This window comes from Vibrio sp. 070316B, assembly GCF_013114115.1.
GTDB classification, from domain to species: domain Bacteria; phylum Pseudomonadota; class Gammaproteobacteria; order Enterobacterales; family Vibrionaceae; genus Vibrio; species Vibrio chagasii_B.
Map to the genome: position 1 here is coordinate 1 of NZ_VTYC01000032.1, position 57,671 is coordinate 57,671.

Sequence of the window (57,671 nt, forward strand, 5' to 3'; positions counted from 1 at the left end):
ATAGGGTCATGATGTATTCCTTAATCTATGGATACATCATAAGTTTGGTCTATCGGGTAAGTGAGAGGAAAGCCCTCCGCGAAGCGGCTTAGTTCAACAGCTATATTAGACAGAATAATTCTGTATTTTGTCCCTGAGAACGTGCTGTCTAGTAATCTGAGTTGTTCAGGGCCTGTCTAATAACTAATTTAATAACAACACCTTACCTGCTTGCTTCTGGAGCGAATATGATGAAAAGCAGAAAATTATCTATATAGTTTCAGCAAAATGTAGAAATTAGCTCAATGTGTGAGTGAGTCGTCATCTTGTTAATTGGTTTCTTCACTTCAACCTAAGCATGTTGACTCTAGAACTGTCGGTAGCATGATTAAGCCGCAACAGGCACAGGCCCCATTTGTAACCTTACGGCACAACCCAAAACCGCATAAAACACCGCATGTAACGGTTCATTTTTAGTGAGTCACAAAGCTCTTTCGCTCATCCGTAGGGCTCAATGTTGTATGCCGATAAATCACATCTCTCAGCACGCTAGCAGACCTTAGCATTTATCCACAACAATCAAGAGGTCTTTATCTAACTGAATTCTATACTGAAAATGGGTTAGCCATGAATCCTTTTTTGCACTGATAATTTTTGTCATCACGATTAATTTCATGGTGCTTAGTGCTCGGTTAATCCTGCTAAGTACAGTGCCAAACGTTTTGAAGCGCTAGCTTGGCTACAAACATTACTGGAACCAAAAGCACCGCGTGTTATGAATCAATGATGGATGTGACTGAGACGATTAATCCACTCAACTACTCATGTTCTGAGCCGACACCGATTCAGCACTAAATACCATGTGTTGTGAATCAATCTTGATCGACGACTCCACACGTTTAGCCAATAGCCCCCACCACCAGCGAATCGCCCCACAGAACGGATACATCAAAAGCCATCAAGCGGGTTTGCTGCGTCAAAAAATGACGGAGCGAGAACGTAGGCACTAAAAAATTTCGCAACCGAGCAAAGGGTTAATTAAGAGCGAACAGCCCAATAAAACCGAAGGCTTTCACCATTATGCGCATGGTAGAACAAACACAAAACAACAAAAAATTATTGTTAATCGATAATTTTTTATTGATCTGCAAACATTAAGATGTATATTAGCCCCTCAACACCAACCCTAAACTCTTACGAGGTATAAAATGAAAAAGGCTTTACTGTTTCTTGCTCTTGGTTCTATTTCTGTTTTCGCTCACGCTAAAGCAACACAAGATTCCGACCAGATGCTTGCCCAAATCGATAACGTTATTGTTTACGCAGGTGAAAATGTAGACAGCTCAGAAGAGGTATATGAAACGATCAATTCAGCTAACTCTGCTGGGTTCGAAAACTGCGCGGTTTATTTACCGGAGGGGGAATTAGAGGCCAGCACGACGATCACTTTACGCCGCACTGAAGGTGGCTTTATGTTGGAGTGTGGCTCTAATTAGAGCTGACGAATAAAAATACCGACCTCTGGGGTCGGTATTTATTCATTTATTGTTTTAGGTACTTATGTTGCGGCATTTAAAGCGAGTGACTGAGCAAACTCTCGCATGTGCCTTGCGTTGTCTGCTTTTTCTGCATCACCACATGCTTTTCCGTAGTATTGAATGTTTGGCGAGGAATACACGGGCAATACTTTTTCAGCGTAGGTCATCACGGTGCCCGCTTCCCGGCACAAAGCGCCGAAAGAGTAAGGTTTTATATAATCATGGTTTTCTTGTAGCAACATACCTTTGAGCCAGTGATCGGGAGTGTCGTTGTGCCAAGCCCAAGCCAAATGACCGAGTTCATGCTCAAGTACCCCTACCTCTGCTGCAGATGACAGCACTAAAAAGCTACGGCTTAAATTCAGATCAACCGTACCAAAGGTTCCGTCGTCTGAGAACTCGTGGTCTTCAGGAAGAATCAGTGCATAGTAGCTCCCCTCTCGCTGCATGGGTTCCAACACCTCATCGCCAACCAGGTTGACTAACTGTTTGTGCAGCTTGCTGCTTTCCGCATCTTGGAAACCGGAAAGGTCGATTCTCGTGATGCCTGATAATGTTCGCTCCATTGGTACGCATGAGTTTTGCAGAACAAGATTAGAGTAGCCTATCATCTTCTGAATTTTTGACTCGCTCATCGATGCATCGGTAAAAAAGTGAACGGGAGTTTCGACTTTTTCACCCATATCACAAGGGGCAAGGGTCAATTCTTCGCCTCTGTGTTTACCAACGAAAAAGAGTGCCACAACACCCAGTAAAGTGCCGCCAACCACGAGGTTTTTCTTCATTATATTCCTTTATTGCCTTATCGCTTTATTACTTACTTTTTATAGCTTCGGTGCTTACTATTTATTGCTTGTGTGCTTAGTGTTTTATCAAACCATGTTTCGATGAGGGCAAGAGCGTTACACTGCTGCCATCAGTGTCTTGATAATGCTAGTTACATGAACCCATTAAGCTAACGCTTTTTCCATAGACAAGTGCACAATGCCTGCTTCCATGAACTCTTCTCCAAATGGTGTGAATCCCAGCTTGATATAGAAGTCGATGGCTTGCTTTTGAGAGCCAAGATACACGCGCTTGTAACCACTCTTCTTCGCTTCATCGATGAGCGATACAACAATCTTCGAGCCAAGCCCCTGTCCTCTAAAATCTCTCATGATCGCAATACGGCCAATGTGACCGTCGCTTAAAATACGGCCCGTGCCGACAGGCTTTCCATCGACAGTCACCACGGCATGGATGGCCGAACTGTCTAACCCGTCGAACTCTATTTCAGGCGCAATAGATTGCTCGTTGATAAAAACGTTCTCGCGAATAGAACGAATTGATTGTTCATTTTCACTATCAAAAGCAACATTTTTTACTTCGATCATCATTAACCTTTTGTGAACGTAAAAACTGAATGAATCACGAGCGCCAAACCAAAAGCACTCGCTTGCATATGCAACACAACTAAGGGGAACAGACCAACCTATTGAAAAGCCGTGTAACATGAAAGGAGTAGTAGACAAAATTGAGAAGGATAGCGACAAAACCCAACGCTGATGTGTTGAAATTCACGCGTTGGGTTTGAAGAGATAGTGGTTTATAAGCCGGGTTAAGCGTGCGATTTTAGGTACTTTTTAACTTTTTTCATCGCCATTTGACGCTTTAGTGGCGACAGGTAATCAATAAATAGGTTACCCGATAAATGGTCAATTTCATGCTGCATGACGATAGCGAGAAAGTCATCGCTTTCAATGGTGATTGGCTGCCCTTCTCGGTCGAGAGCAGAAACAACCACAGACGTAAAACGCTCTACATCCGCATAATAGTCAGGCACTGATAAGCAGCCTTCTTGGCCCAAAGCTTTGTTGGAACCACTTGAGACTACCGGGTTCACCAAGATTAACGGTTGGTCTCGGCTGTCTGAAATATCGATAACTACCACGGCCTCTTTACGACCGATTTGAGTGGATGCCAAACCGATACCATTATCCGTGGCATAGAGTGTTTCTAACATATCGTCGATGAGTGTTTGTACCGTCGATACATCTTGCACCTCTTCCGCTTTCACTTTAAGCCTTGGGTCCGGTGCGGTAAGAATGTCTAAAACTGCCATGCTTTCCTTTGAATTTTCAATTGAATCATTACGTTGTAAAAGAGTGAACAAGATAACCCAATGTTCTTTCAGTACCAAGTATGGGCGTTCTGACTAGTCAAAATTCTTGAAGTTTACCGGCTCCTTCAACAAGTTCACCAAAGGTAAGAACAGAGGTTCTGGCAGTTCATCTAAGTCGAACCATTGCCACTGCTTGCACTGATGAGGCTCCATGACTTGAGGCTCACTACTAGTACTGGTCGCGACAACATACAAGGTGACGTAGTGCTTGCCTTCTTTTTCGAATATGTCGTTGGTAAAGCCGAGCTTCTTAAAATCGCCGACCTCTAACCCTGTCTCTTCAAGGGTTTCTCGCTGCGCGCACTCTTCAATGCTTTCACCCAGTTCAAGATGCCCGCCAGGCGTCGCCCACGTATTCGCACCATGAGAGCCAATGCGCTCGCCAAGTAGAATACGCCCTTCCCGAAAAATGACCGCAGCCACACCTACACGTACTTGATTATTCACTCTTTACTCCTTTAAAACACATTACTCGCTACTTGGTGAGGTATACCCTGTGGTTGTCGCGATCACTTCAAAACCACGTTTGGATACAATGGGTTTACTCATATCAGAAGCATCGATGGTAAGGTATTTAACCCCTCTCGATTTGGCTTCCTCAATGCGTTTGTTCAGTAGCAAACTGTAATAGCCTTTACCTCGAAATGCTTCGATGGTACTTCCGCCCCAAATACCTGCAAACGGGCTGCTTCCATTAAATATGATCCAGGCTGAGGTCACAGGCTGGTCGTCGACATACACGACATAGATAGACACTGAATCGGGAGCGTGCTGTTTAAGGCTGACTAAGTGATTGTAATGCCATTCGAAATCACCACCCCAAACTTGCTCTTGGACTTTGATTGCATCGCGAATGCCTTCGTTATCCGTTACCTCGGTGATCTTACCTTCATCAAAGGGTTCGCAGGTGGCCTTAGACAGGTCCAACACCATGAATGATTCGTGCTCATCCTGCTCAAAACCATTCTCGAGCAATACGGCACTGATGTTTGTTGGTATGTCGGTACTGTACGTCTTCCATTCAAAACATAGGTTACGCTGCTTAAAGTACGCGAGTTGCTCTTTGACGATAGAGTCTGTGAGGCTTTCATCGAAGTCGAAAAAGGAGATATAGCTACCATGACGATCGTTCGATACGAACTTAGTCAGGTTGTTCTCTGTTACCTTAATACCATTGAATGAGTTAAAACGTTTCCGCTCGAACTCGTTGTACTCTTGCATTACATCCGTTGTATTCATAATTTTCTCTTGCAGATGGCCCTATCTCTAATCTTTACACCATACACTTCGTACGCCAACCGAGCGAAAACCGATCGATTTACAATTTTTGCTACTGGTGCTGTTTGGCATTACGTCGGTTAAAAGTACCTTTGCCCCTAAGGCGATGGCATCTTCGATTCGAGATCTTAACAGCGCCGTTTGGCATCCCTTTGAACGATAGCGCTCTTGTGTATACGCATTGGCAAGTATTGCGTGTTCGTTGTTGATGAAACTCGTCGCCCAAGCGCACGGTTTACCCTCTATTTTCGCAACGTAACAACGGAAAGTATCCGTGCAATAGAGCGCGCGTTTCTGCTGCCAAATTTGGTCTGAACACTCTAAACCGGATGTTTTGAGCAAAGCCAAAAACTCATCGGCATTATCTTGCGTCCATCGCTCAATCGTGACTTTACCTAAATCGCTGGATGGTTCTGGGCTCGATGGTTCTGCGCTTGATTTTTCAGTACTCGGCTTTTCTACATAGCCTTCTGCCGATAGCTCTAGAAATTCATGCTCAAAAGCAGGCACAAACCGATGTTTCGATAACCATGATCTCAGCTCTGTCGTTAAAGCGTTAGGCGCAATAGAAATCTCAGGTGAGATACCATCTTTAAATAGTTTGAGGTCTGCCTCTAAGCTCGCGGAGTTGCAAACGCCATCAATGAGGATCTGGTTGTCGTACTTACGTGTTTTATCGATAAAAACAGTGAAGCCATCATCTTCAATTAAAATCAGTTCACTGGCTAAATCGGTTGAAAGGGTTCGCTCGTTATTAAAATAAAAGTATGCGTTATATGCGTCTTTAACTGCTTTAACTTGCATTGTTTTCCTTAACTTGATGGAAACAAAAAGCTCTGTAGAGCCAAAACAACACACGATTAAGTGCTGCTTGTTTTGAATGGTACAGAGCCGATAGGAATACTCGATTGTTACAGGTTTACTTTTAGTGCACCTGACGAATCCGCGACTAACTTTATTGTTCTAATCACGGCTTGCTTAGAAAGTGGACTGTATAAATGTGGGTAGAGTGCCCCATCATCTTCAGTCCCTACTGGCGGCTCATCTCTTAAGTCTCTAGCAATCGCGTTTTTGTCGATTTCTAGAAGATATGCTTGCGTCACTCCCACAAAGAAACAATCTACAATTTTTTGCAGTTGCTCTTCATAAGCAAGGTGAATAAAGCCTTCGTCCTTCAAGGATGCGGGTTCATAGGTTTCTGTGCTTTGGTATTCTTTGTAATCACTTTCGGTCAGTAAGTGGTATAGCATTTTTATTTATCCTACTTTCTAAGACTTTGAGTCTACTTAAGCCGTTTAGCGACCACCAAAGTATCTTCAAAGATCGAACTCAGAGTTATAGATTTTGAAAACATTGACTAAAGGTTCCTCCCAGCCGAGGGACTCTCTAAGCTGATCAACAATTGGTTTCACTCGGCTCTTTGCCACGTTGATTTCAACTTTTAATAGCGGGTAATTTTCGACTTTTCCTTTGCTCCCAAACACAGGCGTAGATCCATCAAGCGCTCGGTGAGACCCGATAACTGACCCGATAGCCCAACAGTGGTCATAGTTTCCAATCCTGTCGACACCGGACTCATGTAAAGTGCTAAGAACTCGCTCTTGTTGTTCAGGCGTACAGAAAATTTCAAGTTTATACATCTAATTTAAACTCCAAAATACCCTGTGTTTTGAATCACTCGGAGACCTCACGAGATGTTTTACAGCTTTCTACCACAGCAAAACTATTCTAAACACAAAGCCTAAAATTTAAGGTGTTGAGCTAGACTCTGAACCTTGTTGATAGGTTTGCGGTCATTCACCTAATGAATCCCAATCTGTTAGGTTTAACTGCTTACGTCTTATGGCGTAGAAGATTGACATAAGCAAGCCAAACAAAGCCCCGCATTGCAATGATTTATAGGCAGCTTCCAACATAGATATCCCAACCTCATTCCAATCCAAAAACCATTCAAAACCCCACCATATAGGAGCGAAATAGACCAAACAAAACACAAAATTTGAGAAAAAGCCCTGATAGTAAGGTGGCCGTATACGAAACCCGAGTTTACGCAACAATCTATCTATTGGGGGGTTATAGTTCGACTTCCAAACACCTTTGTCACTTAACTCTTTTAGAGCAAGTTGTATTTTCGTTTCATAATCCATGAGCTAACTCCTAAAGCTCTGCCTTTTATGCAGAGAAACCTAAAGACAACTGAGTTGCAGACAAATGTAAACCCAAGCGCACGCCCCACGTTACCCGCCTGATTACATGGTTTATTATTAATCTCTTACGTCGCCCATATGCTTAACAATGCGCGCATACAGCAAGATGTTTAAACTCATCGATATCGCAACATCAACGCCTGTGGTAGCAATATCGCCATCATCAGATATCACTGAAAAGTAATAGAAAAATAGCAGGATATAGAGAGGCAACATAAAAATGAGAAACCTCAAACCCACAACAAAGCTGATACCAAAATAGCGACCTAAGAAGTCTCGCCCATTTTCTGCACCATTCGCTCTATAAGCAAAATAGGTCCCTAGAAGAACGATGACGCTGAAACTGATTGATTCGATAACCTCCCAGGTATTTGAAAAGCCATTGGCGTACCCATACATCGCGAGCGTACCCAACGCGATATATATAAATACATACCGAAAACGATCTTTCTCCGACAACTTATCGGCTTTGATGTCCGCCTTTAAGCCTTTGATGTTCCAAAAATACATACCTAGCCCTTTTACTGATAACGGTTCCGAGACCGAACATTGACGCTGTTTATAATTGAAATAGTTCGGCTACTAATAGCAACAGCTATTAAATTGACAATTAAGTCACTTAATAACAATACCTTAGCAAGAAAGTCGCATCATACATGACGAGAAACAGAAGTATTCCTAATAACTCTAATTAAATGTAGAAATCGTATGAATATGTGTATTACTTATCATTTTATCCATATACATCCTTGCCCAGACGGGATAGTTGATTTTAGGTTTGTGTGTGACGCGATGATGGATAAACGACGTGAGGTTCTATAGATAAAAACTAGCGTTGCCGTGGCGTTTGGTTTTCAGCGTGTTGTGTTAAATTAACGAGTGCACATCTTACTCAATACTTGCGGTATATTTTCCCGTTTCTTCGTTTTTAGTAACTAGCACATTAAACAAGTGGTACTCAGGCTTAGAACTTGTCGCTCTACCTAATCTCACACTTTTTGTACCAAGTGCTCCATTGGTCGTCGAATCAATCTGTACGGTTGCTAACCGGCCATTAGCACCAGAATAGTTCGCGACAGACACTGAATAAAGCCCTGTTTTAAGACTAGCTGGATTACACGAACTAAAATAATGCTCAGGACCGTACGCACTAGTATTGTCTACATCTAAATACCCTGATGAACCTCGTTTTTTGGCGTAATAAACATGATCCCCACTAGGCTCTGTCACATGAAGATCCGCATCTCCTTTGCCGTCCCACGTTAATTGTGCGGTAAAGAAACCTTGAGACGCTTCTGCGGGAGGTGCGGTAAGTGTATTCAATGCATCATTGATCTGCGTTCTCACTCTGTTCGATATATCTAGCTTTTGGTTGATGTATATTTCAATAAAGCCATGACCGAGAATATCCTTACTACCATTAACACCACTCGGCCTGAACAAGTAGCCTGGAATATTGTCTGTAATGTTCGGTACACTGCCCACAAGTCTTAACCCATTTATCACCAAATCCAGATCAGCCAATGTATGCTCACCATTAAGAGACGGTGATGCCGGAGCTACGTGAACAACTTTAACGGAGTCTTCATTTACCTTTGTTGTTGTATATTCGTAGGCCGCATTCGCAAAAAGGTTACCCTGAGAATGAGCCACAAAAAGTAGCTTAAAGCCTTTAAGGACCCAGTTATCGATCTTGGCCTGATGTTCTGAATAGTTAGCGGTAGTAGGTGGATTTCCCATCAATGATGTAAGGCTTTGAATAGTATCAGCCCGAAATTTATCACCAATAGCTTCATATAGAGCAGCAGTCGAAGAGGCAGCTTCAATAATACTCGACCACCAAGGGCCATCGCCTCTCATAATTTCAAAAAAGAGCTCATAACGCCCTTCCAATATGCGGTCTTGCTCCAAAAGACGTTGTTCGAAGGTTTCAACAAAGTCTTCAAAACCATCGGTGTAGTTGTAAAAAACCTCATACTGGATGGAGTCTCCTGTAACCGACTTTTCTCCATGGATTCTTTTTAGCTCTTCTTTTGCTCTGTTTGCTCCACTTGGCGTAGTGTTAACACCATTAAAAAAAGCGACGACCACATCTGTGTTTCTACAAATATCTCCTTCAGTGGTTACCTGTGCAGACGCTGTAAAAGTCAATACCGATGAGAGGAATAGGCCAATACTTAAAGATGAGATGTATCGAATAATTTTATTCACAGGTATCTCCTTTTGGAATCGACCAGGAAGTACCATTCAAGGCTCTGGCAAAGGCGAGATACGCTAATAGTCTTTCTTTTGTATTCGTTGTTATGGACTCAAGCTCTTGGGATACTTGCGCCGGTTGCTTACTATTATTACTTCCATCAAAGCGGCTATAAATACAATGATCAGCTTCTGAAAGTTTTCTATTGGCACTTTTGACCGCGTTGATATCTGTTAGATCAATGATCAAAGTTTGCTGTAGTGCTTTAACATACTGCTCAACTGCCTGTTTCTGGTCCAGTTCGAAGTAGTTATTATCGATATATCTTTCAATATCATCCCTAATACCATTATCGTCATTATCCACACCAACAAGTGTCGGCTCTCTTTCCAAATTAGGGAGGGTTTCTGGCAACTCCAGTTCTTCTTCTGATCCTGAAGCAGCAGGAGGCAACGTATTGCTCGGTTCCTCTTCTGATACTGGCGCAACAGGAGGCAACGTATTGATCGGTTCTTCTTCTGATACTGGCGCAACAGGAGGCAACGTATTGATCGGTTCTTCTTCTGATACTGGTGCAGCAGGAGGCAACTTATCGTTCGGCACCTCCTCTATTTTTCTTAAATCATGACATCCCATAAACATGGAAACTAATGGGACAATTAAAAACCTTATTTTCATATAAATCTGCTTTCTTAACTGACTGCTAATTCTGACGCATGTTCCTTACTCATTGGGTACAACAAGCAAGCAATGCCATGCGTAACGAATCATTTTTGTTACTTGAACTTATGTTTATAACTAGCTTTTCGCACATCAAACATGCCTCCCACTTCACCTAGCACGGATGTTGAGATCTAGGTTTCCATGTGGAGTTATAGTTGGTAAGTGGCGCTGAAATAGCGGCTAAGCTAGTCGCTGACAAGTTGTCAAAGAACGCCGATATGGTTGTCGGCGTTTGGTTGTTTACCTAGCTAAATTACTACTATTTATAAAACTAGTATTTTCTACGATTAATAGTGAAGGTAACTTTTGCGTCTCCGGTTACAACATTGAAATAATCAAGTTTTCCGGTACAAATCGCACGATCTCGGTAACTTCTGCTCTCATTCTCTGCGATTACTTTTTGAGGCAACATAGTGCCTGTTCGCGGATCGATTAAAGCAACAAAACGGAAATGACAACGCGGTGCGTCATAGACTGAACTATCACTATACTGATATTCAAAATCAACCAAGCGAACTACATTGGGATAATTGCTAGAGACATTAAAACGGTCACTTGATTTAGCGATAATGGTGTCTTGAGGGTTTGGTGAGTATCGAGATGTTTGATAATCTTTACTGGTTAATTCTACATCATAGATTCTAGATTCATTATTAACCTCAACGGCAATATTAGCGAATGCAGAAGAACTTAAAAGTAAGGCTGAAGCAACAATTGCTCTTTTGAACATGGATTTGTCCTTTATATTATTGTTTTAATAATGACTTTTTAATTATTAATAAGTCGTAGATAAATACCCATCTTTTACGTCACACAGGGGGAATCTTCGTCAGAATTTATTTCTAACTTAATTAAGTGTTTATAGAGAATAGGCAGCTAAGGCATGACGGAAAACTTAGGTTCTCTGATACAAGAACCCGAATATAACCGTCTCACCAAATTTAAATTTTATATTGTTTTTTCTAGATGATAGATCGAAGATATTTAGTTAATACAGGAAGTTAACTCCATCTTTCTTATTTTAAAGTTTGGGCTTTAGAGCCTATCAAAAACCTAATTATTTAGGCTGTTTACCACCCTGGTTATGCCTCATTTCCTAGTGGCATTTCAGCAGCATCAACATTCGTAATGTAGACTCTAAAGTACACAATAGAGCCAAATATCAATAAAACAGGGGACAAGATTGATGTGAGTATCCCTGTCGCTACTTCTAACACCGGATAAACCTCTCCGATATACCCAATCACGAAATTAAGGATAAAATTAATGATACCCAGTAACATCGATATTTTAATCAACTTCATAGTGATACCTTTGGTATCTCGCCAACTTTTTTCCAACGCAAACAGTGGAGATTTATTATTTAGTACAGCTTCGAACTCTACGAAACTGTATCGCGCAGCTAGATACAATCCCGGGATAATCAGTGCAATCGTTCCAACTAAAACAATTAAAGAATAAATAATATAAACGATCATTAATCTGGACCAAACTCTCCAAGATACGGAGCGTTCAATATCAAACCCATTAGTAGACGAAGCCATAAAATTGATAAAAATAGCGATTAGATAAGTGTAAATAGAAGAATATACACATAGATACACCGCGTAGACCCAGAGGTTTTCTGATACAGAAAATGAATGTTCAAGCCATACGCCTAAACATGACATCGTGATGATGAAACCGCCGAAAATTTTAAATATGCTTTTAAAATTTGAGCAAGTGACATGTAAGCATTCAGATAGAAGAGTTCTCATAAACGGGTCTTTATTTAATATAATTTGAACAGGATTCATCACCCAATAAACATTGGGTACTTCCGAGGCAATTCGTAAAGCAATCTCACCATCGATTAAATTGACAAATAAGTCATTTAATAACAGTACCTTACGAAAACCCTGGCATCATACACCAGGAATAAATAGAAATATTGTATATATTTGCACACAAATAAAGAAACAGCATGAATATGTGTGTCGCTTGTCATTTTTTATATGACTCTGCAGCCTAACCGAGGTATTCGTTCAAATTATTCATTTAGCACGATGATTGGTAAATATGATCAAGAATGTTCGTCAGAAAATAAAAACGCCGACATTATTGTCGGCGTTTTACTCTGGACCTATTTCGATAAGTATCTACTTAGCCAATGTACTCAAAAACTCGGCTTCAAACTCTTCATCAGCCTCTCGGATTAGACATCCCACCAGCCAATCGATGCTTTGATGGTCGAGCTTACTGTTCACGACGAACGCTTGCTTTACACCAAACTGATCCAACTTGGCAGAGCCGTAGTTCTTGAACGATTTATTGCCATGGTAATGGAGTGATTTAATCGCCTCTGTATTCGGTTCTGGTAACGCATCAAGGGTGTTGGCAAGCTGAATCACCAACTCCATTGGATTCTTCGATGAACAAATACGATACAGAAAACCACCCTCCACTCTTTGGCGAACCCAGTAATCAAACCCACTACAATCCATCACCTTGTCGCTGACCAGTGCGGCTTCACTGCGATAGCCACACGGCTCTACCACAACAGGTGTGTGTTTAAATTCTGGTTGGCCTGAAGCTGCATCGGTATGAGGCAAGATCAGGTCACACGGCTTGCTGTCTTTTGCGGTTGGCGCATTCCAGTGAATAGGCATAAACACCTGTTCACGGCGCATCTCTTTGGTCACCACTAAGCGAGCTTGGCATTCACCTTGTGCGCTGCGCACTTTCACTACCGGATTAATAGTGGCGTGGTTGAAAGCATCTAAGCCAAACTCTTCTAAACCAAGCTCTGCAACCGTATCTGGGTGCATGGCGACAAAGGGTTCTGGTGTGTGTTCACCTAAACCTGCGGCTAAGCCAGTTCGGCTCATGGTGTGCCATTGGTCTCGGATTCGACCTGTGTTCATAATAAGTGGGAATTCGACACTGGTATCGGCAATCGGCTTGTCGTGCTCAACCGCTACAAACTGCGCTTTGCCCGATTCAGTAAAGAACTCGCCATCGGTGAACATGCGCTGCTCGATGATTTCTGGTTGATATTCAAGTACTGGCCATTGCTGCGGAGTCAGTTCACCATAGCCTTTCTCATCTAACTGAGTAAGTCCGATTAAGCATAGATCGCGAGCTTTACCTGTCTCATTACCTAGGGCTGTCATCTCGCAATACTCTTTGAAGATCTCGCCTTCGTGGCGGTAATCAAACTGCTCTTTGAATCCCATTTTTTGCGCGACTTCTTTTAATATCCACCAATCAGGTTTCGCTTCTCCAGGGCTTGGTAATACGCGGCGTTGGCGTGAGATTCGACGCTCAGAGTTGGTTACGGTGCCCGACTTTTCACTCCACCCTTGCGCGGGTAGCACTACATCGGCCAAGCGAGTGGTTTCCGTATCGGCAATGCAGTCCGACACCACCACAAACGGGCATTTCTCCAAAGCAGTTTTGATTTTTTCGCTATCTGGCAGGCTCACAACAGGGTTAGTAGCCATGATCCACACCGCTTTTATCTTGCCTTCATTCATGGCATCAAACAGGTCGATGGCTTTCAAGCCTGCGTGAGTGGCTAAGCTGTCGGTTTGCCAAAACTTGCTAACGGTTTGGTGTGATTGTGGATCACCAAATTCAAAGTGCGCGGCTAAGGTGTTGGCTAGGCCGCCCACTTCACGCCCACCCATCGCATTCGGTTGGCCTGTTACCGAGAATGGGCCCATGCCCGGCTTACCGATTTTGCCGGTCGCTAAATGACAGTTAATAATCGCGTTTACCTTGTCACACCCTTGTGTGGATTGGTTCACGCCTTGGGAATAGATGGTGAGCACTTTCTCTTTAGATGCGAACAACTGATAGAACTGTTCGAGTTGTTGCTCGCTAAGCCCAGTCAGTTCAGGAACGCTTTTGTTGCCCCAACCTGATTCGGTATAGCGGTAATCTGTGGCTGTTCGAATCGCTTCCGTAAAACCTTGGGTATGATTTTCAATGTAATCAGAGTCAAGCTGGTCGTTATCATCTAAGTAAGCCAACAAACCATTGAATAGAGCGACATCGGAACCAGATTCCAATGCCAAGTGTATATCGGCAATCTCACAGCTGTCGGTGTAGCGCGGGTCAATGACGATCACTTTCATGTCTGGGTTAGCTTGCTTGGCTGCTCTTAAGCGTTGAAACAGTACAGGGTGACACCAAGCGAGGTTTGATCCAGTGATGACGACCACTTCGGCTTGCTCTAGATCTTCATAACAGACAGGAACGGTATCAGTACCGAACGCGCGTTTATGCCCAACCACGCTAGATGCCATACAAAGGCGAGAGTTACTGTCGATGTTAGCGCTACCAATAAAACCCTTCATCAGCTTGTTAGCTACATAGTAATCTTCCGTCAGTAGTTGGCCTGACACATAAAAGGCGACTGAGTCCGGGCCATGCTGTTCTATTGCTTGTTTGAACTTGTCTGCCACCAGCTGAGCTGCGCTACTCCAAGGTAGAAGTTGTTGTCCGCTTGCGACTCTTTGCATCGGCTGAGTTAAACGGCCAATTGGTGTTACGGTGTCTCCCAGTGCAGCGCCCTTTGTACACAACTTGCCATAATTCGATGGGTGGTCTTTATCGCCACGCACTTCCAATTTCCCCGAAGCAGTTGGCCTTACTTCAATGCCACAACCTACGCCACAGTAAGCACACGTTGATTTGATCCAATCCTTGTTTGAACTCATCACTCTTCCCTCGTGCAATGTTCTTTTTATTGTTTCCACCGTTCTAACAGAGCGCCTCTTACTAACCACTCTTCGCGGTGAAAATTTCTCTTTTTTAATAAAGCAATTTACGCACCACTATTCACCCCCTTTCCCAATCAAGAAAAATAACCATCAATTACAACAACTTAAAATAAAATCACTTACAGAAAATAATGTTAATTAAATGCTATCGAGAAAATATTGAGATTTTTGCACCATGTTGATCAATTTTGCACCACAAAGGCTCATTTTCATAAATATTCTCTTTCTTAAATCTACCACTTTAGGGTTAATTGAGCCGTTTGTCATTTAGTTAAACCACTGATTTAAAATGTTATTTTTATTTTTCACGATATCTATTTTTATCTGGCACCCTACTTGCTGTCCTATTTACCAACAACCCAAAATTTACAGTTTTTAAGTTCATTGGAAGAACAGCAAATTACCCACCATTGAGAGTGGTCTGTTTTTAGAAACGCTAGGAAGCCAGCAAAAAAGGAATTTACTATGAGCAAACAAAAGATTGTCGTCGTTGGTAATGGCATGGTTGGCCACAAATTTATCGACAACATCATTCAAGCTGATTCAGACCAATATGAAGTTATTACCTTCAGTGAGGAATCGCGCCTTGCTTACGACCGTGTTCAACTTACGGCCTACTTCAACGGTAAGACAGCCGACGATTTGGCTTTAACGAGTGAAGCTTACTACCAAGAAAATGGCGTTAAATACCTAATCAATGCCAAAGTCACTGAGCTGGATACTGAAAACAAGACAGTCGTGACTGACACTGGTCATCGTGAAAGCTATGACAAACTGATTCTCGCAACAGGTTCATTCCCGTTCGTTCCTCCAATCCCGGGGAACGACCAAGAACACTGTCATGTGTACCGTACGATAGAGGATCTCGATGCGATTGAGTCATCTGGTAAACAGAGCAAATCGGGCGTGGTGATTGGTGGTGGCTTGCTGGGTTTAGAAGCGGCAAACGCGGTTAAGAACCTTGGATTAGAAACCCATGTCGTAGAATTCGCGCCTCGATTAATGGCAGTTCAACTCGATGACGGCGGCGGTGCCCTGCTGAGACGTAAAATTGAAGATTTGGGCGTACAGGTTCACACCGAGAAAGCGACCTCTGAAATTGTGGCGGGTGAAAATGCTCGCTACCGCATGAACTTTGCCGATGGCACACATCTAGAAACCGACATGATCGTGTTCTCTGCAGGTATCCGCCCTCAAGATGCTCTGGCTCGTAGCTCGGACATCGCAATAGGTGAACGCGGCGGTATCGTGATTGATGATTACTGCAAAACCAACATTGATGATGTGTACGCGATTGGTGAATGTGCGCTGTGGGATAACAAGATCTTTGGCTTAGTGGCTCCGGGCTATTCAATGGCGAAAGTGGCGGCTAGCCATATCCTTTCTGATGGTGAAGATGAGAGCAGCTTTACCGGTGCCGACATGAGCACCAAACTCAAGCTACTGGGTGTAGACGTAGCCAGTATTGGTGAAGTGCATGGCAAAACCGAAGGCGCACAGTCTTACACCTACAACGATGAAATTGAACAAGTTTATAAGCGCTTAATTGTTTCTGCTGATGGCAAGAAGATCGTCGGTGCTGTGTTAGTGGGCGACGCAGACGCGTATGGTTCGCTGCTGCAAATCAAGCAAAACGATATGCCGTTGCCAGAGAACCCATCGGTATTGATTCTACCAAACCTTGCTGACGATTCCGGCAGCGCAATGGGTGTCGAAGCCCTGCCAGACAGCGCCGTGATTTGTTCATGTTTCGACGTGACCAAAGGTGACATCAAAGAAGCAGTATCAGCAGGCTGCACCACAATGGCAGCGCTGAAAGAATCGACCAACGCTTCGACGGGTTGTGGTGGCTGTTCTGCCCTTGCTAAACAAGTATTAGATAGTGAATTGAGCAACTTGGGTGTGGAAGTCTCTAACGACATCTGTGAGCACTTTGCTTACTCTCGTCAAGAACTGACCGACATTATTCGCGTCAATAAAATCAAAACCTTCGATGAGCTGCTTGAGTCTCATGGTCAAGGCTTAGGCTGTACCGTTTGTAAGCCTGCGGTGGGTTCTATTCTCGCCTCTTACTGGAACGACTACATCCTGAAAGACGAACACATCGAGCTGCAAGATACCAACGACATCTACCTTGGCAACATGCAAAAAGACGGCACCTACTCTGTGGTTCCACGTATTGCCGGCGGTGAAATCACACCAGACAAACTGATTGTGCTAGGTGAAGTGGCAAAAGAATACGACCTCTACACCAAGATCACTGGCGGACAACGTGTCGACCTATTTGGTGCACAACTCAATGAGCTGCCTGCCATCTGGAAAAAGCTGATTGATGCAGGCTTTGAAACTGGCCACGCCTACGGTAAATCGGTTCGAACCGTGAAGTCGTGTGTCGGTAGCACTTGGTGTCGCTACGGTGTTAACGACAGTGTTGGTCTCGCGATTAAACTAGAGAACCGCTACAAGGGCCTACGCTCACCACACAAGATCAAATTCGCCGTATCTGGCTGTACTCGAGAGTGTGCCGAAGCCCAGTCAAAAGACATTGGTGTTATTGCGACAGACAAAGGTTGGAACCTTTACGTCTGTGGTAATGGCGGCATGCGCCCACGTCATGCTGACCTATTCGCGACCGACCTAGACGAGCAAACTCTTATTCAATACATCGACCGCGTGTTGATGTTCTACACACGTACTGCTGACCGCCTACAACGCACTTCGGTTTGGATGGAGAACTTAGAAGGTGGCTTGGAGTATCTCAAAGAGGTAGTGATTGAAGACAAACTCAATGTCGCTGCTGAGCTAGAAGCCGACATCGCGCTCAATATCGAAAACTACCAGTGTGAGTGGAAAACCACTATCGAGAATCCAGTGAAGATGAAGCGCTTCCAGCACTACATCAACAGTGAAGAGATGGACTCTAGCCTCTCGTTCATCAAAGAGCGCGAACAACGCTTCCCAAAACCTTCGGTCAATACGGACCAAGAAGCGGAACGTAACCAAGCGTTAAACAGCACTGAACAGATTGAAATTACGGAAGTCTCGTAGCCAGTTTGGTCGTTAGCAGCCCCTTCGATCTCGGCAACATGCTGTTAGCGACCTTCTTTCTTTACGACCTTCTTTTGACGAAATTGAACAAAATCAAAGACTCAACAAATTGACAAGGAGACTGTCATGGAAAACTGGACCACTGTTTGCTCGCAAGAGGAACTGTCACCCAATGCGGGTGTGTGCGCCAAAGTAGCTGATCATCAAGTCGCCATCTTTTACTGCAAACGTAGCGACAAGCTTTATGGCCTATCGAATTTCGACCCTGTGGGCAAAGCCAACGTTATGTCTCGCGGCATTATCGGCTCGTTAAGTGGAGAACCCTATGTGGCCTCCCCACTCTACAAGCAGCATTACCACTTAGAGACAGGCGCTTGTTTGGAAGAACCTGAACATGCCCTAACCCGCTTTGAAGTGCGCCGACAAGGCAACCAGATTCAAGTTCTGGCACCCGAAGCGTTGGCAAGTTAGTCATCTGACGACCAGTTAGCAACTAACAATAAATGTTCAACTAACAAGAAGTTATCGCCTAACTAAAAGGTTGTACTTTCAAATTCACCCATTAACATGCCTTAGCCGCCTATAATTAACAGTCTGGGCAAGCTACGGAGTTGGCATGTGGACGGCTAGATAACTCTAGATTCCATATTTAAAGGATTTAATACATGGATAACTCAAAATTTTCGCTGTTTTCGTTTACCGGCAAGATGAAGGTCTTACATCTCAGCTGGATGGCCTTTTTCATTACCTTTGTGGTGTGGTTTAACTTCGCACCACTACTGCAGATGGTAAAAACCAGCCTAGGGCTAACCACTGAAGAGATCAAAACCCTTCTCATCTTAAACGTTGCCTTAACCATTCCAGCGCGTGTCGCGATTGGTATGCTTACCGACCGGTACGGTCCAAGACTTGTCTACTCTTCGCTACTCGCGATCTGTTCGATCCCGTGTTTCATGTTCGCACTGGCTGACTCTTTCATTCAAGCTGCCATTGCTCGTTTCCTACTTGGCTTTATTGGTGCTGGCTTCGTAGTTGGTATTCGCTTGGTATCTGAATGGTTCCCACATAACGAACTGGGTACAGCAGAAGGTATCTACGGCGGTTGGGGTAACTTTGGTTCAGCAGCGGCAGCATTCACTCTTCCTACTCTAGCATTAGTATTTGGTGGCGAAGATGGCTGGCGTTATGCGGTTGGTATCACCGGTGTAATGAGCTTACTGTTCTCTGTTGTGTTCTACAAAAACGTATCCGACACACCAAAAGGTTCTACCTACTTCAAACCAGCTCAAGTAACTGCAATGGAAGTGACGTCTAAGGGTGACTTTTTCTTTCTACTCTTCATGAAGATCCCTATGTACGCGGCACTGGCTCTACTTGCTTGGAAACTGTCTCCATCAGGTATTGGCATGTTGTCTGACACAGCGGTGTACGGTGTGTATGCAGTACTTGCAGCCTTGTATGTATATGAAGTCACTCAAGTTTGGAAAGTAAACAAGAACGTATTTAAAGAAGAAGTGCCAGAGATTCACCAGTACAAATTTAAGCAAGTTGCTGTACTAAATGTTCTGTACTTTGCTACATTCGGCTCAGAGCTAGCGGTGGTTTCTATGCTGCCACTGTTCTTCTCTGAAACCTTTGAATTAACACCAGTTCTTGCAGGTATGGTGGCTTCGGCATACGCCTTCATGAACTTGATGTCTCGCCCAGGTGGCGGTTGGATTTCAGATAAATTCGGTCGTAAACCAACGCTTCTTATCCTAACGGCAGGCTTGGCTGTGGGTTACTTCGCTATGGGTCAAGTCGAAAGCACATGGCCTGTATGGCTAGCGGTTGTTGCTGCAATGGCGTGTTCTTTCTTCGTACAAGCGGGTGAAGGTGCAGTATTTGCAACAGTACCTCTAATCAAACGCCGTATGACAGGCCAGATTGCTGGCATGACAGGTGCTTACGGTAACGTGGGTGCGGTGGTTTACCTAACGGTACTTTCATTCGTAAGTTACCAGACTTTCTTCCTTGTGATTGCTGCAACGGCGGTTCTTGGCTTTGTTACTCTGATGTTCATGGAAGAGCCCAACGGTCAGATCGCTGAAGTGAACGACGATGGTAGCGTAACCTTAATCAAGGTCAGTTAACCACTCATTGAATCGGGAGGAGTAACCGGGCTGCGACACTTGGTTACTTCGTTCAAAGGCTCTCGCTTTACTGAGAGCTTTTGTTCTTTCTCAGATGTGCTCTCAAGCAGATGAGAAAACGGCCAGTTAAGAAGAAGACCAGTTATGACGATTTCATTCAGCCAAGGGCAAGTCATCAAGCCAGAAACCAATAACCAACTGACTTTGAAGTTTGGTGGTTATTCGAATAAAGGCGTACGTGACGAAAACCAAGACGCCATCATTGTAAAACACCCGAAGACTCGTGCAGAACAAGAACTAAAAGGCAGTGTTGCCTGCATAGCCGACGGAGCCAGTTGCAGTGAACACGGTCAGAAAGCCAGCCACACCAGTGTGATGCAGTTTATTGACGACTATTACGCGACCCCACAAAGCTGGAGCATTCAGCGTTCGGCGCAAAAAGTTCTAACTTCGCTTAATTCTTGGCTCTTCAACACCTCTGTTTCTAATATTCATTCCGCACAACAAGTTAACCACAATGCCTTAGTTTCGACTTTCAGCAGCGTGATATTGAAATCGAACACCGCTCATCTATTCCATGTGGGTGACAGCCGCATTTACTTGCTAAGAGATGGAGAATTACGCCAACTGACCCGTGACCACACTCGTAAGAACATGGGACAGAAGCATTACTTAACCAGAGCATTAGGCATGGATAATCAGCTCAATGTTGACTACCAAACCTTACCCATCAAGAAGAATGACCTCTTTATCCTAACCTCGGATGGTGTGCATGAGTTCGTTTCCCCTAACACATTTAAAGAACACATCGACAAACCCGGTGCAGATTTCGAATACGCCGCTCAAACCATCTGTAACACAGCACTAAGCCACAATAGCGCAGACAACGTGAGCTGCTTGATTGTCGAAGTTACTCACTTGCCTACGCCGTCATTAATCGAATTTCACGAAAAGCTCTCTAAGCGCGCTATTCCACCAGCGTTAAAGCTTGGTCAAAGTATCGATAACTTTATGGTGCTAGAGGTGTTGTATGCGGGCACTCGAAGCCATGTGTATCGAGTGATGCAAAAAGAGACACAAACCGAATTCGTCCTAAAGGTGCCTTCGGTTCAATACCATGACGATCCAGCACAGTTAAGGGCTTTCTTTAACGAGCAATGGGCTGGCATCTTGTTGAATAACAAGAAAGTAATGAAGGTTTACCCAACACCAGAGCATTCTCAATTCTTATATCAAATTTGCGAATTGGTTGAAGGTGTCACGCTAAGGCAATGGATGTACGACAACCCTAAGCCCTCGCTCGAACAAGTGCGTGAGATACTCGAAAAAATCACACAAGGGATTCGTGTCTTGCAGCGTGCCGACATGGTACACAGAGACTTGAAGCCTGAAAACATCATGATTCAGCGTGATGGTGATATCAAAATCATCGACCTTGGTGCGGTGTTAGTAAGAGGAATTGAAGAGGGAGAACAAGCAGACAAAGACCCAACACCACTCGGCGCGGTGAATTACATTGCACCAGAGAGCATTAAGTACAACACAGCTACGACAAGCTCGGATTTGTTCTCTATCGCGGTGATCGGCTATGAGATGCTAACGGGCGAACTACCCTACTCTGAAATGAGCGCGCAATCTCTAAAACAATCGCGCCATCATCAATGGGAATACCAACCGCTGACACAAAAGCGAACGGATCTACCGGCTTGGATTGATTTGGTTTTACAAAAGGCGTGTGCAGAATCCCCGACCGAGCGATATCAGGTTTTAGGCGATTTTGTAGCTGACCTTTACACACCTAACCAAAATCTGATGAAACACAAAGCCAAGCAACCATTGATAAACCGCCACCCCATTCAGTTTTGGAAGCTGTTGGCCCTACTTTTAGGCTTACTAGCATTGGTGGAATTTGGTTTGTTGATTCAGTAGCCATGTCCATCGACAATTCACAAAAAAGAGCGAAAAATTAAAAGCTAAAGATTTATCAAGATAAGCACTTTAGCTTTTTTCTGTCCTATTCCGCACAATTCGCTTCTCCTTTCCTACCCGAGCCTCTAACTTGAGCATCAATTCACCAAGACGTGAAAAACAATAACAACATAGTTAACTCTCAGCCTTTTTAATAGGAACCAATGATGCTTAATAAAACAACACCACTTTTTGCTTTTGCTATTCTAACCACAGCGACAACGTTCAACGCTAACGCCGCTACGAACTATGAACCGTTTATCGGTATTGATGTTGGTACACGTTTAAGTGGACAAATTGAATCAGAGTCCACATATTACGGGACTAAAGGTAAAACCGACTTATCTTCATCAATGGTATTTGGCGTCGAAGGCGGTATGACAATCAACCAGACTCATCAAATTAGTATTGGTTATGATTACCGCGGTACCAGTGTCGAAAATAATGAAAATAACGATGATGAACTTGAAGTAGGCACACTATTTACTAAATACAACTACATCGTGCCTATTACACAAAAACTCGCTTGGACAGTGGGCGGCAAACTTGGTTATGAGATGTTCAACTCAGAAGCAGAATATGATGTAGATGATCTAAATGGAATCGTCCTTGGTGCTCAAACAGGACTCGACTACCGCTTTCATGCTTGGAGCATAGGTACCGAAGTAAACTACGTTTACCACACCAATGAACTTGAAGCCAAATGGACTGAAGAAGACGGTAAGACCTACAAAAACACCCAAAAGGTGGGTGATGAGTGGTTACTAATGGCGAACGTGAAATACCACTTCTAACACAGATAGAATTGATTCCCTTTATCTCCTGGTTAGCCGGGAGATAACCTTGGTTTGGGCTTTATCTTTACTGAAGTATGTTTATCGCTTGCTATTGCCTAACTCGGCTTAGCATCAAATAATTCCGCTCTCTCGAAATGACATCGACTCCTTGCCCGTGATAAATCAATTCGTTTTTCGAGGTACCCGACAGGAACATTGTGGTATAACTCGCGGCTTGGTAACCATCTAATACTTCAGTAGTTTGAATGGCTTCAGTATTGTAAGAAAACTCAAATTCGCCATCGAAAGATTTGGTTATTTTGCCGTCCACTGAGAACAGTGCAACACCTTCTAAACCATCTCCTTCTATCGATATCGTTGACTCTATATGGCTTCGATACAAATCAACTTCAATTCTTTCTCTCCAAATATGCATATCATCAGAATATTGTTGCACCTCAGTAATGTATCTGCCATTAAGCAAAAGCTTTTTACTAAGCACGTAAAGTGACGCGCCATAAAGAGCAACGGAAGCAATCAGAAGAACGATCCAAGGTTTTAAACTAGATTTTAAGCTAAGTTTTATCAAACTAGATTCATCAGGCTATTCATCATTGAACAACCCCTCCGTTATTTCTGGCAGAGCCTCAATTTCAAAAAAGTAGTTCTCGCTATGATGACGTTTTTTGTCATAAACAGAGAGATTATAGAGCCCCGCTTTTTCACCAATGAAATAAAAACAATCACATTCGAAGCGTTGAATCACCGCCTCAAGGTCAGGCGAAATAATCATGTCTTTGCGTTTCAACAGTTCATGAGAGCCGATATCCACCACTTCATAATCTCCGTGTAAATAAGGCATTAATTGAGTGTTCGTCACCCGTAAAAAGTTCAAGCAAGATAAGACAATGAACATAATAGAAGCTGACGCCAACAGTATCTTTGCTAGTTTAGTCGCGTTGAAACGTCGAGCACCTGATGGTTCTGTTTCGAGGGAGGCTTGATCGCAATACAGCATGTAGCCGACACCTGCAATCGTGCGTAACTCAACGGATTCAGACATAGCGATGGCAAGTCTAAGTTTTTGTACTGACTTTTGGAGAGAGGAATCCGTGACGATGGTTTCAGGCCATCCCGCTTGCTTTAGCGTCTCTTTATTCAGGACTTGGTTTGAACTGTCTAAGAATGCTTTAAACAAAAGACATTCATTGTAATTCAATGCCCGTTCTGCACGATCTTTTGTGATGGTCATCTTTTCGATATCGAAAACCAAATCACCACAAGAGTACTGCTTATCCACTTTGACTTTTCCCACCAAGATGTTAGCTAAATGAATGTTTATTGTAGTTGAAAAGTGACGAATATACATTAGGTTAAGTGCACTGATCAGACCAAGACATATGCATTCCCAAAACTGATCCATCCCACATGCAACTGATAACTATCACCCATAAAAAAAGCCTCAGTACCTTAAAAGTCACTGAGGCTCTCTTAAACTTGAATCGTCGGCGCGTTAAGTACGTTTCACTAAACTTCTCGGCACCAATTCAATGCCCGACTGGTAACGTTTTGCTGAAGCGTTCAACGCCAAAGCAAACGCGCTGTCTGCAATGACCTCAAATTGCTGCGGCAGTGAGTGAACCTTAAAGGGTAAGAAATCCAATAATCGGTTATCACCAAAAGTCGCCAACTTCACTTGATTGATCAGCTCTGGTTTTTCAACCATCACATCCAATACACCTTCTAGTAAGGTATAAGACATAGTCACAATCGCATCAGGAACTGTGCCTTTAGCAATCCACTCTTCAAACACTTGTCGACCGGATTCACGATCAAAGTGCTCACCGTACCCCACAACCATCGGCTTGTTTTCTGTTAGCCCTGTTTGTTGAGTATGCGCTTTATTTGCGGCTTCAAAACCTAGCTGACGTTCGCGTGAGATATTTAAATCAGGCAGTGCACCTATCAAACCAACACTATGAATACTGTCATCAAGAATCGAATGCGTCAGTTCAAAGGCGGCTTCGAAATCTTCACTGATCACGCAGGCAAAATGTTCATCGTCTAACGGACGGTCAATCGCAATCACAGGCGTGCCCGAGTTTTGCAACTTCAAGTAAAACTCGTTAGCGTCTGGCATAGAACTCGCCACCAGCAAAGCATCAATACGACGGCTCACCAACGCTTCCGCTACTTTACGTTCAGTTTCGGCGTCATCATCAGAACAACCAATCAGGATTTGATAGCCCACTTTACGTGAGTTCTGCTCTATCAATTTTGCCAAGCGCGCGTAACTGCTGTTTTCCAGGTCAGGAATAATCAAACCAAATGAACGGCTATTACCAGCGCGCAGCGACGAAGCAGCATGGTCTGGACGGTAGTTATACTCGTCTACCACCGCCATTACTTTCTGCTGAGTCTTCTCGCTGATTCTGTATTTTTGCGCCTTGCCGTTAATCACGTAACTGGCCGTGGTTTTCGACACACCGGCTAGTTTGGCAATCTCATCTAGTGTCATATGGGTGACCTGTATTTTGTGCGTAGGATCATATTACCAATCTTCTGATCCTTGGATTAGTTGAATTATATGCTGAATCGATTCAGTATAAAAGCTGAAAGGATTCAGCAAAATCTGAAAAGTGACTTCAATCATCCTTTTGAATGGATTGAGCGTCATTTGTCGTGATTCAACTTCTCGTTATGAACGAAACTGAAATTACGACACGCAGCAAAACTATTTTGGTTAACAGAACTGGCTTTGCTGAATTTTTTTACACTGAATGCTGAACCGATTCAGCCAAGATAAAACAAAGAGCAAGCGACGAGTAAATATTGCTCTAGACTGAATCGTAGCGATACACAAATTCTCAAGCGATACGCTAAAGAGGCACCATGCTTAAATTATCAAAATCTGACATCACTCTTGGTCAAACGGCCGATGACAAATTCAAAGCTATCCAGAACATTGCTGGCGACCTAACCGCGAAAGGCTTAGTGGACTCTGGCTACGTTGAAGGAATGCTGAACCGTGAAAACCAGAACTCTACGTTCCTAGGCAACGGCATCGCGATTCCTCACGGCACCACTGACACGCGTAGCCTAGTAAAAGAGACGGGCGTTGCAGTACACCACTTCCCTGAAGGTATTGATTGGGCAGACGGCAACCGTGTTTACGTAGCAATTGGTATTGCAGCGAAATCTGACGAGCACTTAGGCATCCTTAAGCAGCTAACGAAAGTGCTAGCGGCGGACGGTGTTGAAGATAAATTAAAGCAAGCGAAATCAGAAGACGAAATCATCGCCCTGCTAAACGGCGAAGTTCAGCTAGAAGCCGACCTAGACGCTTCTCTAGTTCAACTATTGTTCCCAGCAAGCGACATGGTTCAAATGTCGGCGGTAGCTGGCGGTCTTCTTAAGAACACAGGCTGTACTGACAACGCATTCGTTGCTGACCTAGTAACAAAAACACCGACTCATCTAGGCCAAGGCGTTTGGTTACTAGGTAGCGATAAAGGCGTAACGCGCACTGGCGTATCTTTTGTTTCTACAGCGAACGATTGTGAGTTCGAGGGTACACCAGTGAAAGCATTGGTGGCATTCGCGGCTTGCAACAGCGCGCACCAATCTATTCTGGCGAACCTAAGCAAAATGGTTTTCGAAGGTAAACAGCAACAACTGTTAACTGCTGACGTTGCACAAGTGATTGGTCTTCTTAAAGGTGAAGCGGTTTCTACAGCTTCTGAGGGTGATGACAACTGCGCAGTATTCAAGATCAAAAACGCACACGGACTACACGCTCGTCCGGGTGCAATGCTGGTTGCTGAAGCGAAGAAGTTCGAATCAACAATCCGCGTTTCAAACCTAGATGGCGACGGAAAAGAAGTGAACGCGAAGAGCTTGATGAAAGTGATCGCACTTGGCGTTAAACACGGCCACCAACTTCAGTTTGTTGCTGAAGGTGACGATGCAGCACAAGCACTTGAATCGATTGGCAAAGCTATCGCTTCAGGCCTTGGCGAAGGTTAAGGAATCGATATGTCTGATAAACAAATCAAAGCCGTTACTGTAACGCTAAACCCTGCCCTAGACCTGACCGGTGCTATCGACGCACTGAATGTTGGCTCGGTTAGCCTAGTGAATCAAGGTTCTCTGCACGCAGCAGGCAAAGGCGTAAACGTAGCAAAAGTACTTTCTGAGCTTGGCGCTAAAGTGACCGTAACAGGTTTCCTTGGTCGCAATAACGAAGAGGCCTTCTGCCAACTGTTCGAACAAATGAGCGCAACAGACCGTTTCATCCGTGTTGATGGCGCAACTCGCATCAACGTGAAACTGGTAGAGAACTCTGGTCAAGTAAGCGACATCAACTTCCCTGGTGTTCCTGTTAATGCTGACGCGATTAAAGCGTTTGAAGAAACTTTGCTAGAACTGGCTGAAACACACGATTATTTCGTGATTGCGGGCAGCTTGCCTCAAGGCGTATCACCAGAGCTGTGCGCTTCTTGGGTACAACGCTTACGTGACCTAGGCAAGAAGGTTCTTTTCGACAGCAGCCGTGATGCACTTAAAGCTGGTATCAATGCACAGCCTTGGTTGATAAAGCCGAACGATGAAGAGCTATCTCAGCTATTCAATGCAGAGCTGACAACACGTGACCAATGCCAACACGCAGGCCAAGCCCTAAGTGAAAAAGGCATCGATAACATCGTGGTATCTCTAGGTGCTGAAGGCGTTATGTGGCTGAACCAAGGTGAATGGTTACACGCTCAGCCACCACGCATGCAAGTAGTGAGCACAGTAGGCGCAGGCGACACCTTAGTTGCTGGTCTATGTTGGGGTCACATGCAGCAAATGCCAAAACCAGAACTTATCAAATTCGCAACCGCCCTATCTGCTCTAGCCGTTTCGCAGGTAGGTGTCGGTGTAACCAGCCAACAAGAGCTGGATTCAGTACTACAAAATATCCAATTACAGGTGCTTGGTGCTCCAACTAACCAGTTAGACACAAGCAAATAGGACAAAAGGTTTATTATGAATATTACCATTATCACAGCTTGCCCTAGTGGCGTAGCAAACAGCATCATCGCAGCAGGCTTGTTAGAGCAAGCAACAAAAGCACTGGGTTGGAACGCCGCTATTGAATGCCAATCAAGCGTGCTGCCTGAATCTCCAGTATCACAAGACGCTATCGACAGCAGCGACGTTGTGGTTATTGCAGCGAACACAAACGTTGATAAAACACGTTTCGTGGGCAAAAAAGTTTACCAAGCAGCTATCTCTGAGTGCACTTCAGATGCAAAAGCATTTCTAGAGAAAGCGGTAGCAGAAGCAACAGTATTAGACGCTTCTCAAGTTGAAAGCACTGCTGAAGTAACCGGTACTTCAGTAAACTCTTCTACAACAGCAAGCACAGGCAGCAAAAAGATCGTTGCGATTACTGCTTGTCCAACAGGTGTTGCACATACCTTCATGGCAGCGGAAGCGCTTGAAGCAGAAGGTAAACGCCTAGGTCACCAAATCAAAGTGGAAACTCGCGGCTCTGTAGGTGCGAAGAACCAACTAACAGACCAAGAAATCGCAGACGCTGATCTTGTTATCATCGCCGCCGACATCGACGTTCCACTGGATCGTTTCAATGGTAAGCCTCTTTACAAAACAACAACTGGCCCAGCTCTTAAGAAAACTAAGCAAGAAGTTGAGAAAGCGTTCGCTGAAGCTAAGCCATACCAACACACAGCCTCTTCTTCACAAGCAGCACCTGCTGATGAGAAAAAAGGCGTGTACAAGCACCTAATGACAGGTGTATCTCACATGCTTCCTGTGGTTGTTGCGGGTGGTTTGATCATCGCACTGTCTTTCGTATTCGGCATCGAAGCGTTTAAAGAAGAAGGCACACTAGCAGCTGCACTGATGACTATCGGTGGTGGTTCTGCATTCGCACTGATGATTCCTGTTCTTGCTGGTTTCATTGCATTCTCGATTGCTGACCGTCCTGGTCTGGCTCCTGGTCTAATCGGCGGTATGCTGGCTAGTTCAACAGGCGCAGGCTTCCTAGGTGGTATCGCGGCGGGTTTCATTGCAGGTTACTCTGCGAAGTTCATTGCCGACAAAGTTCAACTTCCACAATCTATGGAAGCGCTTAAACCAATCCTGATCATTCCGTTTATCGCGAGTTTGTTCACTGGTCTTGTGATGGTTTACATCGTAGGTGGTCCTGTTTCTGGCGTAATGAGCGCAATGACAGACTTCCTAAACAACATGGGTACGTCTAACGCGATTCTTCTAGGTGTGATTCTAGGTGCAATGATGTGTTTCGACCTTGGTGGCCCAGTAAACAAAGCCGCTTACACATTCGGTGTTGGTCTACTGGCTTCGCAAACTTACGCTCCAATGGCCGCTATCATGGCAGCTGGTATGGTTCCAGCTCTAGGTATGGGCCTTGCGACTTTCCTAGTGAAAGACAAGTTTGAAGCAGGCGAGCGTGAAGCGGGTAAAGCATCATTCGTTCTTGGCCTATGCTTCATCTCTGAAGGTGCGATTCCATTCGCAGCAAAAGACCCAATGCGTGTTATCCCAGCATGTATGGCAGGTGGTGCACTAACGGGTGCTCTATCAATGATGTTTGGTGCACAGCTGATGGCTCCACACGGCGGTCTATTCGTACTACTGATTCCTGGCGCTATCTCTCCAGTACTTATGTACCTAGTAGCGATTGCAGCAGGTACGCTAGTAACAGGCTTTGGCTACGCAGCACTTAAAAAGATGAGCGGCTCTAAAGTAACGGCAGAGGCTTAATCCCCCTACTCTGTTTAGATGACAAACAGAGACTCTTGATAAACTGTTCCTTGAAACAGAACAAAGGCTCCTCAATTGAGGAGCCTTTTTATTATTCGTGCATTTTCCGGTCGGAATGAGTTAAGTACAATATTGGTATATTTGATTAGCTACTTAGCGTTTCTTCAAAGACACCCAGCTCACGACCAAGCCAAATCGCGCGTACTGTGTGATCCAAAGTTTCTTCACCGCCAGTTACCGGGTGAATAAGCACCGACATATCGCCGCGTTCTTGCTCAAGCCACTCAACAATACCCGACTCTTTGTTAGCAAAGTGAATCTCAAACATCGGCATCTTATGTGGGCCAACCAAACGCTTGATTAATGGGAAAGTCTCTAACACATCTTTACGTTCTGAGAGGATTTTCTGACGCAGTGTTTCTGCCTGCTCTGCAAATCGCAAAGGGAAATAGATATGACCGTGGTACATGGCACCATCCTTTAGAATTATGATGCGAACAGTTTAACCTGCTTTCTCTAGCAAGGACAGCTAACCAATGGCAGCCGAAGTATTAAACATCATGTAGAAGACTGATCTAGCTGATAATTTCTAGAACATTGCGACAAAAACGCCACACGTAATCTAAGTGTGGCGTTTGTATCTAGGCTATAAAATGCCTTAGCAAGAGTTAGCGTTAGTAAATTGAATTAACATTCAAAGGGCTGTTCTTTGGTTTCTCTAGTTTTAACTGTTCAACCGCACTAAGACCTTTAGTGCTAATTCCGCCACTATAAGACTTAGAGCCATCAGCATTAGTCATTGAGGTTTCGCCCACGTTCCAAGCAACAAAGAAGTCACTTAAGTCATAGTTTGAAACATAAGAAGCGCACACCATCATTAAGTCTCCACCAGAAAGCCCAGTCTCGCTAGCACTACAATAGTTCGTATTCGAGTCGCCTTCTCTATCGCCTCGCGCTTTACGATGCATAAGCTTGAACATATTCCAGCCTTCATCTTCACCATACACATCAGATTGGCTTGCGCCGCGTGTATACCAATCATCAATTGCAAAGTTCGATTTCGCCCAGATTTTTAGCTGACCAAACATAACTAATCGTAAACCTGCATCACCATGCGACCACGCATGTTCATTATTAAGCTCCAACCATTTAGGCGCTTTCTTAATATCCGATTTAATGCGATCCATTTCAGGGTTTGCATTGCGACCCTCTAACTCCTGCATATACAACGCAAGAAGGTTATTGGTCACTTCTGTACTACCAGCCGCTAAGAAAGGAGCTGATGCTAAATTATGACCAACTTCATGCCACAACAGCCAGTCATTAACAGGGTTGGTTGGAATGTATGTCCGATTTGCGTTAAAGCTTGAATTCATCACTGGGTAACCAGAGTGAGCAGCACCAATCGAAATCTGGACGTCATTCACAAAACGATGGCGGAACGCCTTCAGTTCTGAATAAGTGAACCTACGGTGTAAACCATCGTTTTGTTTCTCATCACGCCCGTAGAAGTCACTTGCCGCTTCGGCGAATCGATTCATATCAGTTGCGAATTGGTTCAAATCAGCGGATTCTAGATTCCTGATTGGGGTCGTATAAATAAATGAACCCGTATCGATTTCTGCAATTGGAGCCTCTGCCGATTGAATAGAGTTAATCCACTCCCCCTCTTTCCACCAAGCCGCTTTTAACGCGCCATTAATGCTAAACGAAACTTCACCAAGCTCTTTTACTTTCGGTTGAATATAAATCAGGCCGCCATAAGGGGCTTTGAAATTTAAGCTCGAACCATTGTAATCGTAGCTGGTTTGCATACGTGGAGGACGTTTCAAACTCGTTTCGTGATTTGGCTTACCTGTAAGATCATCCGCCATCATCACAGTAATCGTAGCTGCCACGCCATCTTGAATGGTTACTTCTTGTAATTGAGGTGCCCACAAACCTGTCGATTGATTGTTTCCTGCCGAATACGTCACCGCTTTACTGTTGGTCTGAACCATTGCCGTACTTGACGAAGATGCCCCCGAAGTTCGACCCGGATACATTGTAGTATCAACAACGATTTCATGATCCCAGAATGAACGCCCCAACATGATACGAGTCAGAGGTTTCTCCATGTAATTTAATGGATAGCTAGGATTCAACTGTCCAGATAACTCACCTTCACCATGAATCATTCCATTAGCGACTAACGACGCTTTTAGGTCAACAGGACACTGTGCATCAATTGTGTCTGTTTGATGTAAGCCTTCGGTATAACAGTTAAGGAACTGAACAGCTTGCTTGAACCCCAACTCATCTTGTATGTCTGATTCAAAACGGTATGCGTTGTCATTCCACATCCAAACAGACAGGTTATCAAACGCTTGATTCAATTCGCTGTTAGACAGACGCTTACCTTGAGTGCCTTTCGTGCGATAGTAAACCTCGTGCTCGTAGAGCGCTGTAAAGTTAGAACCCAAGTTCACTGCTTTCACCATACTGTCGACAACGGTTTTACTCACTTCATAGCGATCGAAATCGGCTCTATGATAAGCACCGCGAACAGTCACACCGTCTCCAGAACGAGTCTCTATACAGTTAAATTCGTATTCATACTCGTTCTTACAAAGCTCAGTGCCAACGAATGCCGACTGCAGTTCTTTGATCGCCGCTTCACGCTCTTCTGCCGATTCAACAAAGATACGTGCGGATTTTGTCTCCATTACTGTTACACCAGACTCATCAAGCACTGGTTTCCCTTCAGGGTCTAACTTAGTAACCTCATAAGTCGGGATTTCAAACTTAATCTTGGACTCATCCTTGATCCACTCAACCGTACCATCTTGATTTACCGTGAATGGAGGCTCTCCTTGGTTATCTTGGAAACGCTCAAGAACCACCATTTCCTTTTCGCTCTTCACGTGAAGATTTGGATATGGATCTTGGCAGTAATAAGAGCTACCGCAGAAAGCTTGGTTTGTCGGCGTAACGTTTTCACCACCAAGAGATACACCTGCGGCATCTGCCAAGCGTCCAATAGGTTCAGGGTTTGTCGTTTGAATCGCATCCATAAATAAGATATTGCCACCGTTATTAACATAGTTGATAAGAGCGGTAATATCGTCTTGGCTTAAGTTCGGGTTATCCAAGTCAGCAACAAACTGGTTAGTCATGCCATCTTGAATCAACTTAGGGGGATATGCCTGAAGGATCAAAATCGGCGTAGTACTCGCATCCAAACCATCAAAGTCACCTGAACCACGCTTTTCTACTGATGCAAAACCATACTGAGGACTAACAAAAAACGTGTACTGCTTACCCATTGTGGAGTGGTGATAAGCCGAATAAGCTTGGTCAATATTGGTGACTGCACTCATCCCAGCAATAGGCAGACCATTATTGAACCACTCAAACAAGTTCGAGAAAAACAACCTCATGCTGCCTTGGTCATCATGCAGTAGGTTTTCGAACGTCGAAACAGTGCACTGTTGTTTGTTGCTATCGATGTGTAATGCGCGATTCGCCCAATAATTCTCTGGGCATGACAGAATACTTGGGTATAAGCCATTACCCATGAACACAACTTTACCTTTGCCTATCTCGCCTGCTGTAACGAATGGAAAACCATAAGTCGCGTTGCCTTCAGAGACTAAAGGAATCGGAGGCATCGAGATGCTTGGGTGTTGTGCGATGTAAGGCTTACCTTCACGAGTCCAAGCCTGTTGCTCACCAAAGTAAAGCTCACGGTTTTTATCAGTTCTTGGCATCACCACAGGGAATGCTCTGTTCGATATGTTTAGAGCTCGCATACCACGGGTATACCCCGTCGCACCGTAAAAGCTACCATTATCATTGAAGACATGAAATGTGGTGACGTTGTGGAAGATTTGCTGCAGAGACTCTGTAACATACTGACCAGAATCCATAGATAAAACGGCAGGTTGACGAACATAATCCATAAACTGAGGCGTTTGGCGCAGCTGCTCATCAATGACTGCCGTTAACCCTTGGCTAAACTGACCAACAAACTCATTAGGAAGTTCGAAGTCTGTACCCTCTATCATCCCCCCATTTGGCAGAGTTAGGTTGATCAACTCATTTATAACGTTAGGGTACTTTGAAAAGGTATCTTGGACTTCTTCAGATATCTCATAATAACTTACATGATCAACCGCGTAGCGCTCTAGTAATGACTGGATATTCGCTTTCTCTACCACATTATTGGTCACATCAGACAATTTATAAGCAATCTGATTACCCGTAATGGAGCCAAACTCAAACGTATCAATACCAAAAACAATTCTGTCGCCCCACAGGTACTCAAAGGTTCCCTCTTCATCCGTCACGCCCGTCGCGTTAGCCGAAAAGAAACTGATCCCAGAAATCGGCGTACCATTAGCGTCTGTAAGCTTACTACGAGTTAACACCTTGCCTTCAACACTTGGCTTATAAGCATAGGTAGACTCTGCATCTGCAGAAACAAAACCAGCGTTAAGGTTATTGTCCGCATTAGGGTCAACCGCAGGAACAACAGTTGTGTCTACGTGTGAACTAGGAGCCTTACCTACTTCATCGGTAGATTCTTCTTCTTTCGATGAAAAGTACGCATCGACAGCATCTTGATCATCAAGTTGCGAGAACACATCCTCAATATCAAAAGCATCCAGCTCTTTTAAACAGATAGCACTTTCAGTCTCACAAACATCAATTGATTCGAGTACCTTGGTAACGTTGTCTCCATGTAATTCTGTCAACTCAAATGCCGTATGAGGCGCATCATTTGAAATCGTGCTTTCTGTGACTTCAGGGAGAGAAGCCGTGAAATCACCTAAGATAAGGTGACCCAAGGTACAACTAAAACTCACGCCTTGTTTTACACTGAACGTTCCGTTTTCAAGATGTATGCCGTCACAGTACACATCTCCAGAAACAAACGCCCCGCTCGACAACAGTGAACCGATGTAAGTTGTTGGGGGAATAATATCTGTTGGTGGAATAATGTCAGTCGGCGGAAGGATATCCGTTGGTGGAACAATATCTGTCGGCGGAAGAATATCCGTTGGTGGAATAATGTCTGTTGGAGGAACCGTATCAGGGCCATCACTATAGCTTAGTGAGTCGTGATTACACCCGGAAAGAGCCGCGGATATGATAGCCAACGCAATTAAGTTTTTTTTCATTGAGCGAAGTTAGTCGTAATTTTAAATGGACCGTTATCTTATAGATTTACTCCGTCTCGATGACTATTGTTTTTTGTCTTAACCACAAAGGCAATTACTCATAAGCGATTGAATAAATTGCTTAAATTAAAGTAGAGCTAAAGACACAATTTTCGTTATTTTCTTATACTAGCTAAAGAAAAACGCCATACCTCTATCGAGATATGGCGTTTCGAAAAAATCATCAATGTTGTTCAAATCAAGGCTAAGGCTTAAGCTTTAAAACTCGGTCAATGTCTTCTGCAGAATGGCGCTCTGGTACTTGTTCCCACTCTTCGCCCCATGAGCGGTTAATAATACGACCGCGTTGGAAACCCTCTCGCGCTTCAAGCAACTTCGCCCAGCGAACGACATTAGTGTAAGACTCCACTTGTAAGAACTCAGCAGCATCATAAAGGTTACCGAGTACTAGGTTGCCATACCAAGGCCAAATCGCCATATCAGCGATAGTCAGCTCTTCTCCAGCAACAAAGGTACTGTTTGCTAACTGCTTGTCCAGTACGTCTAGTTGACGCTTAGCTTCCATCGCGAAACGGTTAATTGGGTACTCTTGCTTTTCATCTGCGTAAGCGTAGAAGTGACCAAAGCCGCCACCTAGGAATGGTGCTGAGCCTTGTGCCCAAAATAGCCAGTTAAACGTTTGAGAACGAGCAGCGCCCTCTTTCGGTAAGAAGTGACCAAACTTTTCAGCCAGATGAACAAGAATGGAAGCCGATTCAAAAACGTTCACATCTTCACTGCCAGACTTATCGACCAAAGCAGGAATTTTCGAGTTAGGATTTACGCCAACAAAACCAGAAGAGAATTGATCCGACTCTCCAATGTTGATCAAGTACGCATCATATTCAGCTTCTTTCACACCCGCGGCTAGTAGCTCTTCGAGCATGATGGTCACTTTTTGGCCATTAGGTGTGCCAAGAGAGTAGAGTTGCAGAGCATGTTCACCAACAGCCAGATCTTTGTCGAATCGAGCGCCAGATTCAGGACTATTAATATTTGCCCACTTGTTACCACCAGCAGCATCGTTAACCCACACTTTTGGTGGTGTGTATTGTTCTGACATGATATTTCCTTATTAGTATAGGGTCTTACCAACAGATATTAGGTCACATTTACTCGGTTAAAACCCCTCAATGCGTTTTCTTTTCAAACTGTTAAGCATGCCTTATTCCAGAAAGACATATCCAACATACAGCCCCCTTTGTCTTAGCGTTCACAAACCAGCCCAGCGTAAAATTGATGTTGGTTAAAGCAAAGTATCATTTAGTGACAACACCTCTAGAGCTTCAATAAAGCTGTGATAATATCGACTGATTACAACAAATAGGAATTTGGCAATGTCTTCAGATTACAATGGCTCAAGCGCGGCATACGCTCGCCAAGAGCAAGGTTACCGTGAGAAAGCACTCAAACTTTACCCTTGGGTTTGTGGTAAGTGTGCACGTGAATTTGTTTACTCGAACCTAAGAGAGCTGACGGTTCACCACGTCGACCACGACCACACCAATAACCCTGAAGACGGCAGTAACTGGGAACTATTGTGTCTTTACTGTCACGATCATGAACATTCTAAATACACAGACCACGAACGCTACGGTGTCGATGCCACGGCACGTTTAGACGACCACCAAACGGCGACACATAACCCGTTCGCGGATCTAGCGAAAATGATGAAAAAGTAAAACGCTCTTCATTCCTGGCTCGATAACAAGAAACCCCAGTATGTCGCCATATTGGGGTTTCTTTTATCTGAGGTCATATAGGTTCTCGCAGGATCAAAAAAGCCTTCCGAAGAAGGCTTTTGAAAATCTGTTTTAAACTATGCTGCAGCTTGCTTGCGAGACTCTTCAATCTGTTTCTCACGTTTCTTTAGTGTCAGCTTATCGCGGTAAGAGAACCACACGTAAGACACAACCACTAAGAAGAATAGGTAAGACAATGAGAAGATGAATGGTGACTGGATAATATCGTTAGAGATACCCCAAGACACACCTACCACTGTTACCGCGATTTTAGCAAAGAAGCCACACAGTAGAAGCACTAGAGCTAACTGAGGGAAACGTGTGCTGCGGAATGCAAGCCAGTAGCAACTTCCCACTGCAAGTGCTGCAATGTAGAAACCGAATAAGAAAGAATGAATATGATCAGCGGCTGCTACACCACCAGTAATCGACATCAGTAGAATTAAAAATAGTTTCATAACACTTGCCTCTTTGTAGACTAGAAACGCATCCTTTCAAATTTGAAATCTCAGTTTGCAGGCTATTTTCCCACTTTTTACGGACAAAACAAGCCCAAAAAACGAACAAATTGTAACCAACAAGAAACACAAAGCACCATGTTAACAATCAATTAACATTCATAAATTCAACAAACTAAGTCCCCTCTAGGGTTGTGGCGATTAATGTCCAATTTGATTTATTTTGTTACACAAAATTAACCGCAGAAATAATTTAAAATTAATTGCAATGATGTGATGACAGCACAGTTTGTAGGGGCACTAGCAGGAAGAGATTGGGTAAAAGCATGAATACTGGAGCCTAAACCAGCAAAGTGTACAAAAAAGAAAGGTGTTAACAACAACTGCAACACGCATAAAAAACAGTTCTTTAACAACTCAAGTTTAATTTTGATAAAAATGGAAAAAGAGATTCCAATCACATTTTTATTGGTTATAATCCGCGCTCTTTTGCGCTATCTGTTGATAAACGCAAACTAATTTTGAAGAAACAATCACAATAACCCGTCTTTAGTCCTGTGGCTCTCACTAGACCAAAGACAAAACTGAGAATAAAAATGAGCAAGATTGATAAAGCTACACGTATCCTGCTAGCAGGCTTCTGTATCAACCTTTGTCTTGGCATCCTGTATGCTTGGAGTGTATTTAACAAAGCCCTACAAGGTGAAGGCTGGTCTGCAGCTGAAGCATCAGCACCATACGCGACTGCAACAATCACATTCTCTATCTGTCTTCTTGTTGCTGGTATCCTACAAGACCGCATGGGTCCACGTAAGATCCTAATTCTTGGTACAGCTCTTACTGGCCTTGGCATGATCGCATCTGGTTTTGCGACTTCTCCACTAATGCTAAACATCACATTCGGTGTGATGGCAGGCGCTGGTATCGGCTTCGGTTACGCATGTCTTTCTCCTTCTGCAATGAAGTGGTTCCACCCTTCTAAGAAAGGTATGGTTAACGGTCTTATCGCAGCAGGCTTCGGTCTAGCGGCAATTTACCTTGCTCCAGTTACTGCTGCTCTTATCGAGAGCATGGGCATCCAAACAAGCTTTAAGATTCTTGGTGTTGGTGTACTAGCAATCGCTGTACCTCTAGCAGCAACAATAAACAACCCACCAGCGGGTTACGCTCCAGCTGAACCAAAAGTAAAAGCTGGCCAAGCTCCAAAAGCTGTTAAGAAGAGCGAAGACTTATCTTGGAAAGTAATGCTGAAGACTCCTCAGTTCTACTCTCTATGGATCATGTACGCATTCGCAGCTTCTGTTGGTCTAATGATCATCGGTAACATCACAAGTATCGCAAGCGCACAAGCAAACCTACCGAACGCGGTTTACCTTGCTTCTATCCTTGCTGTATTTAACTCAGGCGGTCGTGTTGCTGCTGGTATGCTTGCTGACAAAATCGGTGGCGTTCGTACTCTTCTACTTGCGTTCATTCTGCAAGGTGCAAACATGGCGCTATTCGCTACGTTTAACACTGAGTTCACGCTAATCATCGGTACTGCAGTAGCAGCGGTTGGTTACGGTACTCTACTAGCAGTATTCCCAACGCTTACAGCTGAGTTCTACGGCCTTAAAAACTACGGTACTAACTACGGCGTGCTTTACACGGCATGGGGTATCGGTGGTGCAATCGGTACAGCGGTTGTTGGTTACTCGATGACTAACGGCGACAGCTACGGCCTTGCTTACACTATTTCTGCAGCAATGATGGCAGTATGTATTGTTCTAGCAATCATCACTAAGCCAATGTCTGAAGCGAAAGCGGCTGAGCTAAAAGCATCTCAAGCTTAATCTGATAAAAGATTGAATTTGAAAAGAAAGAGCTTAACCTTAGGGTTAGGCTCTTTTTGTATGAAGCGACGTATCAAGTGACATTAGAATCCACTCCTCAACTACACCCAACTTACTACCTCGACAACTTCAATCGACTGATTGAACACGCTCAAACGTACTACCCTGACCTTCTAAGCGCCGATGAAACTCGTTGGCTACAAGGTTACAAGCGCCTTTCTACACCTAGCCAGTGTTTAATGGTTCGTTTGCTGTCTCGTAAGGGGTGCTGGTTTCGCAGTGATAAACTCGACTACGTTGAAATACCCAACCTTCCCGATGCGCTGCAAGAGCTGAGCACATCCGGCTTTATCGCACTGAGTAATCCTAAAGCTACACACAACCTTGTCATCACAGAGCATGAGTTGGGCTTACACTTGCTCACCAAGCCTGAGCTATTAAACCTATTTCCTCCCCTCAAAAGCAGTAAGTCGGCTAAAAAGGACGTGCTATTGGGGCTGCTGACTCAACAACCTTTTGATAATTATCAAGCCTTAACATTTGACTGTATCCATGTTATTGAAGCCGAAGTTATCGATGTATTACTGCTACTCTTTTTTGCCAATACATACCAAGATCTCAGTCAGTTCGTTTTAAGCGATCTTGGCCTCAACACTTTTGAAAACTACCCATTGAGCAAGCAGCGTCGCTTCTTCAACTCCAGAGAGCAGCTCAATCAACTGATCTCAATGCGCGATGTTCAGCGCCAATATTATGAAGGTGACCGTAAGGACAGCGATGTTCTTGAGCACCTTTTGCAATCCTTACCGTGTGAATCAGAACATCGCACCATCGCGAGAAAACGAGCACGCCTGATCAATGACATTGCTCGTGATCTAGAAAGACTCAATCAGAACGAAAAAGCCGTCCATTGGTTTAAAAAATCATCACTTCCACCGAGCAGAGAGCGGCTTGCTCGCATCTACGACAAGCAAGATGAGCTAAACCTAATGAGTGACACCGTCACGGAGATGCAAACAAATCCATCCGATGTATCAGAACTGGAAGTCGCCGTTAAGCTTGAGCAGCGATTGCTACGCAAGCAGCGGCAAAAGGTTCCACGCGCACCAAAGCCGATTTGCGAACAAATTAGGTTGGAATTAGACCTAAGCCAAACCAGAGTTGAACTTGCCGTTAAGCAACATTTTGAAACTCAAGGTTGGGACGTCTACTTTTCCGAGAACAGCTTTCTGTGTGGGTTATTCGGCTTAGCGTTTTGGGATGTGATTTTCTCAGATGTGGAGGGGGCGTTTATCAACCGCTACCAACATAGACCGCTGGATCTCTATCATTCCGACTTTCAACAAAAGCGTGAATTGCAAATCAATGCCGTATTCCAAACCATCTCGAACCAAGGTATTGAACACTTGCTCGATGTCTATGATGAAAAGCTTGGCATTGCTAATCCGTTTGTTCATTGGAATCACTTCCCTAAAGCACTCATCGAACATAGCATCCACTCAGTACCACGAGCCTTGCTGATCGATCTCTTCAAAGTCATATTGAGTGACCTAAAACTGTTTAGAACCGGAATGCCTGACCTGATCGCTTTTAAAGATGACCAATTTCACTGGATAGAAGTCAAAGGCCCTGGAGACAAATTACAAGACAACCAATGGCGTTGGATAAAGGAATTTGAGCGACTCTCAGTCCCCTTTTCTGTTTGTTACGTTAACCAGTAGGTCTGAATACTGAGCTCTATGCCCGCAGCCAAGCCTTGCGAATCGCTCAATCCTATAGAGATCTTGTCTACAAAATTGTCAGAACATGAGCATTTTCAATCGTTTTCGATATAATTAGAAAAAATGCCAAATATCTAAGTACGTATGAATTTGAAAAAACTCTTCATTTTGTCTCTTGTCAGCGTGTTCTCAGGTTGTGCCGTGTACGCGGGTCTAAACTTCGATGAGCTGTTTGGCGAACAACAAGTTCGTGATCGCCAAACTCCTATCCTTTCAGCTCAATCGCAACACTTTCTCAACGAAGTTAAACCGATCATTGATAACCGATGTGTGGTTTGTCACGCCTGCTATGATGCTCCTTGCCAACTAAAAATGTCTTCTGTGGAGGGTATCGACCGAGGTGCAAGTAAAGCACTGGTTTATCAAGGTACGCGTTTAACGGCATCGGCTCCTACTCGCTTGTTTGAAGATGCGTTGACCACACAAGAGTGGCGCGACGCTGATTTCCACCCTGTTCTCAACGAACGTATGCAGAACTCGACCGCTAACTTAGATGCTGGGCTTGTCTCTCGTATGTTGATTCAGAAAGAGAATCATCCACTTCCGGAGCAAACGCAGCTAGAAGGCTTCGACTTTTCCATCGATCGTGACCAGCAGTGTCCGACTATCGAAGAGTACGCTCAATATGAGAGAGATTACCCTACGTGGGGTATGCCTTATGGGATGCCTAACTTAGACAAGACAGAATACGCGACTCTGATGAGCTGGCTAGAAAATGGCGCTTTGATGAACGAACATATTCCGCTAAGTGAAGCTGAGCAAGAGCTGGTTAATACTTACGAAAAGTTCCTCAACAAAAGTTCAAGAAAGAGCCAGCTTTCAGCACGTTACATCTATGAGCACTTGTTCTTATCACACGTTTATTTTTCTGATTTAGGACAGCCGACACGTTTCTTCTCGATCGTTCGTTCTGCTACACCTCCTGGCGAACCAGTTAAGCGCATCACCACTCGTCGTCCTTATGACGATCCAAAAGTACCACGCGTGTACTACCGTCTTATCCCTGAGCAAGGCACAATTGTCGACAAGACACACATGCCTTTTGCCCTCAACGAAGAGCGCCTGCAAAGCTGGAACACTTGGTTTGTTGATGCCGATTACACTGTAGATAAGCTGCCAAGTTACGATATTGATGTTGCCGCGAACCCAATGACCTCGTTTGAAGCTTTGCCGGTAAACTCTCGCTTTAAGTTCATGCTCGACAACGCTCAGAACACCATCATGGCTTACATCAAAGGCCCAGTATGTCGTGGTCAGTTAGCATTGAACGTGATTAACGACCGATTCTGGGTATTCTTTATCGACCCAGACAAAGCCGATCTTCCAGAGATCAACGCCTTCTATACAAGCCAACGTGACAATCTTAAGCTTCCAAGTGAACTTGAAAGTAACACGGTTCCTGCAACTAACTGGGTTAGATATTCAAAACAGCAAGCACGTTACCTAGAAGGGAAATCAGATTTTGCTAATAAGTGGTTTAAGAATGGCGAGAACTTAACGACAGACGTTATCTGGGATGGCAATGGGACCAACCCGAACGCTGCCCTTACTGTTTTCCGTCACTTTGACAGTGCATCAGTTGTGCAAGGCTTAGTAGGCCCTCAACCAAAAACCGCGTGGATTCTGGATTACGCACTTTTAGAGAGAATTCATTACCTACTTGTAGCTGGCTTCGATGTTTACGGAAACTTCGGCCACCAGCTCATCACGCGTATGTTTATGGATTTCTTACGCCTTGAAGGTGAAAGTAACTTCTTAACACTACTTCCAAAGGATGTACGCCACCTTGAGCACTCAAGCTGGTACCAAAATCAAAGCGTCCAGTTGAGCGACTTCTTGCAACGTAATATCGCACCTTTTGATCAGCCAACTAGCGTGGTGTACAAAACAGCCGATCCAAAACGTGAGTTGCTCGATAAGCTTAAAGATAAGTTGAACCCAATTCTTAATGACCGTTATGAGATCGTTGATACTGGCTTTAGCCGTAAAAATGAAGCACTGCTTAAACAGGTAAGCTTGGTTAGAGGTGAAGGCCTACGCCATGTCCCTCAACTCGTGATGATCATGATTGAAGGCGAAAACGGTGAAGAGCAGCTGTTCACCATGATTCACAACAACGCTCACAGCAACATTTCTAGCCTGTTTAACGAAGAAGGTAACAGAGATTACGCTAATGACGACTTAACGCTCGTCCGAGGCATTGTAGGCAGCTATCCAGCCGCTTACCTATCACTGACAGAGAAGGAAATTCCAACTCTAGTGAAGTCTCTACAAACCTTACAGACTGAAGAAGATTACGTAGCGCTGCTTGATAAGTTTGCCATCCGACGCAGCTCTAGTGAGTTCTGGCCATTCAGTGACCGTGTACATCGTTGGTACCAGCAAGACCAACCAATTGAGTTCGGCCTGTTGGACTACAACCGTTTCGAAAATCGTTAGTCCTCAGATGCCGCTTTAAAAACAAAAATCCTCTGTCTTGGCTGAGGATTTTTTGTTTCTGGATGCGCAGTTAGACAGAGCTCAGCTTAGCCTAAGAAGCTCATTATGTGGCAGAGAACATTTTATATCAGACATGTTGTTGCAACGCCGCTAGAGAGTCTTTAACTAGCTCTGTTAATTCTTCAGAGCTGTTCTTGTATTGCGTTAATGGCTCACTGCTTATCTCAATGTTCTTACACAATTCAAACAAGGCTAATAGTCCTAAGCTGCCAGCCGACCCTTTGAGCTTATGAGCGAGCGATTTCACCTCACGGGCGTTCTCCGCATCATTGGCGTCAGCCATTTCTTTTAACGTTTCAAGGCTGCTTTGTTCAAAGAGCCCGACAATCTGCTTCATCTTGTCCAAACCAAGAATAGACAAGTCGCCTTCTATTACTTTGCTATCAATTATCAGTTTGCTATCAGAAGTGGTCACAGGGCTTTCCTCTTGGTCTGGCTGTTTAACTTTGCTTTCGACTACTAGGTCGCTCTCATTACGCTTTTCACAAAAACCATCTTGGTTTCTTTGGCAGGTCGAATCATTAGGATCAGGCTGTGGCAATAGCAAGGTCTTGCCATCTAGTTGAGTCACAATCAGCCTTGCAAGCGCTTCTTTCTCAAGAGGTTTTGGTAAGAAGCCATCAAAGCCAGACGCCAAATAACTTTCTACTTCTTCATTAAACACATGAGCCGATACCGCCACCATAGGAAGCGCATACTGTGTCGTGCTCTCAGGTAAACAGTCTAAAGCAGATGCTTGAACCTCGATCTCTTTCAGTTGCTGAATAAGCTCAACGCCATCGCAGTCCGGGAGGTTGATATCAACAAGTGCAATATCAAAGACCTGTTCACTGTATATCTGACGAGCTTCTTGTCCGGTTGTGGCAATCACGACCTCATGCCCTAGGTTGTTTAGGAAGCCTTCGGCAACAATGCAGTTCACTGGGTTGTCTTCAATCAACAGCACTTTAGCGCGGATACAGGTTTCAACCACTGCAGCTTTAGTTTCGATTTTTTCACCAGCTTGAAGCGGTAAAGAGAACCAAAACTGACTGCCTTCCCCCTCTTCTGAATGAACGCCAATATCACCATTCATTGCCAACATGATGCGTTTACTGATCGCCAGACCTAGCCCAGTGCCACCCGTTGTGTTTCGACCACTGTTGGTTTGGCTAAACGCATCAAACAAGCACTTTTGTTCGCTTTCATGTATCCCAACGCCCGTATCGGACACTTCAAACATGACGCGGTTTTCATCTTCGAGATCTAAGCTGATGAAGATGTCGACATCACCTTTATCGGTAAACTTAATTGCGTTACCAACCAGGTTATTCAATATCTGGCTAATACGGGTGACATCACCACGCCAGTAGCGCTGTACATCGCTCTCAATATGGTAGCTAAAGCCAAGCTTCTTCTCGGCTGCGCGCCCTTCCATCAATTGATAGGTATCTTGAACCATTTGATGCAAGTCAAAAGACGCAATCCTTATCTCAAGGTGCCCAGCTTCAATTTTAGAGTAGTCCAATACATCGTTGAGAATGGCTAATAAGTTCTTACCGCTGCGGTTAATGATGTCAGCATAGCCCGATTGCAGAGAGTTCAGCCCGGTATCTTTTAGCAAACGGGCCGTACCCAATACCCCATTCATAGGTGTTCTGATTTCATGGCTCATCGTCGCCAAGAAAGCTGACTTAGCACGGCTCGCTTGCTCGGCGGCACTTCGCGCTTTGGCGTGATTCGTCACCTCGACGTTCAGCTTTTCGTTGGTTTGTTGAAGCTGGTAAGTTCGCTCTGTGATCAGCTCTTCAAGGTGCTCTTTGTGTTCTTCTAGCTCTCGTTTCGCTTTAGCCTCACCCACAGCCACCACTTGTAGCGCCTGCGCAGTGTTTCTTGCTGTGATGATCGCCTCACCCATGTGGGCAAGCTCATCGTTACCTTTTACCGAGATATCGATATTGAGACGCCCTTGAGCAATAGACATCAAGGCAGCAGAGTATTCAGCAAGGCGTTTCACGACCGACACATACACCACTCGCCACACAATAAACGCCACTATCACCAAACCAATAATAGAGATCACCGACAGCGACCATTGCGCGAGGCTTAACGTAGAAGTCAGTTCATCTACCGCCTTTTTTGTGCTCAAGTTGGAGTCGTCGATCAGTTGGTTTACCGTGGTGTTCAGCTCTGAGAATAGCTTTAATGTGTTCTGCATCAATAGCTCAGACTTCTTGGTGTTCTCATACTGTTCCAAAGAGATATCAAACACCACTTGGCGCTTTTGTAATTCATGGAGAAGCTGAGACATTTGCTCTGAACGTGTTGGATCCTCTACCGCTTTCACGCGGCGCACCATGATCCTATGATTCGCTTCAAACTCGGTCTGGATTTGGTGGATACGCTCAACATTGGTTACCGTTTGAGTTTCCTCAATTTGGTTAAGCATTTTAAACGCAAGAAGGTGTAATTCGTGAAGACGCTCTGATAGGTCAAGGTCTACTTCCACCAGCGCATCCAAGGCTTGGTAAGCTTTATCGGTTTCTTTAGTTTCTAGCAGGTCATAGATATGGGTAACGTTAGCAACGGCTATGGTTGCGGTATTCAGCACTTGAGTTCGAGTCAGCTGTTCTAGCTCTTCAGCCAATAAGCGCATCTCTTCAACGCGCGACGTCAGCTCTTTGGTTAGCCAGAGTTTACGTTCTACTGAAACGCCCAGTTCAGCTAGCGTGTTGATAACGCTCTGCACGTTATTTTCAAGTTTATGCAGCAGCTCTGAGTCGAAACTATCGACACCCAGGTCTTTGATGTGTTGCAACAAAGACTCGAGCTGATCAAACAGCAGTGTGCCAGCTTCTTTTCGCTCAGCTTCATTTCTCGCATTAGAAAGAGTTTGCACAGACGAAATGATACGATTACTCAACTCAGACACCTGACGAGCTTCAATCATCGCAGGCAAAGCAGAATCGACGACGTTTCTTTCTGTTTTTGCAACAAAGCTAAATCCAGATACCCCGATCAATGCTGACAAAAGAACGAGCATCGCCATCACTAAAAATGAGGCCAGCAACTTGCGTCCAATACTTGCTGAAGCTAACAACATAAAACCTAAACCTTAAAACGTTCTTCTTTACCCCTGCAGAATACGCTATATTTTGCAGTGTTTCTTATCTAAAACCAATAAAACGGCAATTCATGCGCACTAAATCCTTCGCGTCAAAACTTCTTTTATCTTTATTTGCGTTAGCCGCCTCTTCCGCTAGCGCTGATGAGCTATTAAGCCCTATCAAACCGGCAACTGCGACGTCACAAAAAGAGAAGATTTGCGCCATCTACCCACACCTCAAGGATTCCTATTGGTTATCTGTGAATTACGGCATGATTTCCGAAGCCGAAAAATTGCAGGTTGAGCTACGAGTGCTAGAAGCTGGAGGCTACCCAAATATCGGCAAGCAAGCCTCGCAACTCGTGCTTTGTACTCAATGGGGTGCCGATGCCATTATTTTAGGCACAGTATCACCAGACGCCTATCACGATAACCTCACCGACTGGGTTGGATCGACACCAGTGTTTGCGACCGTGAATGAGTTAACACTAAGCAAGGAGCAGCAAAAAGTCTTGAAAGGCACGGTTGGTGTTGATTGGTACAAGATGGGCTTTCAAGTAGGTGAATACCTTGCCAAGCTTCATCCTAAAGGTTCAGGCGAAACACCCATTGCACTCTTGCTTGGCCCTCAAGCGAGTGGCGGCACCAAACCTGTGGCGTTAGGATTCTATGACGCGATTAAAGATAGCGATGTAAAAATCGATGTGAGCTATTGGGCTGACAACGACAAAGAGCTACAACGCAATCTTGTACAACAAGTAATAGAACAAGCTCACGTAAAATACATTGTCGGCAGTGCCGTCGCGGTTGAGGCTGCAATCAGCGAGCTAAGAGCGGCGGACAAAACCGATGAGATTGGGCTGATTTCTAGCTACCTAAGTCACGGGACTTACCGAGGTTTGCTGCGAAACAAGGTACTTTTTGCACCAACAGACAAAATGGTGGAACAGGGTCGCTTGTCGGTAAAACAAGCGGTGAGCTATCTACGAGACCAACCTTACGAGATGCACAGTGCACCAAAAATTGAAGCTCTGACCCCTGCAACACTCAAAGATCAAATTATTGCCGATTCATTGTCACCTTCTGAGTTTCGGCCGGTATTCAGTGTGAATCCATAGTGTTATATTGAACCAAGCACTCAATAACTATAAAAATACGAACAATAATTTAGGGAACATTCATGCAAAAAACAACGCGTACTATGCCAACGCATAAACATATCGCTCTAGTCGCTCATGACCACTTCAAACCTGAGCTTCTAAGATGGGTAAAAGAGAATAAAGAGAAGCTACAAAGCCACTTCCTTTATGCGACGGGTACAACGGGTTCTCTGCTAAGCAAAGAGACAGGTTTAGCAATCAAGAGCATGATCAGTGGCCCAATGGGTGGCGACCAACAACTTGGCGCTCTAATTTCAGAAGGCAAGATCGACATGCTGATCTTCTTCTGGGATCCACTCAATGCCGTACCGCACGACCCTGATGTAAAAGCACTACTGCGTATCGCGAGTGTTTGGAACATTCCTGTAGCAACCAACCGCGCTACTGCGAACTTCCTTTTCAACTCTTCACTACTTGAAGAAGAAGTTGTTATCGAGATTCCAGATTACGAAGCGTATCTGGCTGAGCGTACCTAATTCTCGTTAAGACAGATGAGTACGTCACAGACAAAAAAGCCTGCTTAATCGCAGGCTTTCTTTTTATCTAAATATAGAGTTATGAAAAAAGGCTATTTGTCACTCCACACCGCCATTTCGTTGCCACTTGGCTCACGAAAATGAAAGCGTCGACCACCTGGGAAACTGAATATTTCACGATTGATCTCTCCCCCCGCGTCAAGCACGTCACGTTCGGTCTGTTCGAGATCTTCACTGTAGAAAACCATCAATGCCCCGCCTTTTTCTGCATCAGAAGACAAATCAGCCAAGTAAAAACCGCCCATTAACCCTTTACCTTCAAAAGCGGAATACTCAGGACCATAGTCCTCAAAGCGCCAACCAAACGCTTGGCTGAAAAACGCCTTGGTCGCTGCAATATCTTTCGCGGCAAATTCGATATAGTTGATTGATCCATGTTCCATATGCATGTCCTTCTGCTTTATGTCTGCAAATAAAATACAGGCGAATGCGACTTAAACCCCTACCTAAACACCCTAGCTAGACGACTACTTTTTACGGACTACAGGGTAGTCGGAGCCGTGTAGCTCTTGTACGAAGCCAGAACCATCGCCACTGTGCGTGATCCACACTTTCTCTTTAGCACGTGTCATCGCTACGTAGAACAAGCGACGTTCTTCCGCGTATGGGAACACGTCTGACGATTCAGTCAATGCACCATCAATATGCAGTTGCTTCTTCTTCGCTGGGAATTGTCCTTCATCCACGCAAAGGATAATAACGAAGTCTGCTTCTTTACCCTTACTGGCGTGACAAGTCATGAAGTTGATATCAATGGAGGTGAAAATCTTCTTCCAGTCTTCCAATAATTCTGGCCTGTGATAGTGGTTACGACCAAGCAATAACACCGACTTGTTAGTTTTGCCTTTAGATTGACGGTTAAGTTGATCAAGAATCTTCTCAACTTCTTTACTTGGCGCACTGTATACCGCCTTTTGCTTCTGTTGCTTGAAGCTGTTCAGCTCTTTCGGTAACTGAATTGGGTTTTCCTGCACAAAGCGATTCGCTACTGCGCCCAACTGATTGTTGAAACGATACGTGGTATCGAGGTGATGAATTGTCGAGCTCGCGAAACGATCTTTAAAACCTGTAGTTAAATCAACGTCTGCACCCGCAAATTGGTAGATGGATTGCCAGTCATCACCCACGGCAAAAATAGACGCTTGGTGCTCCGCTTTAGACTGGTTACACAGTGCCTCTACCAAGGCAAGGCGATCAGGAGAGATATCTTGATATTCGTCGATCATGATGAACTTCCAAGGCGAGATAAACTTACCTTTTTCGACGTACTGAGTTGCACGGCTGATCATGGTCGAGAAATCGATATGGTTCTCTTCTTTCAGTGCCTTTTGCCACGCCGTAACACATGGCCAGCAAAGTGATAGTTCGCTGTTAAGACGTGTGTAATCGCGGTGGTCAATAAGCTGCTGCTGTACTTCTTTCTTGGTTAAGCCTGATGCGTTCAGCTGTTCTAGTTGCTTTTCAAGCCAGCCAATCAGTTTAAGGTTTGAAACGTGACTGCCTAGCTCGTCATCACCCGTCAGGTAAGCAATCGGCCATTTAGATAAGTGTTTTTGCCAACGTTTGAAGTTGGTAGGCGTCATCCAGTGCTTCTTCAACCAATCAATACACCATGCTTGGCGCTGGTTATCATCAAGTGCTAACGGAGAAATCACCACACGTTCGGTTTCAACCTCATTCAAGATCTTCAAACCCAACTGGTGGAAGGTATTCACTTGAACCTTCTCAGCGGACAACCCAATTTTACTGTCGAGGCGCTGCTTCATCTCTTCGGCCGCTTCACGACCAAAGGCAAGCAATAAAAGCTCTTCGGCTTGCGCTTGGTGACTTTGCAATAAATAAGCGACACGTGCTGTCAGAACACTGGTTTTCCCTGAGCCCGCACCTGCAAGAATCAGATTGTGGTCATCGTTCATCAAAACCGCATATTGCTGTGACAGGTTCAACGGAGATGACTCACACTGAGCAAACAACACTTCCCAGTTTTTTCTCTCGGTCTCAAGCCATTGCTGGTTTCTTTCCGCTTGCTTAACCTCGGTGTCTGACAACCACGGCTGCATTCTTGCGATGCGATTTGGCATACGCTGCGCAGCTTCGTCCAGAGTCATCGTCATACTCTCTAGGCCAGAGTTAACCTTCTCAACCCAAGTGTTGACTTTAGAATGAGGAAGAAAGGCTGGAAGTTGCTCTAAGCGTAATAACTCAGCTTCCCATTGAGGTACGTGTTCGGCCAGCTGCTCACACTGTGTGTCGTGCCATTTTTGGTATGCCGCCACAGATGCACGTGCAAACTGACGACACTGGTCCCAAGGTAGACCTTGAACTAACCAACTGCGCTGCTTTCCGTCTTGTTGGTTAGCAAAAAACTGTAACGATCCCCAAAACAATCCGCGTTTGATCGCGATCTTGCCACTCCAAATAGTAAACGGGATACGTTCCTCACTGCCCACTGACGACAACAGCAGACGTGAACCATCGAGTTCAACCTGATGGTATTCATTTTGAATAAAAAATTGTGCAGTCTTGTTAGCGCTTAGCTGCATTGGAGTGTGCTCTTAATTGGGAATATTGAATTTATATCATGATGCAATGAGAATTAATAATATCTCATATCTTATCGACGCTTTCATGACCACCTATGGACAATTATGGATAAGTATCAAATTCTTGTGCTTGATTTCTGTTAGGATTATGGTTTTTAGTGCGTCAAGCGAGTGACTGTGGAATTTTCAGCCAAATTACGCCTCTATTGGGCAAATAAAACCATAAATTACAGCGTATTAATTCTCATCACTCTGCTCGGTGTGGTGGTGCCTGCTTGGTATTATGGACAGAACACACTCATCACCCCTCTGATTCTAGGTGTCATCGCAGCCGCACTGGCCGAAAGTGATGACAGCTTTACCGGTCGCTTAAAAGCCCTGACCTTAACCTTTATCTGTTTTGCAATCGCTGCCTTTTCTATTGAACTTCTTTTCGACACGCCGTGGTTGTTCGCTTTAGGTTTATTTGCATCAACATTCTCATTCATCATGCTAGGCGCAATTGGCCCGAAATACGCCAGTATCGCCTTTGGTTCTCTGCTAGTGGCCATATACACCATGCTCGGCGCCCATGAGAGCATCAACTTATGGTTTCAACCTTTATTACTCTTAACGGGCGCGGCTTGGTACTACTTCATGTCGATGATTTGGCAAATCGTGTGGCCGATGCAACCTGTACAGCAGAACCTTGCCACAGTGTTCGACCAAATTGGCACCTACATGGAATCGAAAGCAGAGCTTTTCTACCCTGTTTCTGACCTTATTCCGCAACCACACCGCATTATTGAAGCCAAATTGAATGCGAGTACCGTGAATGCGCTCAACATGTGTAAAGCAACGCTACTTAACCGTTCTAAGCGTGGGCACATTGATGGCCCTAGTGACCGCTTCTTAAACACTTATTTCATCGCGCAAGACATTCACGAGCGTGTGAGTTCGACCCACTATCGTTATCAAGAGCTTGCTAAACACTTTGAACGCTCTGATGTGCTATTCCGCTTCAAATACCTACTGGAAGCGCAGGCAACGGCATGTAAAGAGGTGGCGAGCTCACTCAAGGTCGGCACCGAGTATCAACATGGTGATAAGTCAGTGTTAGCGCTGGATGAATTAATGTCTTCACTCAACCACCTACATCAACAAAATAAGCCTGAATGGAAGCCGTTGTTGAACCAACTGGATTATCTGTTCAATAACCTAGCGACCGTTGAGAAGCAGCTATCAAACATCAGTAACCCAGATGCGGAAAAGCTAGAGGAAGATGTATTAGACGACACCAACCCACATACGCTCTCGGCAATGTGGCAAAAGATCAAAGCCAACCTTCATACTGACTCTATGCTCTTTCGCCATGCCATTCGTATGGCAATCACACTGACACTTGGCTACGGAATCATCCAAGGGTTTGAGATCGAACGCGGTTATTGGATCTTGCTAACGACATTGTTTGTTTGCCAACCAAACTACAGTGCTACCCGCCAAAAGCTGACTGCTCGTGTTATTGGTACCGTTGCTGGCCTGTTGATCGGTGTGCCACTGTTGACCTTCTTCCCTTCTCAAGAAAGCCAGTTGGTATTCATTGTGATCAGTGGTGTGATGTTCTTTGCGTTCCGTATTAATAACTACGGCTTCGCGACAGGCTTCATCACCCTATTGGTACTGTTCTGCTTTAACCAGCTTGGTGAAGGCTACGCTGTCGTTCTGCCAAGGCTTGCAGATACCTTCATTGGGTGTGCTCTGGCGGTGCTAGCTGTCGTTTATGTGTTGCCCGATTGGCAATCAAAGCGACTACACAAGGTAATGGCTGACGCGCTGGACGCCAACAAAAACTATTTAGCGCAAATCATCGGTCAGTACCGAGTCGGCAAGAAAGACACGCTGAATTACCGTATCGCTCGTCGCAGTGCGCACAATAACGATGCGAATCTGACCGTGGCGATCAGCAGTATGTTAGTCGAACCTGGGAAATACCGTACTTCTGAAGATGAGAGTTTCCGTTTTCTAACACTCAACCACGCCCTATTAAGCTACATTTCGGCGTTAGGAGCCCATAGAACTCGTATCGACGACGAAGCGACACACAAGCTAGTATTAGACGCTCACCGTGTGATACATGAGCACCTCGACGCACTTAATGATCAGCTCTATTCGCACTGCGAGCAATGTGAGGTTAAAAATACTTACGATCCGGATTTGGACAAGCGTTTAAGTGAATGGCGAGAAGAAGATGAGAGTTCTGTCAGGATGGTCCTACAGCAGCTGCATTTGATCTATCGAATGCTTCCAGAACTGCATACGCTAGCGACCAAATTTGCGGTTAAGGTAAAGATTGATAAACCACTCGATAAAGAAGATTCTTGAAGAGCAAACAAAATACTGTAAAAACAAAAGGATAGCATGAATCGCTCACCTTTTGATCATTTGTTGCAGTAATACTTCTCTTCAAAAATACCTACAACTGGGTAGAGTAACTCCTTGCCTACCCTTACTACAAAAGGGCTAGGACGATTTTTACATTGTAAGAATTTTCTGACCTTGATTGACCAAGCCATAACTTTGCTTAACATTCCTCGGACAAAAAACGACCACAGAAACCTATAGTTGTCTTAGTTCTAGGAAACGACAAATTTATTTTAATATTCACTTAATCTTGTTTGATTTCCGGTAACAGTAGTCTATGCTCATTAGAGCATATGGAATTGCAGCAAGGTCACATTATGAATACACAACAATTTGAAGCATTTAAACAGCAGATCCAGCTTCTTAACCCGGAGCAACTAAAAGCGTTGCAGGGTGAGATTGACGGTAATCTGGAAACAGAGAAAGAAACTCTGCTTACCGACGAAGAGCTAAATGCACTTAACGATCTGTTCAGTTAATAGACAGATATCACTATTTTAGCTTAAGTTCACCGTTTCACCGTAGATTTCCCCTTCTCAACATTGCGCTTAAAATATCGTCCACCTAGACTCTTCCCATACGTCAATTAAAGGTCCTGCTATGTCGATATCTGGTATTCAATCTGGTTACGCCATTATTCAGCAGTCTGCCAACATGGCTGAAGAAGCGGCGATCGAGCTCAAACAAGCGTCTGAGCACCCCCCAGTCTCTAAAGATACTTTTGAATCTGATGATGTTTTCAAAGGCAGTGATCTCAGCTTTAATCAAGTTGAACCCGAACAGTCCCTTTCATTCAAAGACAAAGAGTCAGAACCCTCTTCTTCATCAAACGATGCACTGATCAAATTAACCCAAAGTGCTAGCTATAACCGAGTCGGTGCTAGTGTAGTTGATCGCCAAAATGAAGCCATTGGTAGCCTACTCGATATCCATATCTAGGCCGTGCTGATCTGTTGAACTGATCTATAATCGAATTTAACGTCCGGTTCCTGTAGTCTGAATCCCTTTGGTTCAAGCACTTTTAATACTTTTTGACGTAATAAGCACACAAACTGTAACTCATTATATCTGGCGCTTGTTTCTGGTTTATTACTCGGTAGAATCAGCGCAAACCATTTTGCTGCACAAACTTTACTTCATACTATTTATGCCAAAACTAAATCTGCATCGCCGTGACTATGTTTCTATTTTAGGGGGCGATATCTCCGCAGACGAATTAGAAAATAAACTCCAACCTCATTTTGAAAAGCCAGCAAACAAGCTGACACCTAGCCCTTACCTGACAGAAAAGAATGTGACACGTCGTTGGACTGCTCTCGATAATCAAGAATCACAAAAAGAGCTACTCGACCCTCATACTGAAAGCCAGATGCAAGCCTATGAAAAAAACATCGAGCACTTCGTTGGCACTGTTAAGGTACCTGTAGGTATCTCTGGCCCATTGCGCGTCAACGGCTTGTTTGCCCAAGGTGATTACCTAGTTCCACTGGCAACAACCGAAGCAGCACTTGTCGCGTCTTACAACCGTGGTTCTAAACTCATTAGTGCCTGTGGCGGCGCGAGTGCGATGTTGCTCAATGAAGGTGTTACGCGCACCCCAGGGTTTGCCTTTCAAGGCTTAGTGGAAGCCGGGCAATTTGTGGCATGGGCCGTGACCCAATATGAAAAGTTTAAAACCTTAGCAGAATCGACCACTTCTCACGGCAAACTGACCGACATCAATATCAACATTGAAGGCAACCATGTTTACTTGGTGTTTGAGTTTCTAACGGGAGACGCATCTGGTCAGAATATGGTGACCATCGCGACCAACGCGGTATTTGAGTACATCATCGAACACACACCAGTTAAGCCTGACCATGCCTTCCTTGATGGTAACTTGTCGGGTGATAAGAAAGCCAATACCCAAACCTTGCGCAGCGTGCGCGGCAAAAAGGTAACCGCTGAAGTTAATATCCCAGCAGAACTTGTTGCTAAGTATCTACATACCACGCCAGAGAAGATGGTTCAGTTTGGTCAAATGACCACTGTGGGCGGCGCTCTGAGCGGCACTATCGGTATCAATGCCCATTACGCTAATGCACTGGCTGCACTTTATATTGCTTGCGGACAAGACGCAGCGTGTGTTGCAGAATCTGCCATAGGCATGACTCGCATGGAGTTGAACAAAGAAGGTGGCTTATACGCAAGCGTAACACTTCCTAACCTAATGGTGGGTACTGTTGGTGGTGGTACAAGCCTTCCAAGCCAAAAAGCGTGTCTTGATTTGCTAGGGCTGCACGGCAATGGTAAATCCCAAGCCTTAGCTGAGGTTTGTGCTGCATTGTGTTTAGCCGGTGAGCTTTCCATCGTTGGTGCATTTTGTGCAGGCCACTTTTCACGAGCTCACCATAAGTTAGCTCGTAAATAACCTTTATCAATTTGGCTTGCTCGGTTTTAGTGTAAATTCAAAATCACAAGCCAATTTGAATGCGTGAGTCATACATGGATTACTTACACTTATCGAGAGTGAGCCTTAAGCACCTCACTGCCCTACACATAATGCTTAATACCCATAGCGTGACTCAAACTTCTGAGCAGCTCTGTGTCAGCCCATCAAGTGTGAGTAAGACCCTGTCTCAGCTTCGTGAGATCCTCAACGACGAGCTGTTCTACCGAGATGGCACTAAGCTCATCCCAACGCCCTTTGCTCTTCAAATCGCTCCAACGGTTCACGCGATCCTTTCCAGCATGAATGGATTGCTTCATCAGAAGAGCTTCGCTCCAGAGGAATACCAAGGCAGCTTTTCACTCTCGATGCGTGAGAGTACTTTTGAAGTATTCGCCTCTAAAATCAGCAGAATCACCACGGATCTTGCTCCGAAAGCAAAACTTCATATCTATTCGAAACAGCAGCTTGGGTTCGATGCTTTGCTCAGCGGCAAGGTTAATTTGATCTTATTACCTCACGATATCTCCCAACCTCCGACAGACAACAAAGATCTGGTGTGGGAAACGATCCTGCCGGATGAGATGGTGTGCTTGATGGGTGCTCACCACCCGCTCGCACAGCAAGAGCTTACGGTAGAGGGGTACCTAGACTACAAGCACATTGGCATCTTAGATAATGAACTGTCACAGCCTTACTTTGAACAAAGCTTAGTGCAACGCCATAAGCCAAGAGAGATGGCTATTTCGGTCGCTGACTTTGGTGCAGCAGCAGTACTTTGTCACCATACCCCCTTCCTATTCACTTGTTCGAAACAGTGGACTGAACACGCAAAACAAGCCCACGGATTAGTGAGTAAGCCACTCCCCTTCGATTACGGAAAAGTGGCGTACAGCTTAGTGTGGAACAAGCCAAACATGAATGATCAGGCGATCAAATGGCTGTGTGACCTGTTTTTAGAAGCCTAACTCTTTGGTCATTGATAACCGAGAATATTAAGTGTACACCTCTGGCGTTTGCATCGGCCTTTGAACAATCGTGTAGAGCTGGTCGTGGAAGCTTTGCATCTGTTGTTTTGTACACTTCGGCCACTCCAACGCCTCGCCAATCACGCCGTGATGTTGAAAAGCATTGAGTCGAATCCGAACATCAGCTGGCAATCCTTTCAAGTAATACCCAACTTGGTTTATCTCTTCCTCAAGGTCACTCTTACCAGGAATATGCAAAAGCCTAACTTCGTGTAACTTACCTTGTTCCGCTAGATAGTTGATGGTTTCAAACACACGATGATTCCCTCTCCCCACTAGCCAGTTATGGGTTTCTGATTGCCAAGATTTAAGATCAATCATCGCTCCATCAAGATAAGGCAACACCTTGTCCCAACCTTGTTTTGACAGCGAGCCATTGCTATCAATAAAACATGTGAGATGCGCTAGCTGCGCATCGCTTTTCATCGCTTCAAATAGATCAATGATAAACGGCAACTGCATGGTCGCTTCTCCGCCCGACACGGTAATACCACTCAGGAAGAACTGGTTATGTCTCACAAGTTCTAGCACTTCTGAAACCGTCATCGTGGTGATTTTCGGGCTCGATTTGTGACCACAAACATCAATACACTGGTCGCAATTTTTGCATGCCACCGGGTCCCATATCACTTTGCCACCAATAGTACTCAAGGCACCACTTGGGCAGCCACTAACGCAATCTCCGCAATGATTACAGTGATTGATGGTATGAGGGTTATGACAGGTTATACAGTCAAAATTGCACCCCTGTAGAAACAGTACAAGCCGATTTCCCGGTCCATCAACACAAGAAAAGGTCAGCACACGGCTGACCTTCGCTTGTTTTTCTGTCTTATTGTTATTAACCCTAGCCATTTGAGTTGTTAGATCAGAAATTTTCATAGTTAATGTGCTTCGAACACTAGGTTATTCGTACGTTGGCGACATCTCTAAGGCTGCCACACGCGGTTTACGCTCTAAGATGCCCGTATTTTTCGCCGCTTCAGCTCCTAAGAAAGTCGTGTTGGTGCGCGAACCCTCTTCGTCGTATTTAGCGATGTCAGACAACTTAATCATGTAACCTGTCACACGAACTAAGTCGTTTGATGCAACGTTAGCGGTAAACTCACGGTAACCCGCTTGGATTGCACCTTTACACAGGTTAAACATAGCTTCAGGGTTCGACTTCACTGTTTCGTCGATGGTTAAAATGTCGCTGATACCTGAGGTATAGAACTTGTGGTGCCCCGCTGTCGCACGAACGTAAGAGACAGGATCTGGTTCTGTTCCATAAGGGATACGCACACCTGGTGTTACACCTTCATCTAGGCTGATACCACCTTGAGCATGCAATAGAGCCTTGCCTTCTAAACCATATTTCACTTCAGAGCTATCAACGATCTCAGCCAGTTTTTCTGAAATGCGATGTCCAAG

At 44.5% G+C, this 57,671-nt stretch carries 47 protein-coding genes (1 of these 47 running past the window's edge); 20 read left to right on the top strand and 27 right to left on the bottom strand.

Annotated elements, in window-relative coordinates; translation table 11 throughout:
- Positions 1–1,187: 1,187 nt before the first annotated feature.
- Positions 1,188–1,475, top strand: coding sequence for a hypothetical protein (locus tag F0251_RS19535; RefSeq protein WP_171731636.1), 288 nt, complete (start codon positions 1,188–1,190; stop codon positions 1,473–1,475).
- A gap of 62 nt (positions 1,476–1,537) precedes the next feature.
- Here the strand turns inward: F0251_RS19535 and F0251_RS19540 are convergent, their stop codons facing one another.
- The 15 genes from F0251_RS19540 to F0251_RS19605 all read right to left on the bottom strand — a co-directional run bounded on the left by F0251_RS19540 (position 1,538) and on the right by F0251_RS19605 (position 14,804).
- The gene (locus F0251_RS19540) at positions 1,538–2,302 is read right to left on the bottom strand and encodes a hypothetical protein (protein ID WP_171731637.1); all 765 of its coding nucleotides are present in this window, start codon (positions 2,300–2,302) and stop codon (positions 1,538–1,540) included.
- A 165-nt stretch (positions 2,303–2,467) separates the two neighbouring features.
- Positions 2,468–2,890 carry a GNAT family N-acetyltransferase gene (locus tag F0251_RS19545; protein WP_171731664.1) on the bottom strand — a complete coding sequence of 141 codons (423 nt, stop codon included), beginning with the start codon at positions 2,888–2,890 and terminating at the stop codon, positions 2,468–2,470.
- 224 nt (positions 2,891–3,114) lie between these two features.
- On the bottom strand, positions 3,115–3,618 hold the full coding sequence (gene def / locus F0251_RS19550) for a peptide deformylase (RefSeq protein ID WP_171731638.1): 504 nt from the start codon (positions 3,616–3,618) through the stop codon (positions 3,115–3,117).
- 93 nt (positions 3,619–3,711) lie between these two features.
- Complete coding sequence (locus F0251_RS19555; RefSeq protein ID WP_171731639.1) at positions 3,712–4,125, bottom strand: NUDIX hydrolase; 414 nt, start codon at positions 4,123–4,125, stop codon at positions 3,712–3,714.
- Between the two features lie 21 nt (positions 4,126–4,146).
- On the bottom strand, positions 4,147–4,917 hold the full coding sequence (locus F0251_RS19560; protein WP_171731640.1) for a GNAT family N-acetyltransferase: 771 nt from the start codon (positions 4,915–4,917) through the stop codon (positions 4,147–4,149).
- A 27-nt stretch (positions 4,918–4,944) separates the two neighbouring features.
- Positions 4,945–5,760 (bottom strand): GNAT family N-acetyltransferase, encoded by an 816-nt coding sequence (locus F0251_RS19565; RefSeq protein WP_171731641.1) that lies wholly within the window; start codon positions 5,758–5,760, stop codon positions 4,945–4,947.
- A 107-nt stretch (positions 5,761–5,867) separates the two neighbouring features.
- A complete protein-coding gene (locus tag F0251_RS19570) occupies positions 5,868–6,206 on the bottom strand; it encodes a DUF952 domain-containing protein (RefSeq protein WP_105058057.1) in 339 nt (112 codons plus the stop codon).
- Positions 6,207–6,272: 66 nt separating this feature from the next.
- Positions 6,273–6,596, bottom strand: coding sequence for a hypothetical protein (locus F0251_RS24700; RefSeq protein ID WP_367613554.1), 324 nt, complete (start codon positions 6,594–6,596; stop codon positions 6,273–6,275).
- 153 nt (positions 6,597–6,749) lie between these two features.
- On the bottom strand, positions 6,750–7,103 hold the full coding sequence (locus tag F0251_RS19575) for a DUF6404 family protein (protein WP_171731642.1): 354 nt from the start codon (positions 7,101–7,103) through the stop codon (positions 6,750–6,752).
- Positions 7,104–7,220: 117 nt separating this feature from the next.
- A complete protein-coding gene (locus F0251_RS19580) occupies positions 7,221–7,673 on the bottom strand; it encodes a hypothetical protein (protein ID WP_061031132.1) in 453 nt (150 codons plus the stop codon).
- Positions 7,674–8,051: 378 nt separating this feature from the next.
- Entirely contained in the window at positions 8,052–9,374 is a 1,323-nt protein-coding gene (locus F0251_RS19585) for a hypothetical protein (RefSeq protein ID WP_258185273.1), read from the bottom strand.
- The gene (locus F0251_RS19590; protein ID WP_171731643.1) at positions 9,367–10,038 is read right to left on the bottom strand and encodes a hypothetical protein; all 672 of its coding nucleotides are present in this window, start codon (positions 10,036–10,038) and stop codon (positions 9,367–9,369) included. The genes F0251_RS19585 and F0251_RS19590 overlap by 8 nt, the downstream gene beginning before the upstream one ends.
- Before the next feature lie 316 nt (positions 10,039–10,354).
- Positions 10,355–10,813, bottom strand: a complete 459-nt coding sequence (locus tag F0251_RS19595; RefSeq protein WP_171731644.1) for a hypothetical protein — start codon at positions 10,811–10,813, stop codon at positions 10,355–10,357.
- Between the two features lie 352 nt (positions 10,814–11,165).
- Positions 11,166–11,840, bottom strand: coding sequence for a hypothetical protein (locus F0251_RS19600; RefSeq protein ID WP_171731645.1), 675 nt, complete (start codon positions 11,838–11,840; stop codon positions 11,166–11,168).
- A 381-nt stretch (positions 11,841–12,221) separates the two neighbouring features.
- A complete protein-coding gene (locus F0251_RS19605; RefSeq protein ID WP_171731646.1) occupies positions 12,222–14,804 on the bottom strand; it encodes a molybdopterin oxidoreductase family protein in 2,583 nt (860 codons plus the stop codon).
- Positions 14,805–15,314: 510 nt separating this feature from the next.
- Between F0251_RS19605 and nirB the strand changes: the two genes are divergently transcribed.
- The 5 genes from nirB (at position 15,315) to F0251_RS19630 (ending at position 22,791) form a co-directional block, all read left to right on the top strand.
- On the top strand, positions 15,315–17,897 hold the full coding sequence (gene nirB, locus F0251_RS19610) for a nitrite reductase large subunit NirB (RefSeq protein WP_171731647.1): 2,583 nt from the start codon (positions 15,315–15,317) through the stop codon (positions 17,895–17,897).
- A gap of 126 nt (positions 17,898–18,023) precedes the next feature.
- Positions 18,024–18,368 (top strand): nitrite reductase small subunit NirD, encoded by a 345-nt coding sequence (gene nirD / locus F0251_RS19615; protein WP_061031137.1) that lies wholly within the window; start codon positions 18,024–18,026, stop codon positions 18,366–18,368.
- Positions 18,369–18,562: 194 nt separating this feature from the next.
- Positions 18,563–20,029, top strand: a complete 1,467-nt coding sequence (locus F0251_RS19620; protein WP_171731648.1) for a NarK family nitrate/nitrite MFS transporter — start codon at positions 18,563–18,565, stop codon at positions 20,027–20,029.
- A gap of 144 nt (positions 20,030–20,173) precedes the next feature.
- Positions 20,174–21,958 (top strand): bifunctional protein-serine/threonine kinase/phosphatase, encoded by a 1,785-nt coding sequence (locus F0251_RS19625; protein ID WP_171731649.1) that lies wholly within the window; start codon positions 20,174–20,176, stop codon positions 21,956–21,958.
- A gap of 206 nt (positions 21,959–22,164) precedes the next feature.
- On the top strand, positions 22,165–22,791 hold the full coding sequence (locus F0251_RS19630; protein ID WP_061031140.1) for an outer membrane beta-barrel protein: 627 nt from the start codon (positions 22,165–22,167) through the stop codon (positions 22,789–22,791).
- A 91-nt stretch (positions 22,792–22,882) separates the two neighbouring features.
- Here F0251_RS19630 and F0251_RS19635 read toward each other — a convergent pair whose 3' ends face one another.
- The 3 genes from F0251_RS19635 to cra all read right to left on the bottom strand — a co-directional run bounded on the left by F0251_RS19635 (position 22,883) and on the right by cra (position 25,291).
- Positions 22,883–23,362 (bottom strand): hypothetical protein, encoded by a 480-nt coding sequence (locus F0251_RS19635; protein ID WP_061031141.1) that lies wholly within the window; start codon positions 23,360–23,362, stop codon positions 22,883–22,885.
- 15 nt (positions 23,363–23,377) lie between these two features.
- Positions 23,378–24,073 carry a winged helix-turn-helix domain-containing protein gene (locus F0251_RS19640; protein WP_171731650.1) on the bottom strand — a complete coding sequence of 232 codons (696 nt, stop codon included), beginning with the start codon at positions 24,071–24,073 and terminating at the stop codon, positions 23,378–23,380.
- A 213-nt stretch (positions 24,074–24,286) separates the two neighbouring features.
- A complete protein-coding gene (gene cra / locus F0251_RS19645) occupies positions 24,287–25,291 on the bottom strand; it encodes a catabolite repressor/activator (RefSeq protein WP_171731651.1) in 1,005 nt (334 codons plus the stop codon).
- Between the two features lie 374 nt (positions 25,292–25,665).
- Here cra and fruB point away from each other — a divergent pair, with 374 nt between their 5' ends.
- Genes fruB through fruA form a run of 3 tightly spaced genes read left to right on the top strand, consistent with a single transcriptional unit; the run spans position 25,666 to position 29,565 of the window.
- Positions 25,666–26,799, top strand: coding sequence for a fused PTS fructose transporter subunit IIA/HPr protein (gene fruB / locus F0251_RS19650; protein ID WP_171731652.1), 1,134 nt, complete (start codon positions 25,666–25,668; stop codon positions 26,797–26,799).
- Between the two features lie 9 nt (positions 26,800–26,808).
- Positions 26,809–27,786: a 1-phosphofructokinase gene (pfkB, locus tag F0251_RS19655; RefSeq protein ID WP_061031145.1), complete on the top strand. Its 978-nt coding sequence runs from the start codon at positions 26,809–26,811 to the stop codon at positions 27,784–27,786.
- 15 nt (positions 27,787–27,801) lie between these two features.
- Positions 27,802–29,565 carry a PTS fructose transporter subunit IIBC gene (gene fruA, locus F0251_RS19660; protein ID WP_116870817.1) on the top strand — a complete coding sequence of 588 codons (1,764 nt, stop codon included), beginning with the start codon at positions 27,802–27,804 and terminating at the stop codon, positions 29,563–29,565.
- A gap of 145 nt (positions 29,566–29,710) precedes the next feature.
- Here fruA and F0251_RS19665 read toward each other — a convergent pair whose 3' ends face one another.
- The 3 genes from F0251_RS19665 to yghU all read right to left on the bottom strand — a co-directional run bounded on the left by F0251_RS19665 (position 29,711) and on the right by yghU (position 35,829).
- Positions 29,711–30,034: a DOPA 4,5-dioxygenase family protein gene (locus F0251_RS19665; RefSeq protein ID WP_171731653.1), complete on the bottom strand. Its 324-nt coding sequence runs from the start codon at positions 30,032–30,034 to the stop codon at positions 29,711–29,713.
- Positions 30,035–30,239: 205 nt separating this feature from the next.
- Positions 30,240–34,727: an SslE/AcfD family lipoprotein zinc metalloprotease gene (locus F0251_RS19670; RefSeq protein ID WP_171731654.1), complete on the bottom strand. Its 4,488-nt coding sequence runs from the start codon at positions 34,725–34,727 to the stop codon at positions 30,240–30,242.
- A 244-nt stretch (positions 34,728–34,971) separates the two neighbouring features.
- Complete coding sequence (gene yghU, locus F0251_RS19675) at positions 34,972–35,829, bottom strand: glutathione-dependent disulfide-bond oxidoreductase (protein WP_171731655.1); 858 nt, start codon at positions 35,827–35,829, stop codon at positions 34,972–34,974.
- A 274-nt stretch (positions 35,830–36,103) separates the two neighbouring features.
- Here yghU and F0251_RS19680 point away from each other — a divergent pair, with 274 nt between their 5' ends.
- Entirely contained in the window at positions 36,104–36,448 is a 345-nt protein-coding gene (locus F0251_RS19680; RefSeq protein ID WP_004740276.1) for a YajD family HNH nuclease, read from the top strand.
- Positions 36,449–36,585: 137 nt separating this feature from the next.
- Here the strand turns inward: F0251_RS19680 and F0251_RS19685 are convergent, their stop codons facing one another.
- The gene (locus tag F0251_RS19685) at positions 36,586–36,966 is read right to left on the bottom strand and encodes an NADH:ubiquinone oxidoreductase (protein WP_105023277.1); all 381 of its coding nucleotides are present in this window, start codon (positions 36,964–36,966) and stop codon (positions 36,586–36,588) included.
- Between the two features lie 596 nt (positions 36,967–37,562).
- Between F0251_RS19685 and F0251_RS19690 the strand changes: the two genes are divergently transcribed.
- The 3 genes from F0251_RS19690 to F0251_RS19700 all read left to right on the top strand — a co-directional run bounded on the left by F0251_RS19690 (position 37,563) and on the right by F0251_RS19700 (position 43,018).
- A complete protein-coding gene (locus F0251_RS19690) occupies positions 37,563–38,798 on the top strand; it encodes an OFA family MFS transporter (protein WP_061031150.1) in 1,236 nt (411 codons plus the stop codon).
- Positions 38,799–38,854: 56 nt separating this feature from the next.
- Positions 38,855–40,519: a VRR-NUC domain-containing protein gene (locus F0251_RS19695; RefSeq protein ID WP_171731656.1), complete on the top strand. Its 1,665-nt coding sequence runs from the start codon at positions 38,855–38,857 to the stop codon at positions 40,517–40,519.
- A gap of 144 nt (positions 40,520–40,663) precedes the next feature.
- Complete coding sequence (locus F0251_RS19700; protein ID WP_171731657.1) at positions 40,664–43,018, top strand: fatty acid cis/trans isomerase; 2,355 nt, start codon at positions 40,664–40,666, stop codon at positions 43,016–43,018.
- 127 nt (positions 43,019–43,145) lie between these two features.
- On the opposite strand, the gene torS is transcribed toward F0251_RS19700, so the two are convergent.
- Positions 43,146–46,160, bottom strand: a complete 3,015-nt coding sequence (torS, locus tag F0251_RS19705) for a TMAO reductase system sensor histidine kinase/response regulator TorS (RefSeq protein WP_171731658.1) — start codon at positions 46,158–46,160, stop codon at positions 43,146–43,148.
- Positions 46,161–46,252: 92 nt separating this feature from the next.
- Between torS and torT the strand changes: the two genes are divergently transcribed.
- Positions 46,253–47,281 (top strand): TMAO reductase system periplasmic protein TorT, encoded by a 1,029-nt coding sequence (torT, locus tag F0251_RS19710; RefSeq protein WP_061031154.1) that lies wholly within the window; start codon positions 46,253–46,255, stop codon positions 47,279–47,281.
- A gap of 62 nt (positions 47,282–47,343) precedes the next feature.
- Positions 47,344–47,799 (top strand): methylglyoxal synthase, encoded by a 456-nt coding sequence (locus F0251_RS19715; protein ID WP_008218843.1) that lies wholly within the window; start codon positions 47,344–47,346, stop codon positions 47,797–47,799.
- Between the two features lie 92 nt (positions 47,800–47,891).
- On the opposite strand, the gene F0251_RS19720 is transcribed toward F0251_RS19715, so the two are convergent.
- Positions 47,892–48,242 (bottom strand): VOC family protein, encoded by a 351-nt coding sequence (locus tag F0251_RS19720; protein WP_116870827.1) that lies wholly within the window; start codon positions 48,240–48,242, stop codon positions 47,892–47,894.
- Between the two features lie 84 nt (positions 48,243–48,326).
- Positions 48,327–50,402, bottom strand: a complete 2,076-nt coding sequence (gene helD, locus F0251_RS19725) for a DNA helicase IV (protein ID WP_171731659.1) — start codon at positions 50,400–50,402, stop codon at positions 48,327–48,329.
- Between the two features lie 177 nt (positions 50,403–50,579).
- On the opposite strand from helD, the gene yccS reads away from it, so the two are divergent.
- The 5 genes from yccS (at position 50,580) to F0251_RS19750 (ending at position 56,198) form a co-directional block, all read left to right on the top strand.
- The gene (gene yccS, locus F0251_RS19730; RefSeq protein WP_061031157.1) at positions 50,580–52,763 is read left to right on the top strand and encodes a YccS family putative transporter; all 2,184 of its coding nucleotides are present in this window, start codon (positions 50,580–50,582) and stop codon (positions 52,761–52,763) included.
- Between the two features lie 332 nt (positions 52,764–53,095).
- A complete protein-coding gene (locus tag F0251_RS19735; protein ID WP_061031158.1) occupies positions 53,096–53,281 on the top strand; it encodes a hypothetical protein in 186 nt (61 codons plus the stop codon).
- 121 nt (positions 53,282–53,402) lie between these two features.
- Positions 53,403–53,741, top strand: coding sequence for a hypothetical protein (locus F0251_RS19740; protein WP_061031159.1), 339 nt, complete (start codon positions 53,403–53,405; stop codon positions 53,739–53,741).
- A gap of 208 nt (positions 53,742–53,949) precedes the next feature.
- Positions 53,950–55,212 (top strand): hydroxymethylglutaryl-CoA reductase, encoded by a 1,263-nt coding sequence (locus F0251_RS19745; RefSeq protein ID WP_061031341.1) that lies wholly within the window; start codon positions 53,950–53,952, stop codon positions 55,210–55,212.
- Positions 55,213–55,286: 74 nt separating this feature from the next.
- Positions 55,287–56,198 (top strand): LysR family transcriptional regulator, encoded by a 912-nt coding sequence (locus F0251_RS19750; protein ID WP_171731660.1) that lies wholly within the window; start codon positions 55,287–55,289, stop codon positions 56,196–56,198.
- Between the two features lie 27 nt (positions 56,199–56,225).
- Here F0251_RS19750 and F0251_RS19755 read toward each other — a convergent pair whose 3' ends face one another.
- Positions 56,226–57,140 (bottom strand): YjjW family glycine radical enzyme activase, encoded by a 915-nt coding sequence (locus F0251_RS19755; protein WP_171731661.1) that lies wholly within the window; start codon positions 57,138–57,140, stop codon positions 56,226–56,228.
- 24 nt (positions 57,141–57,164) lie between these two features.
- Positions 57,165–57,671: the 3' end of a YjjI family glycine radical enzyme gene (locus F0251_RS19760; protein ID WP_171731662.1), read on the bottom strand. The gene runs 1,050 nt beyond the window's last position; only the last 507 of its 1,557 coding nucleotides appear in the window; its start codon lies beyond the right edge, outside the window; its stop codon occupies positions 57,165–57,167.

What these genes read in the sequence shown, in the direction of transcription:
- F0251_RS19535 (WP_171731636.1), top strand. Translation starts at nt 1,188, where the DNA reads ATGAAAAAGGCTTTACTGTTTCTTGCTCTTGGTTCTATTTCTGTTTTC.
- F0251_RS19540 (WP_171731637.1), bottom strand. Translation starts at nt 2,302, where the DNA reads ATGAAGAAAAACCTCGTGGTTGGCGGCACTTTACTGGGTGTTGTGGCA.
- F0251_RS19545 (WP_171731664.1), bottom strand. Translation starts at nt 2,890, where the DNA reads ATGATCGAAGTAAAAAATGTTGCTTTTGATAGTGAAAATGAACAATCA.
- def (WP_171731638.1), bottom strand. Translation starts at nt 3,618, where the DNA reads ATGGCAGTTTTAGACATTCTTACCGCACCGGACCCAAGGCTTAAAGTG.
- F0251_RS19560 (WP_171731640.1), bottom strand. Translation starts at nt 4,917, where the DNA reads ATGAATACAACGGATGTAATGCAAGAGTACAACGAGTTCGAGCGGAAA.
- F0251_RS19565 (WP_171731641.1), bottom strand. Translation starts at nt 5,760, where the DNA reads ATGCAAGTTAAAGCAGTTAAAGACGCATATAACGCATACTTTTATTTT.
- F0251_RS19570 (WP_105058057.1), bottom strand. Translation starts at nt 6,206, where the DNA reads ATGCTATACCACTTACTGACCGAAAGTGATTACAAAGAATACCAAAGC.
- F0251_RS24700 (WP_367613554.1), bottom strand. Translation starts at nt 6,596, where the DNA reads ATGTATAAACTTGAAATTTTCTGTACGCCTGAACAACAAGAGCGAGTT.
- F0251_RS19575 (WP_171731642.1), bottom strand. Translation starts at nt 7,103, where the DNA reads ATGGATTATGAAACGAAAATACAACTTGCTCTAAAAGAGTTAAGTGAC.
- F0251_RS19580 (WP_061031132.1), bottom strand. Translation starts at nt 7,673, where the DNA reads ATGTATTTTTGGAACATCAAAGGCTTAAAGGCGGACATCAAAGCCGAT.
- F0251_RS19590 (WP_171731643.1), bottom strand. Translation starts at nt 10,038, where the DNA reads ATGAAAATAAGGTTTTTAATTGTCCCATTAGTTTCCATGTTTATGGGA.
- F0251_RS19595 (WP_171731644.1), bottom strand. Translation starts at nt 10,813, where the DNA reads ATGTTCAAAAGAGCAATTGTTGCTTCAGCCTTACTTTTAAGTTCTTCT.
- F0251_RS19600 (WP_171731645.1), bottom strand. Translation starts at nt 11,840, where the DNA reads ATGAGAACTCTTCTATCTGAATGCTTACATGTCACTTGCTCAAATTTT.
- nirB (WP_171731647.1), top strand. Translation starts at nt 15,315, where the DNA reads ATGAGCAAACAAAAGATTGTCGTCGTTGGTAATGGCATGGTTGGCCAC.
- nirD (WP_061031137.1), top strand. Translation starts at nt 18,024, where the DNA reads ATGGAAAACTGGACCACTGTTTGCTCGCAAGAGGAACTGTCACCCAAT.
- F0251_RS19620 (WP_171731648.1), top strand. Translation starts at nt 18,563, where the DNA reads ATGGATAACTCAAAATTTTCGCTGTTTTCGTTTACCGGCAAGATGAAG.
- F0251_RS19625 (WP_171731649.1), top strand. Translation starts at nt 20,174, where the DNA reads ATGACGATTTCATTCAGCCAAGGGCAAGTCATCAAGCCAGAAACCAAT.
- F0251_RS19630 (WP_061031140.1), top strand. Translation starts at nt 22,165, where the DNA reads ATGCTTAATAAAACAACACCACTTTTTGCTTTTGCTATTCTAACCACA.
- cra (WP_171731651.1), bottom strand. Translation starts at nt 25,291, where the DNA reads ATGACACTAGATGAGATTGCCAAACTAGCCGGTGTGTCGAAAACCACG.
- fruB (WP_171731652.1), top strand. Translation starts at nt 25,666, where the DNA reads ATGCTTAAATTATCAAAATCTGACATCACTCTTGGTCAAACGGCCGAT.
- pfkB (WP_061031145.1), top strand. Translation starts at nt 26,809, where the DNA reads ATGTCTGATAAACAAATCAAAGCCGTTACTGTAACGCTAAACCCTGCC.
- fruA (WP_116870817.1), top strand. Translation starts at nt 27,802, where the DNA reads ATGAATATTACCATTATCACAGCTTGCCCTAGTGGCGTAGCAAACAGC.
- F0251_RS19665 (WP_171731653.1), bottom strand. Translation starts at nt 30,034, where the DNA reads ATGTACCACGGTCATATCTATTTCCCTTTGCGATTTGCAGAGCAGGCA.
- F0251_RS19670 (WP_171731654.1), bottom strand. Translation starts at nt 34,727, where the DNA reads ATGAAAAAAAACTTAATTGCGTTGGCTATCATATCCGCGGCTCTTTCC.
- yghU (WP_171731655.1), bottom strand. Translation starts at nt 35,829, where the DNA reads ATGTCAGAACAATACACACCACCAAAAGTGTGGGTTAACGATGCTGCT.
- F0251_RS19680 (WP_004740276.1), top strand. Translation starts at nt 36,104, where the DNA reads ATGTCTTCAGATTACAATGGCTCAAGCGCGGCATACGCTCGCCAAGAG.
- F0251_RS19685 (WP_105023277.1), bottom strand. Translation starts at nt 36,966, where the DNA reads ATGAAACTATTTTTAATTCTACTGATGTCGATTACTGGTGGTGTAGCA.
- F0251_RS19690 (WP_061031150.1), top strand. Translation starts at nt 37,563, where the DNA reads ATGAGCAAGATTGATAAAGCTACACGTATCCTGCTAGCAGGCTTCTGT.
- F0251_RS19700 (WP_171731657.1), top strand. Translation starts at nt 40,664, where the DNA reads ATGAATTTGAAAAAACTCTTCATTTTGTCTCTTGTCAGCGTGTTCTCA.
- torS (WP_171731658.1), bottom strand. Translation starts at nt 46,160, where the DNA reads ATGTTGTTAGCTTCAGCAAGTATTGGACGCAAGTTGCTGGCCTCATTT.
- torT (WP_061031154.1), top strand. Translation starts at nt 46,253, where the DNA reads ATGCGCACTAAATCCTTCGCGTCAAAACTTCTTTTATCTTTATTTGCG.
- F0251_RS19715 (WP_008218843.1), top strand. Translation starts at nt 47,344, where the DNA reads ATGCAAAAAACAACGCGTACTATGCCAACGCATAAACATATCGCTCTA.
- F0251_RS19720 (WP_116870827.1), bottom strand. Translation starts at nt 48,242, where the DNA reads ATGGAACATGGATCAATCAACTATATCGAATTTGCCGCGAAAGATATT.
- helD (WP_171731659.1), bottom strand. Translation starts at nt 50,402, where the DNA reads ATGCAGCTAAGCGCTAACAAGACTGCACAATTTTTTATTCAAAATGAA.
- F0251_RS19735 (WP_061031158.1), top strand. Translation starts at nt 53,096, where the DNA reads ATGGAATTGCAGCAAGGTCACATTATGAATACACAACAATTTGAAGCA.
- F0251_RS19740 (WP_061031159.1), top strand. Translation starts at nt 53,403, where the DNA reads ATGTCGATATCTGGTATTCAATCTGGTTACGCCATTATTCAGCAGTCT.
- F0251_RS19745 (WP_061031341.1), top strand. Translation starts at nt 53,950, where the DNA reads ATGCCAAAACTAAATCTGCATCGCCGTGACTATGTTTCTATTTTAGGG.
- F0251_RS19750 (WP_171731660.1), top strand. Translation starts at nt 55,287, where the DNA reads ATGGATTACTTACACTTATCGAGAGTGAGCCTTAAGCACCTCACTGCC.
- F0251_RS19755 (WP_171731661.1), bottom strand. Translation starts at nt 57,140, where the DNA reads ATGAAAATTTCTGATCTAACAACTCAAATGGCTAGGGTTAATAACAAT.